The 57,671-nt window shown below is 52.3% G+C and carries 48 protein-coding genes (1 of these 48 running past the window's edge); 12 read left to right on the forward strand and 36 right to left on the reverse strand.

Going from position 1 to position 57,671, the window contains the following annotated elements; all coding sequences use genetic code 11:
• Window positions 1–135: 135 nt before the first annotated feature.
• Together mscL and guaA are read left to right on the forward strand one after the other, a co-directional pair.
• Window positions 136–570 carry a large-conductance mechanosensitive channel protein MscL gene (mscL, locus tag B5F34_RS07795; RefSeq protein WP_087336956.1) on the forward strand — a complete coding sequence of 145 codons (435 nt, stop codon included), beginning with the start codon at window positions 136–138 and terminating at the stop codon, window positions 568–570.
• A 318-nt stretch (window positions 571–888) separates the two neighbouring features.
• Window positions 889–2,442 (forward strand): glutamine-hydrolyzing GMP synthase, encoded by a 1,554-nt coding sequence (guaA, locus tag B5F34_RS07800; RefSeq protein ID WP_087337262.1) that lies wholly within the window; start codon window positions 889–891, stop codon window positions 2,440–2,442.
• Window positions 2,443–2,536: 94 nt separating this feature from the next.
• On the opposite strand, the gene B5F34_RS07805 is transcribed toward guaA, so the two are convergent.
• The 5 genes from B5F34_RS07805 to B5F34_RS07825 all read right to left on the reverse strand — a co-directional run bounded on the left by B5F34_RS07805 (window position 2,537) and on the right by B5F34_RS07825 (window position 7,734).
• On the reverse strand, window positions 2,537–3,685 hold the full coding sequence (locus B5F34_RS07805) for a glycoside hydrolase family 43 protein (RefSeq protein ID WP_239448881.1): 1,149 nt from the start codon (window positions 3,683–3,685) through the stop codon (window positions 2,537–2,539).
• A gap of 104 nt (window positions 3,686–3,789) precedes the next feature.
• Window positions 3,790–4,719 (reverse strand): DMT family transporter, encoded by a 930-nt coding sequence (locus B5F34_RS07810; RefSeq protein WP_087336962.1) that lies wholly within the window; start codon window positions 4,717–4,719, stop codon window positions 3,790–3,792.
• A gap of 30 nt (window positions 4,720–4,749) precedes the next feature.
• Window positions 4,750–5,415 carry a Crp/Fnr family transcriptional regulator gene (locus B5F34_RS07815; RefSeq protein WP_087336965.1) on the reverse strand — a complete coding sequence of 222 codons (666 nt, stop codon included), beginning with the start codon at window positions 5,413–5,415 and terminating at the stop codon, window positions 4,750–4,752.
• A 99-nt stretch (window positions 5,416–5,514) separates the two neighbouring features.
• Entirely contained in the window at window positions 5,515–7,023 is a 1,509-nt protein-coding gene (locus B5F34_RS07820) for a TrkH family potassium uptake protein (protein ID WP_087336967.1), read from the reverse strand.
• 33 nt (window positions 7,024–7,056) lie between these two features.
• Entirely contained in the window at window positions 7,057–7,734 is a 678-nt protein-coding gene (locus B5F34_RS07825; RefSeq protein ID WP_087336970.1) for a rhomboid family intramembrane serine protease, read from the reverse strand.
• Between the two features lie 409 nt (window positions 7,735–8,143).
• Between B5F34_RS07825 and B5F34_RS07830 the strand changes: the two genes are divergently transcribed.
• Genes B5F34_RS07830 through B5F34_RS07840 form a run of 3 tightly spaced genes read left to right on the forward strand, consistent with a single transcriptional unit; the run spans window position 8,144 to window position 12,746 of the window.
• The gene (locus tag B5F34_RS07830; protein ID WP_087336973.1) at window positions 8,144–10,093 is read left to right on the forward strand and encodes a glycogen debranching enzyme N-terminal domain-containing protein; all 1,950 of its coding nucleotides are present in this window, start codon (window positions 8,144–8,146) and stop codon (window positions 10,091–10,093) included.
• A gap of 13 nt (window positions 10,094–10,106) precedes the next feature.
• Window positions 10,107–11,372: a glycosyltransferase family 4 protein gene (locus B5F34_RS07835; RefSeq protein ID WP_087336976.1), complete on the forward strand. Its 1,266-nt coding sequence runs from the start codon at window positions 10,107–10,109 to the stop codon at window positions 11,370–11,372.
• Window positions 11,373–11,396: 24 nt separating this feature from the next.
• Entirely contained in the window at window positions 11,397–12,746 is a 1,350-nt protein-coding gene (locus tag B5F34_RS07840; protein WP_087336980.1) for a glycoside hydrolase family 57 protein, read from the forward strand.
• Between the two features lie 188 nt (window positions 12,747–12,934).
• Here the strand turns inward: B5F34_RS07840 and B5F34_RS07845 are convergent, their stop codons facing one another.
• Window positions 12,935–14,503 (reverse strand): DUF4270 domain-containing protein, encoded by a 1,569-nt coding sequence (locus tag B5F34_RS07845; protein ID WP_087336983.1) that lies wholly within the window; start codon window positions 14,501–14,503, stop codon window positions 12,935–12,937.
• A gap of 37 nt (window positions 14,504–14,540) precedes the next feature.
• Window positions 14,541–15,371 carry a glycogen/starch synthase gene (locus tag B5F34_RS07850; RefSeq protein WP_087336986.1) on the reverse strand — a complete coding sequence of 277 codons (831 nt, stop codon included), beginning with the start codon at window positions 15,369–15,371 and terminating at the stop codon, window positions 14,541–14,543.
• A 715-nt stretch (window positions 15,372–16,086) separates the two neighbouring features.
• Here B5F34_RS07850 and B5F34_RS07860 point away from each other — a divergent pair.
• The 3 genes from B5F34_RS07860 to panD all read left to right on the forward strand — a co-directional run bounded on the left by B5F34_RS07860 (window position 16,087) and on the right by panD (window position 18,715).
• Window positions 16,087–17,169 carry a metallophosphoesterase gene (locus B5F34_RS07860; RefSeq protein ID WP_087336991.1) on the forward strand — a complete coding sequence of 361 codons (1,083 nt, stop codon included), beginning with the start codon at window positions 16,087–16,089 and terminating at the stop codon, window positions 17,167–17,169.
• A 344-nt stretch (window positions 17,170–17,513) separates the two neighbouring features.
• Window positions 17,514–18,359, forward strand: coding sequence for a pantoate--beta-alanine ligase (gene panC / locus B5F34_RS07865; RefSeq protein WP_087336994.1), 846 nt, complete (start codon window positions 17,514–17,516; stop codon window positions 18,357–18,359).
• Window positions 18,360–18,364: 5 nt separating this feature from the next.
• Window positions 18,365–18,715, forward strand: coding sequence for an aspartate 1-decarboxylase (gene panD / locus B5F34_RS07870; protein ID WP_087336997.1), 351 nt, complete (start codon window positions 18,365–18,367; stop codon window positions 18,713–18,715).
• Window positions 18,716–18,790: 75 nt separating this feature from the next.
• Here panD and B5F34_RS17875 read toward each other — a convergent pair whose 3' ends face one another.
• The 9 genes from B5F34_RS17875 to dnaE form a co-directional block, all read right to left on the reverse strand.
• On the reverse strand, window positions 18,791–18,997 hold the full coding sequence (locus B5F34_RS17875; protein WP_239448869.1) for a hypothetical protein: 207 nt from the start codon (window positions 18,995–18,997) through the stop codon (window positions 18,791–18,793).
• Between the two features lie 354 nt (window positions 18,998–19,351).
• Window positions 19,352–19,990 carry a DUF3267 domain-containing protein gene (locus B5F34_RS07880; protein WP_087337002.1) on the reverse strand — a complete coding sequence of 213 codons (639 nt, stop codon included), beginning with the start codon at window positions 19,988–19,990 and terminating at the stop codon, window positions 19,352–19,354.
• A gap of 73 nt (window positions 19,991–20,063) precedes the next feature.
• Window positions 20,064–22,373 carry a bifunctional dihydroorotate dehydrogenase B NAD binding subunit/NADPH-dependent glutamate synthase gene (locus tag B5F34_RS07885; protein ID WP_087337005.1) on the reverse strand — a complete coding sequence of 770 codons (2,310 nt, stop codon included), beginning with the start codon at window positions 22,371–22,373 and terminating at the stop codon, window positions 20,064–20,066.
• A 544-nt stretch (window positions 22,374–22,917) separates the two neighbouring features.
• Complete coding sequence (locus tag B5F34_RS07895) at window positions 22,918–23,250, reverse strand: type II toxin-antitoxin system RelE/ParE family toxin (protein ID WP_087337011.1); 333 nt, start codon at window positions 23,248–23,250, stop codon at window positions 22,918–22,920.
• Window positions 23,241–23,495, reverse strand: a complete 255-nt coding sequence (locus B5F34_RS07900) for a hypothetical protein (RefSeq protein WP_087337014.1) — start codon at window positions 23,493–23,495, stop codon at window positions 23,241–23,243. The genes B5F34_RS07895 and B5F34_RS07900 overlap by 10 nt, the downstream gene beginning before the upstream one ends.
• 101 nt (window positions 23,496–23,596) lie before the next feature.
• Window positions 23,597–24,871, reverse strand: a complete 1,275-nt coding sequence (gene serS, locus B5F34_RS07905; RefSeq protein ID WP_087337018.1) for a serine--tRNA ligase — start codon at window positions 24,869–24,871, stop codon at window positions 23,597–23,599.
• 229 nt (window positions 24,872–25,100) lie between these two features.
• Window positions 25,101–25,436, reverse strand: coding sequence for a hypothetical protein (locus tag B5F34_RS07910; RefSeq protein ID WP_087337021.1), 336 nt, complete (start codon window positions 25,434–25,436; stop codon window positions 25,101–25,103).
• A 49-nt stretch (window positions 25,437–25,485) separates the two neighbouring features.
• Entirely contained in the window at window positions 25,486–25,800 is a 315-nt protein-coding gene (gene trxA / locus B5F34_RS07915; RefSeq protein ID WP_087337025.1) for a thioredoxin, read from the reverse strand.
• Window positions 25,801–25,853: 53 nt separating this feature from the next.
• Complete coding sequence (gene dnaE, locus B5F34_RS07920) at window positions 25,854–29,651, reverse strand: DNA polymerase III subunit alpha (RefSeq protein WP_087337028.1); 3,798 nt, start codon at window positions 29,649–29,651, stop codon at window positions 25,854–25,856.
• A gap of 468 nt (window positions 29,652–30,119) precedes the next feature.
• Between dnaE and B5F34_RS07925 the strand changes: the two genes are divergently transcribed.
• From B5F34_RS07925 to B5F34_RS07935, 3 genes are all read left to right on the forward strand, one after another.
• A complete protein-coding gene (locus B5F34_RS07925) occupies window positions 30,120–30,806 on the forward strand; it encodes a phosphatidylserine decarboxylase family protein (RefSeq protein WP_087337031.1) in 687 nt (228 codons plus the stop codon).
• Between the two features lie 19 nt (window positions 30,807–30,825).
• A complete protein-coding gene (gene pssA / locus B5F34_RS07930) occupies window positions 30,826–31,533 on the forward strand; it encodes a CDP-diacylglycerol--serine O-phosphatidyltransferase (RefSeq protein WP_087337034.1) in 708 nt (235 codons plus the stop codon).
• A gap of 81 nt (window positions 31,534–31,614) precedes the next feature.
• Entirely contained in the window at window positions 31,615–31,908 is a 294-nt protein-coding gene (locus B5F34_RS07935; protein ID WP_087337037.1) for a DUF4834 family protein, read from the forward strand.
• Between the two features lie 72 nt (window positions 31,909–31,980).
• On the opposite strand, the gene B5F34_RS07940 is transcribed toward B5F34_RS07935, so the two are convergent.
• The 20 genes from B5F34_RS07940 to B5F34_RS08045 form a co-directional block, all read right to left on the reverse strand.
• Window positions 31,981–33,006: a hypothetical protein gene (locus tag B5F34_RS07940; RefSeq protein WP_087337041.1), complete on the reverse strand. Its 1,026-nt coding sequence runs from the start codon at window positions 33,004–33,006 to the stop codon at window positions 31,981–31,983.
• Between the two features lie 85 nt (window positions 33,007–33,091).
• The gene (rpmA, locus tag B5F34_RS07945) at window positions 33,092–33,364 is read right to left on the reverse strand and encodes a 50S ribosomal protein L27 (RefSeq protein ID WP_087337044.1); all 273 of its coding nucleotides are present in this window, start codon (window positions 33,362–33,364) and stop codon (window positions 33,092–33,094) included.
• A gap of 23 nt (window positions 33,365–33,387) precedes the next feature.
• Entirely contained in the window at window positions 33,388–33,705 is a 318-nt protein-coding gene (gene rplU / locus B5F34_RS07950; RefSeq protein WP_087337047.1) for a 50S ribosomal protein L21, read from the reverse strand.
• A gap of 383 nt (window positions 33,706–34,088) precedes the next feature.
• On the reverse strand, window positions 34,089–36,371 hold the full coding sequence (locus tag B5F34_RS07955; RefSeq protein ID WP_343224302.1) for a glycoside hydrolase family 95-like protein: 2,283 nt from the start codon (window positions 36,369–36,371) through the stop codon (window positions 34,089–34,091).
• Between the two features lie 280 nt (window positions 36,372–36,651).
• Window positions 36,652–38,595, reverse strand: a complete 1,944-nt coding sequence (locus tag B5F34_RS07960) for an HAD-IA family hydrolase (protein WP_087337052.1) — start codon at window positions 38,593–38,595, stop codon at window positions 36,652–36,654.
• A 115-nt stretch (window positions 38,596–38,710) separates the two neighbouring features.
• The gene (locus B5F34_RS07965) at window positions 38,711–39,592 is read right to left on the reverse strand and encodes a TraB/GumN family protein (RefSeq protein WP_087337055.1); all 882 of its coding nucleotides are present in this window, start codon (window positions 39,590–39,592) and stop codon (window positions 38,711–38,713) included.
• Window positions 39,593–39,741: 149 nt separating this feature from the next.
• A complete protein-coding gene (locus B5F34_RS07970; protein ID WP_087337058.1) occupies window positions 39,742–40,344 on the reverse strand; it encodes an NlpC/P60 family protein in 603 nt (200 codons plus the stop codon).
• Window positions 40,341–41,078 (reverse strand): ABC transporter ATP-binding protein, encoded by a 738-nt coding sequence (locus B5F34_RS07975; protein ID WP_087337060.1) that lies wholly within the window; start codon window positions 41,076–41,078, stop codon window positions 40,341–40,343. The genes B5F34_RS07970 and B5F34_RS07975 overlap by 4 nt, the downstream gene beginning before the upstream one ends.
• A gap of 42 nt (window positions 41,079–41,120) precedes the next feature.
• Window positions 41,121–42,614 (reverse strand): DUF5687 family protein, encoded by a 1,494-nt coding sequence (locus tag B5F34_RS07980; RefSeq protein ID WP_087337062.1) that lies wholly within the window; start codon window positions 42,612–42,614, stop codon window positions 41,121–41,123.
• A 168-nt stretch (window positions 42,615–42,782) separates the two neighbouring features.
• Window positions 42,783–45,623: a M16 family metallopeptidase gene (locus tag B5F34_RS07985; protein WP_087337065.1), complete on the reverse strand. Its 2,841-nt coding sequence runs from the start codon at window positions 45,621–45,623 to the stop codon at window positions 42,783–42,785.
• A gap of 181 nt (window positions 45,624–45,804) precedes the next feature.
• Complete coding sequence (locus B5F34_RS07990) at window positions 45,805–46,728, reverse strand: diacylglycerol kinase family protein (protein WP_087337068.1); 924 nt, start codon at window positions 46,726–46,728, stop codon at window positions 45,805–45,807.
• A gap of 3 nt (window positions 46,729–46,731) precedes the next feature.
• Window positions 46,732–47,679 (reverse strand): tRNA (adenosine(37)-N6)-dimethylallyltransferase MiaA, encoded by a 948-nt coding sequence (gene miaA, locus B5F34_RS07995; RefSeq protein WP_087337265.1) that lies wholly within the window; start codon window positions 47,677–47,679, stop codon window positions 46,732–46,734.
• 1,497 nt (window positions 47,680–49,176) lie between these two features.
• Complete coding sequence (locus tag B5F34_RS08010) at window positions 49,177–49,797, reverse strand: lysine exporter LysO family protein (protein WP_087337073.1); 621 nt, start codon at window positions 49,795–49,797, stop codon at window positions 49,177–49,179.
• Window positions 49,794–50,078 (reverse strand): LysO family transporter, encoded by a 285-nt coding sequence (locus B5F34_RS08015; RefSeq protein WP_087337076.1) that lies wholly within the window; start codon window positions 50,076–50,078, stop codon window positions 49,794–49,796. The genes B5F34_RS08010 and B5F34_RS08015 overlap by 4 nt, the downstream gene beginning before the upstream one ends.
• A gap of 370 nt (window positions 50,079–50,448) precedes the next feature.
• The gene (locus tag B5F34_RS08020; RefSeq protein ID WP_087337079.1) at window positions 50,449–51,639 is read right to left on the reverse strand and encodes a hypothetical protein; all 1,191 of its coding nucleotides are present in this window, start codon (window positions 51,637–51,639) and stop codon (window positions 50,449–50,451) included.
• A 13-nt stretch (window positions 51,640–51,652) separates the two neighbouring features.
• Window positions 51,653–52,291, reverse strand: a complete 639-nt coding sequence (locus B5F34_RS08025; RefSeq protein ID WP_087337082.1) for an ATP-binding cassette domain-containing protein — start codon at window positions 52,289–52,291, stop codon at window positions 51,653–51,655.
• Between the two features lie 11 nt (window positions 52,292–52,302).
• The gene (locus B5F34_RS08030) at window positions 52,303–53,832 is read right to left on the reverse strand and encodes a DUF4836 family protein (protein WP_087337085.1); all 1,530 of its coding nucleotides are present in this window, start codon (window positions 53,830–53,832) and stop codon (window positions 52,303–52,305) included.
• A 13-nt stretch (window positions 53,833–53,845) separates the two neighbouring features.
• Window positions 53,846–54,544 carry a 16S rRNA (uracil(1498)-N(3))-methyltransferase gene (locus tag B5F34_RS08035; protein ID WP_087337088.1) on the reverse strand — a complete coding sequence of 233 codons (699 nt, stop codon included), beginning with the start codon at window positions 54,542–54,544 and terminating at the stop codon, window positions 53,846–53,848.
• Window positions 54,545–54,563: 19 nt separating this feature from the next.
• Window positions 54,564–55,130 carry a bifunctional nuclease family protein gene (locus tag B5F34_RS08040; RefSeq protein WP_087337091.1) on the reverse strand — a complete coding sequence of 189 codons (567 nt, stop codon included), beginning with the start codon at window positions 55,128–55,130 and terminating at the stop codon, window positions 54,564–54,566.
• On the reverse strand, window positions 55,123–56,385 hold the full coding sequence (locus tag B5F34_RS08045) for a nucleoside permease (protein WP_087337095.1): 1,263 nt from the start codon (window positions 56,383–56,385) through the stop codon (window positions 55,123–55,125). The genes B5F34_RS08040 and B5F34_RS08045 overlap by 8 nt, the downstream gene beginning before the upstream one ends.
• A 1,088-nt stretch (window positions 56,386–57,473) precedes the next feature.
• On the opposite strand from B5F34_RS08045, the gene B5F34_RS08055 reads away from it, so the two are divergent.
• Window positions 57,474–57,671 carry the 5' portion of a nucleotide sugar dehydrogenase gene (locus B5F34_RS08055; protein WP_087337100.1) on the forward strand. 1,056 nt of this gene lie beyond the right edge of the window, so the window shows 198 of its 1,254 coding nt (coding positions 1–198); its start codon is at window positions 57,474–57,476; its stop codon lies off the right edge, out of view.

The raw sequence follows: 57,671 nt of genomic DNA on the forward strand, positions 1-57,671 counted from the left end.
TTGTGCATACGGTGTATGTAAATCAGATGTTTAGACACCTCTAATTTACTAAATACCAATAATATGCGCAACTTTTTCTTCATAAAAGTTTTATGCCTTTAATTCCACCAACGGGTTTACTTATATTTATCAGTAATGGGAAAAACTACTTTTTTGCAAGATTTTAAGTCGTTTGCCATGAAAGGCAATGTGGTGGATATGGCCGTGGGCGTGATTATCGGCGGCGCGTTCGGCAAGATTGTGTCGTCGGTGGTGGCAGATGTCATCATGCCACCCATCGGGTTGCTGGTGGGCGGGGTGAACTTCACCGACCTGAAGTGGGTGCTCAAGCCTGCTGTGATGCGCGACGGCGAGGAGGTGGCTGCGGCAGTGACGCTGAATTATGGCAATTTTCTGCAGGTGACATTCGACTTTCTCATCATAGCCTTCTCCGTCTTTCTGTTTGTCCGTCTGCTTTCGCGGCTCAACCGCAAGAAAACCAAGCCCGCCGCACCTCCTGCACCTTCGAAAGAAGAGGTTCTGCTGACGGAAATCCGTGACTTGTTGCGCGAGGTGAAAGATAAAAAGTGAAGTGTCGGAGCTTGCCGGACTGTGTTGATGACTGGTCTGTACCGCTCTTGGAACGGTACTGATTGGCAGTGCGTTACTTCATATATATAACAGCCGTCCTGCCAGTAGCTTGGGAGGACGGTGGTTATGCCTTGGAGCCAGGCTTCTTATACCTTGGAAGGGGGCACATGAAAAAGAAGGGCGACACAGCAGGTCTGCCGGAGGCCGGACTATGGGGAAAAGGTACATTATTTTCGGCTTACAATGACCGATATGTCCTTGCTTTTTCTTACATTTGCACTTTCATTTGGATTAACCATCATTCACCAAACGATTTATATGGAGGAAAAGATTATCATTCTTGATTTCGGCTCGCAGACCACGCAGCTTATCGGCCGCCGCATCCGCGAACTGAATGTCTATTGCGAAATCGTGCCTTACAACAAGTTTCCGTACGGCGACGAGAGCGTGAAGGGCGTTATCTTGTCCGGCAGCCCCTTCTCGGTGTACGACCAGGAAGCCTTCAAGGTGGATCTGGCGGGTATCCGCGGCAAGTATCCTGTATTGGGCATTTGCTACGGCGCGCAGTATATCGCCTACACCAGCGGCGGCAAGGTGGAGCCTGCCGGTAGCCGGGAGTACGGACGTGCCCGCTTGGGACGTTTCGACCACGACAATGCGCTGTTGCGGGACGTGCGCGACAACTCGCAGGTGTGGATGAGCCACGGCGACACCATCACTGCCATCCCCGACGGCTTCCGCATCATTGCTTCGACAGACGAAGTGGCTGTGGCTGCCTATCAGATAGAGGGCGAGCAGGTGTGGGGCGTGCAGTTCCATCCGGAAGTTTATCACAGCGAAGACGGCACGCTGATGCTCAAGAACTTTGTAGTAGGCGTCTGCGGTTGTCACCAGACGTGGAGTTCGGCTTCGTTTGTCGACACTACCGTGGCCGAACTGAAAGAACAGATTGGAAACGACCGCGTCATCCTCGGACTGAGCGGGGGCGTCGATTCGTCGGTGGCTGCTGTGCTGCTGCACCGTGCCATCGGGCAGAACTTGACTTGTATCTTTGTAGACCACGGTCTGCTGCGCAAGAACGAGTTCCACGATGTGATGCACGACTACGAGTGCCTGGGGCTGAACGTCATCGGTGTGGATGCGTCGGAGAAGTTCTTTAAAGACTTAGAGGGGGTGAGTGACCCCGAACAGAAGCGTAAAATCATCGGCCGCGACTTCGTGGAAGTGTTCAACGCCGAGGCACGCAAGATTACCGATGCCCGCTGGCTGGCGCAGGGCACTATCTATCCCGACCGTATCGAGAGTCTGAACATCACGGGCAAGGTTATCAAGAGCCACCACAACGTGGGCGGCTTGCCCAAGGAGATGAACCTCAAACTGTGCGAACCGCTGAAGTGGCTCTTCAAAGACGAAGTGCGCCGCGTGGGTCGCGAGTTGGGCATTCCCGAACATCTCATCGGTCGTCATCCCTTCCCCGGTCCCGGTCTGGCCGTGCGTATCTTGGGTGACATCACCCGCGAGAAAGTGCGCATCCTGCAGGACGCCGACGACATCTTCATCCGCGGCCTGCGCGACTGGAAGGTGAAGGATGCCGACGGCAATGAGACGAGTCTCTACCACCAGGTCTGGCAAGCCGGCGTCGTTCTGCTGCCTGTGCGCTCGGTGGGCGTAATGGGCGATGAACGCACCTACGAGCGTGCCGTGGCCCTGCGTGCCGTGACTTCGACCGATGCCATGACAGCCGACTGGGCCCGTCTGCCTTACGATTTCCTGGCGCAGGTGTCCAACGATATTATAAATAAGGTGAAAGGCGTGAACCGCGTGGCGTATGACATCTCGTCCAAACCGCCTTCGACGATTGAGTGGGAGTAAGAGCCTGCTAAGATTTTATACCCGTTTCAGTAGCCTCAGTCCGTAAAGGATTGAGGCTACTTGATTTCTGTGCCGCGGGTCTATGCAGGTCGGTTCAATGCTTGCTGGCATCCGTCTGGTCAAAGAAATCCAGCGTCCAGTTGTCTATCCATTCGATAAATGGCGTTCCGTCTGTCTTGAACTTGATAGGCAGCCAGATGTAACGGGCATCGCTCGGGTGTTCCGGTCGCCAGATGTCGGCCATGAACAGGAAAGCGTCCTGCTTTCCCGGTATCGGCAGGACGAAAGTGCTTTGCCCGCCAAAAGTAAGGTCGGCATTCGGTCCTACGCACGGATTAGGATGCTGTGTCCACGGTCCCCAGATGGAAGGGGCAGAGAACATACGGGCTTTGTTTGGGGCCCAGCCTGTGCAGCCGGAGGTTATCATCCAGTATGTTCCGTCGGCTTTCTTGAAGATGGCCGGCGCTTCGTTCTGTCCCGATGGAGCTACCCGTACAAATTTGCCGGAATGGCTCAGATAGTCATCGCTCAGTTCGGCGATTTGCAGGGTCAGATTTTCTTCGGAAGCATAGATGTGGTATGCCTTACCATCGTCATCCACAAAGAGCTGCATGTCGCGTGCCATTTGTCCGCCTTCCAGGTCACGCTTCAGGAACAGACCTTTCACCACGGCTTCCTGCCATGCCGGTGTGTTCCATTCTTTATAGTGTTCGGGATTCAGCGTGTCCAGCACGGCCCGCTCTTCCGGGGTCATGTCAAACGGAAGCTTACCGGCATTGATGCGTCCCGAACCGATATAGCGGAACGGTCCTGTGGGGGTGTCGCTTTCGGCCACAGCCGAGCGGGCAGCCCCATACCCTTGTCCTTTCAGCTCTAAGTGGAACCACATGACGAATTTCTTCGTCCGTTCGTTGTAAATCACCTTTGGGCGCTCCATGATGCACCCCTGGATGATGTCGCTTGTGGAATCCGTCTGTTCCACCGGCAGGGCGACCCCTTCGTTCGTCCAGTCTGTCAGGTTCTTCGACGAATAACACATGATGCCTACCATGGCGCTACTTGTTGTATCCGACTTATTCTCGCCATACCAGTAATAAGTCCCGTCGTGCAGCAGGATGCAGCCGCCGTGTGCATTGACATGCACTCCTTGGTTGTCCGCCCAAATCTCGCCCGAACAGATGGGCTTTCGTTCTTCTTTCGGAGAGCAGGCTCCGCTCAGCAAGGCCAGGCATACGCCCAGCATGAAGATTTGTTTTACCATGCGTGTTGATGATTTATATACAGTTAAACGGTCTGATGCAAAAGATGCGGCAATCTTTCTTTATAGAACACATAGGAGCGCGGTGCTTATTTCCTTTTCAGCGGCAGGCGCGGGAACATTTTGCGGAACCGTACCAGTTGGTGTGTGATATTGCCTCCTGCCACAACCACCGTGACAGCTACCAGAATCAGAGTGATGCCCATGCAGTCGCGTGCCGTCAGCCGTTCGCCGAAGACTGTGATGCCGAAGAAGATGGCAGTCACCGGTTCCAGCGCGCCCAGGATAGCCGTCGGGGTGGAGCCGATACGTTGGATAGCACTGGTGGTGCAGAGGAAGGAAATAGCGGTGGGAAAGACAGCCAGGGCCACCAGGTTACCCCAGAGCCACCAGCGGGTAGGCAAGGTAAGGTCGTGGCTCATCCATAACCGTACTACGAAGAGCGATACACCAAACAGAAGTACGTAGAACGTGACTTTCAGTGTGGCCATTTCTTTCAGCGACGGGCGGTTGACACCTACGATGTAAATGGCGTAAGACAGAGCTGAGGCGAACACAAGCAGAGTGCCTGTCAGGCTCAGGGTGGCGCCGTCTCCTCCTTGGTATAGCATGGCAATGCCGCTCAATGCCAGCAGGATGCACAAGGCAGTCTGCATGGTTACTTTTTCTTTGTAGACTGCTGCCATGATGAGTGCCACTAAGATGGGGTAGATGAAGAGGATGGTGGAAGCAATGCCTGCATCCATGTAGTTATAAGCCTCAAACAAGGTCAGCGACGAGGCGGCCATCAGCACGCCCAGCACTACGAGGGGGAGGATGTCGGTACGGTGTATCTTGAAGTCGCGTCCCCGTCCTTTAATCATGGCACCTACCAGGGGAATAGCAAACAGGTAGCGGAAGAACAGCACGGAGTCGGGGTTCATGCCGTCTGCATAGAGCGGCAGGGCAAACAAGGGATTCATGCCATACGTGGCCGCAGCAATGACAGCCAGTATATAGCCTTTGGCTTTCTCGTTCATAATATAATAATATAGTTTGTGGCAGCTCTTTTATCCAAGGAGGTTTTCAAGGCGGTGAACTACGATTTCGCCCCGATGCAGTTCCACCAGGTCTTTGTCTTGCAGGGCGTTCAGCACTTTCGAGACGTTCAGGCGCGTGTCATTGACGATACGTGCCAGTTCTTCCATCTTTATCTTCAGCGATTTCTTGCCCGAAGGACGTTCGGCGAGGTTGCTGATAAAATGCACGATGCGGTTCTGCAAGTCGCCTTCGTTGGTACACCACAGGCGGCGTTGCAAGGTTTGTGCCCGGTTACTGATGATGTTGATGTAGTTCAAGCGGAATATCTCGTATTGCGCCAGTTCGTTCATGACGAATGATTTGCTGATGTTGATGCTATGGACTTCGTCCAATGCCGTATAAGTGGCGACGTAGTCGGTGTTCATGCCAAACATGGAGTAGGGCTCCAGCAGGTAGGGCGCTTCGTATTGTTCGGTGAAGAGGAACGAGCCGTCCGTGGCAGGTGTGGTGGCACTGATTCTGCCTTTCAGGATGAAGATAAGGCGGGTGCACGGAGTGCCTGCTTGTACAAGAATTTCTCCTTTTTTATGCTTGGTAAAGTGCAGTTTGACTTTTGCCAAGATGTTGGTAAAGTCTTCCTGCGCCAATCCCTGAAAGAGGGGAAGTTGTAGCAAAGTGTCAAACATGCTGTCCATATTCGTCTGTACGTCTTAAAAATTCGCGCAAAAATAATTATTATCGGAATGTCGGCTCTTCCTTCCAGATGTTTTTTATTATTTCTTAAGTAATGGGTGTTATCTGTTTTTCCAGAATGCCGAATAGAACATCAGCATGACAGCAAACATTTCCAGACGTCCCAGCAGCATGAGGAACGAGCTGAGCCATTTGCCCAGTTCGGGCAGGGCGCTCCACGAATAGGCCGGGCCGAACATGCCCAGGGCCAGACCTGCATTGCCCATGCTGGAAACGCAGACTCCGAAAGCTTCTGTAAAGTTCACTCCCATCAGCATGAACAATATCCAGCTTACGAACACGCACGCCAAGTAGAGGCAGATGAAGATGGCCACGGTGAGCACGACGTTGGAGGGCACAGCCTGCCGGTTGACGCGTATCTGCATCACAGCGTTGGGATGCAGCAACTTGCGGAAGTGGTTGCGGATGCCTTTCGTCATGATGAGCAGGCGCAGGTTCTTGATGCCGCCGCTGGTAGAGCCGGTACATCCACCTGCCAGCATGGCGTAGACCAGCAGCAGCCAGGTGAAGGGGGGCCACAGCATATAGTCGTCGGTGGCAAAACCGGTAGATGTGTGCAGGGTCACTACCTGGAAGAGGGCTTTCCGGAAGGCTTCCTCCGGAGCGTAACCGTTTTTCCATACCAGAGCGATGGCGATAATGAGTGTCACGCTCAAGATGGAACCCAAGAACCAGCGTGTCTCCTCGTCGCGCCATATCTTCCCGAATTTGCCTTTCAGGCACGAGAAATAAAGCGAGAAGTTGATGCCTGCCAGTATCATGAAAATGGCGATGACGTATTCGATGTAGGGCGAGTTCCAATAAGCCACGCTGGCTTGCTTGGTGCTGAAGCCGCCTGTGGCTACGGTAGCGAAGGTGTGGCATACGGAGTCGAACCACCCCATGCCGCCCAGCCGCAGCAGGATGGTTTCGCTGACGGTCAGAATCAGGTAGATGGTCCAGAGCCAGCGTGCCATGGTGCTTACCTTGGGATGAATCTTGTCGTGTGTCACGCCCACTGCTTCGGCCGAAAACAGCTGCAGGTTGCTGCCGTCGCTAAAGGCTGGCAGGATGGCGATGGCAAAGAACACAATACCCAGACCGCCTATCCAGTGCGTCAGGCTGCGCCAGAAGAGAATGGCGTGCGACTGCGTGTCGATGTCGTCCATGATGGTGGCTCCCGTGGTGGTGAAGCCCGACATGGTCTCGAAGAAAGCCTCGCCCGGTGTCGCCACACTGTGGCTCAACAGAAAAGGCAGCATGCCGAAGAGACTGAACAACACCCACGTCAGGGCCGCCACGCAATAGCCGTCGCGTTTGCTCATGCGCCGTTCAGCTCCCCGTCCAGCCAGTATCAGCAGAGAGGCCGCCACGCCGGTAATGCCTGCCGAGAGCAAGAACGCCCATCCGTCGCTCTCTTGATAGAGCCAGGCCACGCCCACGCAGGTCAGCAACATGCACACTTCTACCCATAGCAAGACACCCAGCACGCGCATGATGATGCGCCGGTTGATAAGGCTGTTCCGTTTGCGTCCGGTATTATACAGACTGTCTGATATGTATCCTTCCATCTCTTGTTCTGTTTTACTTTCTTTATTTAAGTTTCAGCGCTCTAAAGGAGCACGGTTTTTGTTCTCGTCTTCGGTTGACTGTTCCTCTTCACCGGCAGGCAGCTGTTCATCCTCCTCTTCCTCGTCGGCAAAAGGTTGGGGGCGTTGCGGTCCCCGGTTTCTGAAAGCAAAGGCACATGCCGTGCCTGTCACCGCTCCTGCCAGGTGCCCCTCCCACGACGTGCCAGCCTCTGCAAAGTCGGGAAACATGTTCCATACCAGGCTGCCGTAGAGGAATGTCACCAGCAGCGATAACGCCACCAACGGTACATGCCTGCGCAGCAGTCCGCTGAAAAACAGAAAGAAAGCCAGCCCATAGATGAGGCCACTGGCTCCCACGTGCCATGCCGGCCGGGCGATGATAAACGTCAGCAAGCCGCTTCCCGTCCATACGCAAGCCAGAATGGCGGGGGCAATGCCCCGGTAGAAGTAGAACAGGCACCACGACAGGAAGAACAGCGGCAGTGTGTTGGCAGCCAGGTGCTCCCAGTCGGCATGTACCAGCGGGTGTAGCACGATGCCCGCCACACCCCGCCATTCCAGTGGCCGGACGCCCCACGAGGTGAAATCCCAACCCATTCCCGTTTCCAGTGCTTTCAGCGCATAGAGGGCGAAAACAAGCAGCGCGGGGATGATTGCCGAAGCGGCCAGCCGTTGCATTTCGGGTCTCATATCGGGCATTTTTCTGTTTTTGCGGTGCAATACTACGACAAATACTCCGAAAATTGAAAAAAAAACGCCTTTTTTATTTTGTGTATGGGTATAAATTTGTACTTTTGGACGTGCAACACGAGTGGTGGCACACAATGGAATGATTTGAACTTTCCGCGATGCCATACAGGGCTGGCAGGCAAACTGCGCCGGCAGGCAGTGGGGGAAACGAACTTCTAAGCTATCAAGGGCTTGCTGCCAAGCTATAAGAAGCGTACTCCTAAGCCATAAGAAGCAGGCTTGTTATAGATAAGAAGTAACTTCCTGTCAGTCAATATGATTTCAGGGAAAGAATACGGACATTCATTGTCTGGAAGATGTTAAACCATTTCAATGCCTGAATAATTAACCTTTAAATAAATGTACAACCATGAGTTATCTACGATTTGACAAGACTCTGATGACTAACCTCCAAGAGTCGCTGCCGCGGGAAATTCTCCGGACGAATAAATCGGGCGCTTATCATTGTACGTCTATTGTGGATTGCAACACACGCAAGTATCATGGCTTGCTGGTGATTCCCGTACCCAATCTGGACGATGAGAATCACGTGCTGCTGTCTTCGTTGGACGAGACGGTGATTCAACACGGTGCCGAATTCAATCTGGGCCTGCATTATTATGGCAACGGGCACTTCAGCCCCAACGGGCACAAGTACATCCGCGAATTTGACTGCGAGCACATTCCCGCCACCACCTACCGCGTGGGCGGCGTCATTCTGCGCAAAGAGAAAATCTTTGTCCATCACGAAAACCGTATCCTCATCCGTTACACGCTGGTCGACGCACATTCTGCCACCACGCTCCGCTTCCGCCCCTTCCTGGCGTTCCGCAGCGTGCGTGAATATACTCATGAGAATGCGCAGGCCAGCCGCGATTATCAATTGGTGGAGAATGGTATCAAGACTTGCATGTATCCCGGCTATCCCGAACTCTACATGCAGCTGAACAAGAAAAATGAGTTCCATTTCCAGCCCGACTGGTACCGGGGCATCGTCTACACCAAGGAGCAGGAACGCGGGTATGATTTCAACGAAGACCTCTACGTGCCCGGTTACTTCGAGGTAGACATCAAGAAGGGCGAAAGCATCGTTTTCTCTGCGGGGGTTTCCGAGGTGTCTACCCGACGGCTGAAGCAGACTTTCGAAGCCGAGGTGGCCGACCGTACTCCTCGCGACAGCTTCCTGCACTGCCTTACCAACTCTGCCCACCAGTTCCACAACAAGCAGGGGGATGAGCACTATGTGTTGGCTGGCTATCCTTGGTTCAAGTGCCGTGCGCGCGACTTGTTTGTTTCCTTGCCGGGACTTACACTGGCCATTGACGAGCAGGACGAGTTCGAGGATGCCATGAAGACAGCATCGAAAGCTCTCCGGCAGTTTATGGCAGGCGAGCCTTCTACTTACAAGATTTACGAGATGGAGCATCCCGACGTACTGCTCTGGGCGATATGGACCTTGCAGCAGTATGCCAAATTCACTTCGCGTCAGCGTTGCAGGGAGATGTATGGCGATCTTATGCGCGAAATCATGAAGTACCTCTTGAGCCGCAAGCACGACAATCTCTTCCTTCACGACAACGGTCTGCTCTATACCAATGGCACCGACCGTGCCGTGACATGGATGAACTCTACGGCCAACGGCCGTCCTGTCATTCCGCGCACGGGATATATTGTCGAAGTCAATGCCTTGTGGTATAACGCTCTCCGCTTCGGGGCTGATATGGCTCGCGAGAACGGCGATGAAGTAGGAGCTAATACCCTGGAGGCACAGGCTGAGGTGACAGGCAAGTCGTTCGTCGAAGTATTCCGCAACGAATACGGTTATCTCTTCGACTATGTAGACGGATACATGATGGATTGGAGCGTGCGGCCAAATATGATTTTTGCTGTGGCTCTGGATTATTCTCCGTTGGATAAGACTCAGAAGAAACAGGTGCTCGACATTGTGACGAAGGAATTGCTTACGCCCAAGGGACTTCGTACCCTCAGCCCCAAGAGCGGCGGGTACAATCCTAACTATGTGGGACCGCAGACACAGCGCGACTATGCTTATCACCAGGGTACTGCCTGGCCGTGGCTGTTGGGATTCTATGCGGAGGCTTATTTGCGCGTCTACAAAATGAGCGGACTGTCTTTCCTGGAGCGTGCTCTTATCGGTATGGAAGATGAAATGACTTGCCATTGCATCGGCACGCTGCCTGAATTGTTCGACGGTAACCCGCCCTTTACGGGGCGCGGCGCGGTGTCTTTCGCTATGAACGTGGCCGAAATACTGCGCGCACTGAGATTATTGTCCAAGTATAACAACAACGCAGAATGATAGGAGGAAGCAAATGAAAGTTTTAATGTTCGGATGGGAATTTCCTCCCAAAATATACGGCGGCCTCGCTGTCGCTACGTACGGAATCACCAAAGGTTTGAGCATTCAGGGCGACGTGGAAACCACGTTCTGTATGCCTAAGCCTTCGGGGCAGGAAGAAAAGTTCCTGAATATCATTGGCATGAATCAAGTGCCTATCGTGTGGCGCGATATGGATTACAATTATCTCCAGTCGCGCATTGGTCCGGGTATGACGCCTGAGCTTTACTACGATTTGCGCAACCACATCTATGCTGATTTTTCCTACATGCACGTCAACGACTTGGGGTGTATGGAGTTTGCCGGTGGCTATCCGTCCAACCTGAATGATGAAATCAATAACTTTTCTATCATTGCAGGCGTAGTGGCCCGCCAGCAGCAGTTTGATATTATCCATGCCCACGACTGGCTGACTTATCCTGCCGGCGTACATGCCAAGATGGTGAGCGGCAAACCTTTGTGTATACATGTACATGCTACGGACTTCGACCGTTCGCGCGGTAAGGTTAATCCGACCGTCTACGGTATTGAGAAAAACGGTATGGATTATGCCGATTGCATCATGTGTGTATCTGAACTGACACGGCGCACGGTCATTAACGAGTATCACCAAGATCCACGTAAGGTTTTCGCTGTGCATAATGCCGTTTATCCCTTGTCGCAGGAGTATCAGGATATCCCGCGTCCGGAGCATAAAGAAAAGATTGTCACTTTCTTGGGACGTATCACCATGCAGAAGGGACCGGAATACTTTGTGGAGGCAGCTGCCATGGTGCTGAAACGTGCGCGCAACATCCGTTTCGTCATGGCTGGATCGGGTGACATGCTCAATGCCATGATTAATCTGGCTGCCGAGCGTGGCATTGCCGACCGCTTCCATTTCCCCGGTTTCATGAAAGGCAAGCAGGTGTATGAGGTCTACAAGAACAGCGATGTCTTTGTTATGCCTTCGGTGTCAGAGCCTTTTGGCATTGCACCTCTTGAAGCCATGCAGTGCGGCACGCCGTCTATCATCTCCAAGCAATCGGGCTGCGGCGAAATACTGACCAATGTCATCAAGACTGATTACTGGGATATCCATGCTATGGCCGACTATATTCATTCTATCTGTACCAATCCTGCCTTGTTCAAGTACTTGCAGGAAGAGGGCAAGAAGGAAGTGGACGGTATTACGTGGGAAAAAGTGGCCTTGAAGATTCGTGGCCTTTACGAGAACGTTTTAAAGAATTATAACAGGTAACAAACCCTCAAACTACATCTAACAATGAGAACGATTTGTCTTTATTTCGAGATACACCAAATTATCCATCTGAAGCGTTACCGTTTCTTCGACATCGGTAATGACCACTATTATTACGACGACTATGCCAATGAAACGGGCATGACCGATGTCGCCGAGCGTTCGTACATCCCGGCCTTGAGCACTCTTATCGAGATGGCGAAAAAGTCGGAAGGTGCTTTCAAGGTGGCTCTGTCTATTTCGGGCGTGGCTTTGGAACAGATGGAAATTTACACGCCTGCTGTCATTGACCTGTTGCACCAGCTGAATGATACGGGCTGCTGCGAGTTCCTGGCTGAACCTTACTCTCATGGGTTGTCTTCATTGGCCAACGAAGACTGCTTCAAAGAAGAAGTCATGCGCCAGGCTGCCAAGATTAAGGAGATGTTTGGAAAGATGCCGAAAGTATTCCGCAACTCCAGTCTTATTTATTCTGACGAAATCGGTGCCGTAGTGGCAAGTATGGGTTTCAAAGGCATGCTGACCGAAGGAGCCAAGCACGTGTTGGGATGGAAGAGTCCGCACTATGTATACCACTGCAATATGAATCCCAACCTGAAGTTGCTGTTGCGTGACTTCAAGCTGTCCGATGACATCAGCCTGCGTTTCTCTAACTCAGAGTGGAATGAATTCCCGCTTTTTGCCGACCGTTATATCGGCTGGATTGATTCCATGCCTCAGGAAGAGCAGGTTATCAACATCTTCATGGAATTGAGTGCGCTTGGTATCTCGCAGCCCTTGTCGTCCAATATCCTGGAGTTCATCAAGGCTTTGCCTGCTTGTGCCAAGGAAAAAGGTATTACTTTCTCTACGCCGAGCGAAGTTATTTCCAAGTTGAAATCTGTGTCTCAACTGGATGTGCCCTATCCGTTGTCGTGGCTGGACGAGGAGCGCGATACAAGCTGTCTGCTGGGCAACGTGATGCAGCGTGAGGCTTTTGATAAGCTCTATAGCGTGGCTGAGCGTGTTCATCTTTGTGAGGACCGCCGTATCAAGCAGGACTGGGATTACTTGCAAGCCAGCAACAACTTCCGTTTCATGACAACAAAGAACAGCGGTGTGGGATTGAATCGCGGTATTTACGAGTCCTCGTTTGATGCTTTCACCAATTATATGAATATCTTGGGCGACTTTATCAGCCGTGTGAACTCTCTCTATCCCGTGGATGTAGACAATGAGGAACTGAACCCGTTGTTGACCACCATTAGAAATCAGGGCATTGAGATTGAAGAGTTGCGTAAGGAATTGGAAAAGGCTGAGGCTAAGCTGAAGAAAGAGGAAAAGCCTGCTCCAAAGCGCAGAACTGCTGCTAAGAAAGCAGACGATGCACAATAAGAAGAAACTGTTTACTTCTTCTTGTTTCTTATAAGAAAAAAGCTCTCACCTGTTGGTTTGGGTGAGAGCTTTTATTGTAGAATCAGATGAACAAAAGTTGCTTCATTGTTGGATTCTGTATGCCATGCCGTTTATGGCATTATCGGGCATTTTATGGCGTACATGTTCTATGGCGTGCATGCCTTTATTCATTCATAAAAGTGCGTGTAGGTTACTTCTAATTTCAGCGGATTCTTTAGCGGAGTACCTTCGCCGCCTTCACGTTCCGGTCCTCCTTGCAGCCTGGTATAGCTCGGCGCTAAATTATGCTGGATGCCAATGATGCGTGCTGTTTGGCTACTGCTGGAACTGGAAGAAGTATCGTAAGTGACATTGACAGGTATCAGCAGCACTTTATTCCAATCGGGATGCTCGTTCATCCATTGCTCTTCGTTCCAGTTGCTTCCAGCTTCCTGCTGTGCCTGCCGTTTTTCGTTGATGCAGGTTGTTACCAGACGGGCTATATTCCGGAACGTATATTGGTTGGTGCCAGTATTATTATGTGTTGTTACGTAAGAAGTGATATTGTCGGGCACGTCATTGTTCTCGAAGAAGTCAATGTAATCTTGCTTGCGCACTAACAGCACCTGGCTGGGGGCACTCATGCTGAAGTCGTGCTTGTCTTCCTGGCGGTAGTTGGTGAAAGTCAGGCGGGCTGCGTTCAGCGTGTCGTTGGCCAGTTGCTCATAGATTTCATCATAAGGAAGGGTAGCTTGCGTGAAAATACCTGCCGGTGACTTTAGGTACGTCCAATCCTTTTCGGCAGCCTTGGCAATAAGCTTCTCTGTGTTGGCGAAATGATTGATTTGCGATACCTCCTTAGTAGAAGAGAATACAGTGTTTATGCCGTAATAGGTGGAATCTGTTCCATCTGCCTTCTTAAGTTTCACGCCTGTACTGTCGTTGGTATAGTAGAATTGGAATTGCAGGCGAAGGTCTACGCGGTCGGCGTAAAGAATCGTTCCGTCACCTTGGTCGGTAGTCAGATATACCCCGTTAAATATATTGTTTTTCACCAGTGCGTCCGCTCCACGGAACAGTTCGGGATTGGCTCGGTAGGGTTCAAGAATGCGTTTCTGTCCGAATTCTTCCGGGTCGAGTCTGAAGATGATGCTCGGCGAGTAGGTAGAATTGCCGCTGGAATCGGTTGCGTTACGTACCGAATCGGGTACAGTTGTGTCGTAGGCCGAATAGGCAACGCGTCCTAACAATCCGCTTTCATCATAATATTGTTTCGGGTCCAGATTGGTATAGCGTTGGTCGTAATCGAGCGCAGTGTTCAGTTCGTACGCACTCATGCGGCAAGCGTTGAGTGAATCGCCGAACCAATTGCTATAAAACACCACCAACTGTACCGCCGTCACACTGTCTCCCGTTATGGCACCGGTAGCCTTAATGGCGTTTCCTTCCTCATCCCAATCCGTTTCTTTGTAAACTTCGGGTAGCGAAAAGTTTTCTGTACTGGCCAGGGCAGTAAGGAATCCGGCCTCGTAGTATCCAAAATCAGGGTCACTGAAGCGTCCGATATATCCTGTGCTGGATTTGGCGAATACGGATTCGGCCAAGACTGATTCTGTCATTACATCAAAAGAAACAGTATGCGCCGACATTTCATCGGAGCTGGGCAGCATGTCCATGCCCAGCGAGCCTGTTTCTTCGTCGCAAGCGGAGAACACCGCGATGGCGGCGAGTAAGGCTCCAAGATGCTTCCATTTCATAGTTGTCAAGTAGTAATGTATCTGAATGAGATGTTAGTTATTCTTCTTCATTGCCTTCCGAACCTGCTACTAAGTCGTAGAAACTGTTGCAGGCGTCAGCATAATTGTCGGCGGCATATTCCAAGAAAGGTTTGCCGCTTTGGCGGGCGTACTCCAGCAATTCGGGAGCCACCTGTTCGCTTTGCTGCACAATACCGTCGGAATAATCTATGGCCAGCTTGTTCAGCGCGATAAAGTCTACGGGCGACTTCACTTCGGCCAAGTCTTTCTTAGTTACCCCCTTCACCAATGTCTTGCTGACAAAGTTTGCTTCGAAAGGCTGTTTAAAGTCGCTTTGGTAGAGTGAGTATATCACTTTGCTGTCGCGGAAGGAAGGTTCGTCCTTGTATGCCCGTTTGATATAGAGCGGGGCGAGGGCGGTCATCCAGCCGTGGCAATGAATGACATTGGGACACCAGCGCAACTTCTTCACGGTTTCCAGTACACCGCGGGCATAGAACACGGCACGTTCATCGTTGTCCGTGTATTCGTTGCCGTTCTCATCGGTTGCTTGCAGGCGGTTCTGGAAATAATCGTCGTTGTCGATGAAATAGACCTGCATTCGGGCAGACTGTATGGAAGCCACTTTGATGATGAGCGGATGGTCGGTGTCATCGATGATGAGGTTCATGCCGGAGAGGCGGATGACTTCGTGCAACTGGTTGCGGCGCTCGTTGATGTTTCCCCATTTGGGCATGAATGTCCGTATTTCACGGCCTCTGTCCTGGATGGCAGCGGGCAAGTTCCGGCCCATCAGTGCTAATTCGGAGTCAGATACGTAAGGAGTAATTTCCTGGGTAATAAATAAAACCTTGTTCACCTTTGTCATAATCGCAATGTCTCGTTTTATGGTGCAAAGATACGAAAAAAAACGCTTTGACGTACAGAATACTGATTCCTATTATTCCTTATGATTTGTTAAGCGGTTGTTATTCAGGTTTTTAACATTCTCGTACGGGCTTGTTTTTAAGGATTTGGACGGGCTGTTGGGTTGAATATTAGCCTGATAGCATGGGGCTGTTATGTTACTTTGAGCTTTCATGGAGAGCATCCGTAGAGGGATTTTTTTTCTTTTTGGAGCGGGAAAGTCACCTGAAGCATCGCTCTTCCTTCTTGGATGCCCCAACATACTGTCTTTTAGCATATTGCCTGGGAAGATGGCTTTTCACGCCTCTTTCACTTCCTTCTTATAGCTTAGGAGCGTGTTCTTAAGCGATAAGAAGCTGTCTGCTAATCTATAAGGAATCTGCTGCTGAAGTATAGGGCGCCCGTTGCCACTACGGCTGCAGGCTGGCAACAGCATGGACAACCCGTTGGGGTGAAATGGAAAATGGCATCTCCTATCTCATGCCAATCATATTTTTGCTTTCTTTCTTGCAGGTTCAGGATTTTCTTGATAACTTGCCGTTGTGTTTTTTCTGAATTCCTCAGAGTGGTAATTGCTTCAAGCCTGGTGGCTTGGATATGATTTGTAGGGAAAGAAGAAAACTTTTTCAGCTGATAACTTTAAAACTTAATCAGGTTATAAATCAATAATTTTGTTTATGAAAATCAGACTTGTGATTCTTGCGGGCATCTTGGCACTACAGTCTGCGCTTTCTTTTGCCCAGATTTATCCGGTCAACGCAAAATTGGCCGACAAAAATTCTTTTTCCATGATAGTGATTCCCGACCCGCAGAGCTATGTTAAATTTGCAGCGAACCAGCCTCTTTTTGAGTTGCAGACAGCTTGGATTGCCAACAACATAGACACGCTCCGCATTAAAAGTGTCTTGTGTACCGGCGACTTGGTGGAGCAGAACGAAATCAGAGTGCCGGATTATGTGAACGGTGACCAGACCAGTGAAGAACAATGGCAATCTGTATCGCGGGCATTCGAACGTCTGGATCATAAGATTCCCTATGTCGTTTGCACCGGTAATCATGATTATGGGTATCAATCATCGGAAGTCCGCCGCACGAACTTGCACCGTTATTTCCCGGCAGAGCGTAACAGTTGTTGGAAGAAAACCTTGGTGGCAGTCGGTACCAATTATGAGGGCATTCCGACTTTGGAAAACGCTGCATACGAGTTGGTGACAGACACGTGGGGAAAACTGTTGGTGGTTTCTCTTGAATTCTCTCCGCGCGATGAGGCCATCGAATGGGCCAAAAGCGTGGTCGGAAGTCCGCAATATAAACATCACAAGGTTATTCTGCTGACACACTCTTTCTTGGACTATAAGGGAGAACGTTTTGTGAGTGAGGACAATTACCGGATGAGACCGGCCAATTATCCGGAAGCTGTCTGGCAGAAGTTGGTTTATCCGTCGGACAACATTCGGCTGGTGGTGTGCGGCCATGAATGTCTGAACACCCGCGATTACTCCAAGCAGGTAAGTTTCCGCACCGACAAGAACCACCTCGGCAAGTCGGTGGCACAGATGATGTTTAATGCCCAGACAGCTGACGGGCAATGGTTTGGCAACGGTGGAGATGGCTGGTTGCGCATCTTGGAATTCAAGCCGGATGGTAAGACTATCGGCGTGCGTACCTTCTCGCCCCTGTTCGCTTTGTCGCCCCTGACGGAGAAGCTGGCCTGGCGCACGGCTTCTTACGACCAGTTTGACATTGTTATTGACGAATGAACCGTGGGTTCTGTGTTATCTACGCCTGAAAATACCCCGTTGAAGCCGGGGCTCTTCCAGGAAGAAAATAGCCGGACAGGTCCTGTCTGGGACCTGTTCTGGCAATTGTGTTGGCATAAATTTGCACGATTCCTTCGTTATGTGGCAAATAATGACTTATTTTGCACCCGCTTAGCAGCGGCATGGGCTCGTTGTCAAGCGGGAAACGGTGTGGACAGACAAGCAATGTTGATTCTCTGTAGATTGTTTGGATAGAGGGAATGACGGAATGAGCGTTGCCTGCGGTGCCATATCGTAGATAGTAAAGTCGATTTGTAGCTATTTTTACATAACTTTTCTGTGCAATGAAAGTAATTCATACAGTCGCAGCCTTGCAGGCCGAGTTGTCTGCCTTGCGGGCCGAAGGTAAGAGTGTGGGCTTGGTGCCCACGATGGGTGCGTTGCATGCCGGTCATGCCTCGCTGGTAGACCGCAGTGTGCGTGAAAACGATGTGACGGTAGTCAGTGTTTTCGTCAATCCCACCCAATTCAATGACAAAAATGATTTGCAGAAGTATCCGCGCACGCTGGAGGCAGATTGCCGTCTGCTCGAAACGCACGGAGCCACCATCGCCTTTGCTCCGTCGGTGGAGGAGGTGTATCCTGAGCCTGATACGCGTCAGTTCAGCTACGCGCCACTGGACACGGTGATGGAAGGCCAATTCCGTCCCGGCCACTTCAACGGCGTGTGCCAGGTGGTCAGCAAGCTTTTCGATATGGTGAAGCCCGACCGTGCCTACTTTGGCGAGAAAGACTTCCAGCAGTTGGCCATCGTTCGTGAGATGGTGCGGCAGATGCATTTCCCTCTTCAGATTGTGGGTTGCCCGATAGTCCGCGAAGCCGACGGTCTGGCTCTAAGTAGCCGTAATGCCCGTCTGACGCCCCAACAGCGCACGCAGGCCCTGCAAATCTCGCAGACGCTCTTTGCCAGCGTAGACTATGCCAAGACGCATACCGTGCAGGAGACCAGGCAGTTTGTGGAAGACCGTATCGCAGCAGCCGAGGGACTTCGTCTCGAATATTTTGAACTAGTAGACGGCAATACGTTGCAAAGCATTGCTGAGTGGAAGGATACGACCTATCCAGTGGGCTGCATTACTGTGTTCTGCGGTGAAGTGCGCCTGATTGATAACATTAAATATAAGGAATAAGGAGAATGTTGATAGAAGTTCTGAAATCGAAAATCCACTGCGCCCGCGTTACTGAGGCCAACCTCAACTACATGGGCAGCATCACCATTGATGAAGACCTGCTGGATGCCGCGGGCATGATTGCCGGCGAGAAGGTGGCCATCGTAGACAACAACAACGGTGAACGCTTCGAAACCTACATCATCAAAGGAGAACGCGGGTCGGGTTGCATCTGCCTGAACGGTGCCGCCGCCCGCAAGGTGCAACCGGACGACATCGTCATCATCATGTCCTACGCCCTGATGGACTTCGAGGAGGCCAAGTCTTTCAAGCCGATGGTCATCTTCCCCGACCCGGCGACGAACCGGCTGGTGTAAACGAATCTGTTTATTGTTTCGTTTGATATGTTTGTGGTAGAGACGCGATTAATCGCGTCTCTACATCATTTAATATCATTCTGCCTTATTCAATTCATCTAAATCCCACTGGCTGACATTATGGTATATATAGGTGGCGATACGGTTCATTTCATCTTGGTTGCGAATGATATGGTCGTAGAAACGGGCCTGCCACCCGAATGGGATACCGTTCAGATGTGCCATACGGCTGATACGTGCCTTCACGCCACGAATGACCGTTCCCAATGATTTATATATCATAGGATTTCGTGATATTACCGTTGTCGTTTCTGTTGCAGTAGAGACGCGATTAATCGCGTCTCTATAATTGCCGTCATTACCATCAATAATTACAATGGCGTGGATATGGTTGGGCATAACAACGAACAATGGAATTTCTGCATACGGATAATGAATAGATACATTGGAAAAATGGTCAGACGCAATCTTTCCTATAGCAGACAATTGCATCTCTCCGTTTTCAATTTCACCGAAATAATGCATACGTCCGGCAGTACATATCGTTATAAAATATGCTCCACCGCTATAGTCATGCCATGTTGCACGTGCTGTTGGTATGCGGTATTTGTTCTGATATAGATTCACGTTTGGCTTTTATTTATGATGTATATTTGTATTGTCTGGCGTTGTTGCCGTAGAGACGTACCAATAATCCCGTCCGTCTTCTCCCTCCTGCATGTATCCTCCGCGCGGAACCTGTCGCCAGGCACAGAGTGCGTTCATATAGTCGGGAGCAGGGCCAACGGCACTCATGATGGCGCACCCCCAACACAACGAAGCCAGGGCCTTGGCTTCGGCTGGACAGAGCAGGAAGATAATCCAAGGAAGGATACAGAGCAGCATCGGCAGCAGACACATCACGAAATACCTTCCCCGGCTGATGGATGCCCCGCAATCCATATAGAAAAGGAAGCGCTTGTAAAGCACGCCAATATACGCCGTGGCTCCCTTGGGATAGCACCAGGCATGCAGACACTCGTGCAGAGGCCCCAATAGCAGGGCCAGTGCCATGCCTGCCACTATCCACGGTTTGTCCCGCAGGTCGGTTTGCAGCAGGTAGTTCTTTAAGTAGAGCGAAGCTAATATGGGGAGATAGACGGGAGCGGCCAACAGGATAGCTTTCAACCAATAGTGCCGCCGGGGGATGAGAAGCGGGTGGACGTCGGGAGGCAACGGTCGGCGCGGGGCACGAATGACGTGTTCGGTAAATCCTTTCCAGATAATCTTTACCATGTTGAGAAAAATATAGGCTTACGTCTTCTGTGGAAGAAGCACGTAAGCCTTTGTTATTGTTAATCAGTTATCTTCAGCCGCGCAACTGCTTGTCCATCGCAGCAGCTGCACGCCGCCCGTCGCCCATGGCCAGGATGACCGTTGCACCGCCGCGCACGATGTCGCCTCCGGCGAAGAGGAAGGGGATGGACGACTGCATGTCGTCGTTCACGGCGATGGTGCCCTTACGGCCCAGTTCCAATCCTTCGACGGAGTGAGGCACGATGGGGTTGGGCGATACGCCCACGCTGACGATGGCCAGGTCAATGTCCAGCGTTTCCGTGGCACCGGGGATGGGCACGGGGCTGCGGCGGCCGCTGGCATCGGGCTCGCCCAGTTCCATCTTCTGGAGGACGATTTGTTTCACGCGTCCCTGCTCGTCGGCAATATATTCGATGGGGTTGTGCAGTGTCATGAACTCTACGCCCTCTTCCTTGGCGTGTTTCACCTCTTCGATGCGGGCGGGCATTTCGGCCTCGCTGCGGCGGTAGACGATGATGGCACGCTCGGCACCCAGACGGCGGGCGGTGCGCACGGAGTCCATGGCCGTATTGCCGCCGCCGATGACTGCCACACGCTTGCCAAAGGGCACAGGGGTGTCACTGTCTTCGCTGGCAGCGTCCATCAGGTTGACACGCGTCAGGTATTCGTTGGATGAGAGGATGTTTATCGAGTTCTCGCCGGGGATGCCCATGAAGTTGGGCAGGCCGGCACCGCTGGCCACGAATACACCGCGGAATCCGGCTTCTTTCAGTTCGGCGATGCTGAGTGTCTTGCCGATGATGCAGTCTTTCTCGAACTGCACGCCCATCTTGGCGAGGTTGTCTATCTCCACGTCCACAATCTTATTGGGCAAGCGGAATTCGGGAATACCGTATTTCAGCACGCCGCCAATCTCGTGCAGGGCTTCGAATACAGTCACGTCGTAGCCCTTCTTCGCCATGTCGCCTGCGAAGGACAGACCGGCGGGACCGCTTCCTACGACGGCCACCTTGATACCGTTTCTCTCCTTAATCTCGGGCACGGAGATTTGGCCGCTGTCGCGTTCGTAGTCGGCGGCAAAGCGTTCCAGGTAGCCGATGGCCACAGCAGGCTCGTTCATTTTCAGATGGATACATTTCGATTCGCACTGCTTCTCCTGCGGGCAGACACGACCACATACGGCGGGCAGGGCGCTGGTCTCCTTCAGGGTTTTAGCAGCTTCGAGGAACTCGCCTTTTTCGATATGTTTGATGAAGCGCGGGATGTCGATGCCCACGGGGCAACCCTGCATACAGCCGGGGTTGGCGCAGTCCAGGCACCGTTTGGCCTCGGTCAGTGCCTGCTCTTCGTTGAGGCCGAGGTTCACCTCCTCGCGGCGGCTGTGGCTGCGGTATTCGGGGTCGAGCTCAGGCATTTGGACGCGGGGGATGGCGGTGCGCTCCTTCGGTTTCATGGACTTGCGCAGCTCTACGCGCCAGGGAGCGTTGCGGGTCTTGTCTTCTTCGGCGGGTTGAACGGGTTCGCCCGTGGCCTGGCAGGTGTCGGGATGCTCTAATTTGTGCATCTCTTCCTGCTCGTAGGGCTTGAAGGCACCCATGCGTTTCAGCATCTCGTCGAAGTCCACCTGGTGTCCGTCGAACTCAGGGCCGTCCACGCACACAAACTTGGTCTTGCCGCCCACGGTGATACGGCAGGCGCCGCACATGCCCGTGCCGTCCACCATGATGGTGTTGAGTGACACGTCGGTAGGAATGTTGTATTTCTTGGTGAGCAGGCAGACGAACTTCATCATGATGGCAGGGCCGATGGCGAAGCATTTGTCTACCTTCTCGCGCAGGATAACTTGTTCGACACCCTGCGTGACGAGGCCTTTCTGTCCGTATGAACCATCGTCGGTCATGATGATGACTTCATCGCTGGAGGCGCGCATCTCTTTTTCCAGTATAATCAGTTCCTTGGTGCGTCCGGCAAGTACGGTGATGACGCGGTTGCCTGCCGCCTTCAGGGCCTGTACGATGGGCAGCATCGGAGCAACGCCCACACCACCTCCGGCGCAGACCACGGTGCCGAATTTCTCAATGTGCGTGGCTTGTCCCAGCGGGCCGACAACGTCGGTGATATAGTCGCCTTCGTTCAGTTCGCAGAGGCGGGTGGAGGAGAGGCCCACTTCCTGCACGACGAGGGTGATGGTACCGGCCACGGGGTCGGCTTCGGCGATAGTGAGGGGCATACGTTCGCCCTTCTCGCCGACGCGGACGATAACGAAGTGCCCGGCCTTGCGCGACCGGGCGATAAGCGGTGCTTCAACAACGAGTTTGAAGACCTTTTCGGAGAAATGTTCTTTGTGAAGAATCTTGTTCATATTAGTTAGTATGTGTAATTACGTGTTGAGCGTGTGGCTGATGATATATCTTTCCATACGTTTTTACTTCCCCGCAAATGTACGAAAAAAAGGAGAACGTCCGTCCCGACATCCTCCTTTCTTGTGTTTTTTTAGCGTTAGTCCAGGCTCCCGTCAGTCTGCTCTGGCCTGTGTTGTTCTGTCGGTATGACTGCTATATGTATATTGCTTGTCTTTCTAAGGTATCCGTAGCAAACTTCCCATACCTTTGAAGCTGCTTTCATATATAGATGAAGCAAGGCTGGAAAGGCAGTAAGGTGTATGAAAGATGCGTGAAAGCAGATTCTTCCCTGGTAAGCTTATCAGAATCAGATATTTCCCAGAAGGAGAGGAGGCTGTTGTTCCACCCTGGTTGAAGCATAGGAAGAAATCGATGATGGAGATGTCCGCCCTCTCCAGCAGGCGGCTTGTCAGGGCTTCGGTCGATGTCGTGCAGTTGACTTCCCGGTCGGGGAAGGCGAAGATGAGTGGGTTTTCGTTTCCTTCTATTTTTGTTATATGGGTGTTATGGGTTATGGGTGTCGCTTCCGGTTAGTCCGTCGGCCTGCCGGACGGGTTCGCGGCGGGTGTCCCAAAGGGCGGCGATGCGGATAGTATCGGCCTCTACATGGTACACCAACTTGCAATACTTGTGTACTACGATACTCCGGAAGCCTTCAGGGTGCTCTGCCAATAGTGGCTCCTTGCGACCCATGCCGGGATTGGCGGCCAGCAACGGCTCATAGCTGAGCAAGCGATGGTAGATGTTTTGCATGACCCGCCGACCAAACTCTTGCTCCGCATAGGCAAGCAGTTGGTTGAGTTGGCGGGTAGCCTTGGCATTCCATATTACTCGCATAGCCAAGGGTATTTGTTTTCCATCATGTGCCTGACTTCTTCCGTGGTATATACTCGTCCGGCCTTTTCATCGGCCAGTGATTCATCAATCCAGCCATTGATTTCCTCCATGGTGTAGGGCTTGAGGCGTTGTTTCTCTTCTTCCTCCACTTCTTCGTAGAGCTTGCCGGCCAGCCAGCGTTTGTTGTCGGGGCTGAGCGATTGTATCAGTTTCCACAGATAATCCAATGATACGGTTGCTTCCATAGTTTGTTCCTTCTACTAATTGGTTCGATATGGCAAAGGTAAAAGAAAGGCAGGAACTTTGCAAGCCCCTGCCTTCTTTTCTTGTGTAATAATAATGTGTATCAGTCAATCATGTCGAATCCACAGTAGGGCACCAGTGCCTTGGGGATGCGGATTCCTTCCGGTGTCTGGTTGTTCTCCAGCAGGGCAGCCACGATGCGGGGCAGGGCGAGGGCCGAGCCGTTGAGCGTGTGACACAATTCGGTTTTCTTGTCTGCCGTGCGATAGCGGCATTTCAGGCGGTTGGCCTGGTAAGTATCGAAGTTAGACACGGAGCTGACTTCCAACCAACGCTTCTGCGCCTCGCTGTAGACCTCGAAGTCGTAGCAGATGGCGGCCGTGAAGCTGATGTCGCCACCGCAGAGGCGCAGGATGCGGTAGGGAAGTTCGAGTTTCTGCAGCAGACCCTCTACGTGGTCCAGCATCTCCTGATGGCTCTGGCGGCTGTGTTCGGGCTTGTCGATACGCACCAGCTCAACCTTGGAGAACTCATGCAGACGGTTCAGTCCGCGCACGTCCTTGCCATAGCTGCCGGCTTCGCGGCGGAAACACTCAGTGTAAGCACAGTTCTTGATGGGGAGGTCCTTCTCGTCGAGGATGACGTCGCGGTAGATGTTCGTCACGGGTACCTCGGCAGTCGGGATAAGGTAGAGGTCATCCACCTCGCAGTGGTACATTTGTCCTTCCTTGTCGGGCAGTTGGCCGGTGCCGTATCCCGAGGCGGCGTTGACCACCGTGGGTGGCATCACTTCGGTGTAGCCCGATGCGCGTGCTTCGTCCAGGAAGAAGTTGATGAGGGCGCGTTGCAGGCGGGCGCCTTTGCCTTTGTAGACGGGAAATCCGGCGCCGGTAATCTTCACACCCAGGTCGAAGTCGATGATGTCATACTTCTTGGCCAGTTCCCAGTGGGGCAGTGCGTCTTTGGGCAGGGGTGTTTCCATGCCCCCCATCTTGACCACGAGGTTGTCTTCGGCGCCATTGCCTTCGGGCACTTCTTCGTAGGGCACGTTGGGGATGGTGTAGAGCAACTGTTGCAGGTCGTGTGCCGCCTGGTCCATGTCTGCCTGCAGGGTTTTGTTGGTTTCTTTCAGCGAGGCCACGCGTGCTTTGGCGGCTTCAGCTTCATCTTTCTTGCCTTCCTTCATCAGCGCGCCGATGGCCTTGGAGGTGGTATTCACCTCGGCCAGGTTCGTGTCCAGCACGACCTGCGTGCTTTTGCGCTTGTTGTTGAGGGCGAGCACCTGTTCGATGGTCTCCTTGGCATTCTTGAAGTGTTTCTTTTCGAGTCCGCGCACCACGGCGTCGGTGTTCTCGGTAATTTGTTTGATGGTAAGCATGGTTCAATAGCTTTATTTGGTTATTTCTTTTTCGTGCCGCAAAGATAGGGAAAAAACAAATACGTGTGTACGTAGCGTGTGTTTTGCTTTGGCTGAAAATGTTGGTGTGGACTGTGGCGGGGTATGAAAAACTGCGTATATACGCGTTTCAGGCAGTATATACGCAGTTGTAAACGCGTGTATATGTATTTTCAACAATGAATATACGCGTTTTCGGGTCGGCTTGCGTTCAGTTTTCGTCATCCAGCGAGTCGGCATATTCCATCTCGCCTTGTACGATGAAAAGCAGTTCCTCGGGGTCATACTCGCCCATTTCATCCTTGCGTGCTTCTTTGATGATGTAGTCAACGACTTTTTCCAAGTCGATTTCAATGCAGCCATCGTCATCGGGTTGCGCATCGAGAATGCCGCTTTGGGCGTAATACTCGTCAATCAGGTCGAGGAAGTAGTAGAACTCGTCGTCCGTGAACTTGTCTTTCAGTTCCTGCGGCAGGTAGCTTTTGATGAATTCGATAGTCTTTTCATCATCGAGGTCATCCTGCAGAAAGTCGTCTTCTTGTCTCATATCATTTATCTTTTAGAGGGTGAAACGGTCATAGTACATTGCGTCGGTCTCAGAGCAGGGCTTCCAGTTTGCTGACGTAAGTTGCCTTGGGAGCCGAACCGATCTGTTTGTCTGCCAGTTCTCCGTTCTTGAAGAAGAGTACGGCAGGTATGTTGCGGATGCCGTATTCCATGGCCAGGTCGTTATTCTCTTCCACATCGCATTTGCCGATGACGGCGCGGCCTTCGTATTCAGTAGCCAATTCGTCGATGATGGGGCCTACCATGCGGCAAGGACCGCACCACGTTGCCCAGAAGTCGATGACTACAGGCTTGTCGCCTGCCAGCAGTTCTTTGTAATTGTTCTCATTAATGTTCAGTGCCATTGTTTTATGTATTAAGAGTTATGAAATGTAAGTTTTTCCCGTGGCAAATATAGTCAATTTATCCGGAATTCAAGTTCAGGATGTCCTTTTAAATATGAAATCAGTTCGCGTCCCACGTTCAGTTTGACAGGGCGCGACACGAGATCCACCGCCATTTTGCTGTCTTTGTCTGTCACCTTGAAACACAGTTGGGCGTTGCCCGGATGGCTTTTGGTCAGCTCGGCCAGTTCGGCAATCAGGGCTTTGTTCAGCAGACTCAGGGGAATGAATATCGTAATCTTTTCGATAAGCTTTTCTTTGACATCGGGCAACAGCTCTATCGAGGTGATTTTCAGTTCCAGCTCATTCTGTCTCCACTGTTTGGGCTGGCAGCGTGCCTTGATGAAGAGGAAGGTGCGCTCGCCCAGATAGCCTTGCCACGTCACCCAGTCGTTGCCAAAGAAAGGAATCTCCGCCGAACCCGAATAGTCTTCGATGCGTGCAATGCCGTAGGGATTTCCGTTTTTGCTGATGCCCCGGCGCAGGGCGGTGACCATGCCTCCCATGGTGATTTCGCGGCTGGCGAGTGCTTCTTTGTTTTCCAGTTCGCTCATGTGCGTGTTGCACACATTTTCCAGAATCACGGCATATTCGTCCAGCGGGTGGGCAGAGAGGTAGATTCCCACCAAGTCACGTTCCTTGTTCAGCCGGTCCAAGTCGCTCCATCGTTCGGCAGGCAATATTTCGGGCGTGGCCACTTCTACCAGGTTCTCACCTCCGAAAAGCGAGTTGGCTGCCATGGCGCAGTCTGTCTGGTAGCGGTTGCCATAGCGCACCAATGTTTCGAGGAAGCTTTCGTTTTTGGCATTGGCCGTGAAGTATTGTTCGCGGGTCAGTTCGGGGAAACTGTCGAAGCCTCCGGCCAGTGCCAGGCATTCCAGGTTCTTCTTGTTGCAGGCATTCAGGTTGACGCGCTGCACAAAGTCGAAGATGCCTTTGTAAGGACCGTCCTTCTCGCGGTTTTCTACAATGCTTTGCACGGCACTTTCGCCCACGCCCTTGATGGCTCCCAATCCAAAGCGGATATTGCCTTCGGCGTTGACGGTGAACTTCAGGTTACTTTCGTTTACATCCGGTCCCAGCACTTTGATGCCCATGGCTTTACACTCGTCCATCAGCTTGGTGATGTCGGTAATGTTCGACAGGCTTCGGCTCATCACGGCGGCCATGTATTCGGCGGGGTAATTGGCTTTGAGGTAAGCCGTCTGATAGGCCACCCACGAGTAGCACGTGGCATGCGACTTGTTGAAGGCGTAAGAGGCGAATTTCTCCCAGTCGGCCCAAATCTTCTCCAATACCTTCGGGTCGTGGCCGTTCTTCTTGCCTCCTTCAATGAACTTGGGCTTCATGTGGTCCAGCTTGTCGCGCAGCTTCTTACCCATGGCCTTGCGCAGGGCGTCGGATTCGCCTCGGGTGAAGTTGGCCAGCAGGCGCGAAAGTAGCATGACCTGCTCCTGGTAGACAGTAATGCCGTAGGTATCCTTCAGGTACTTCTCCATGATGGGGATGTCGTATTCGATGGGTTTACGTCCCCATTTACGGTCGATGAAGTCGGGGATATAGTCCATGGGGCCCGGTCGGTAGAGGGCGTTCATGGCGATAAGATCCTCGAACGTGCTGGGTTGCAGTTCGCGCAGGTATTTCTGCATACCGGCCGATTCAAACTGGAAAGTACCCACGGTACGTCCGTCGCAATAAAGTTTATAGGTAGCGGGGTCGTCGATAGGGATATTGTCGATGTCCAGTTCGATGCCCCGGTGCAGTTTCACGTTGGCCACGGCTTCCTTGATGATGGAGAGCGTCTTCAGTCCTAAGAAGTCCATCTTGATGAGGCCCGTATCTTCGATGACCGAACCTTCGTATTGGGTGACGAGCATCTTCTCGCCCGTTTCTTTGTCGTCTGCCGTGCTGACAGGCACCCAGTCGGTGATGTCGTCGCGGCAAATGATGGTGCCACAGGCATGTACACCCGTGCCACGCACATTACCTTCGAGCATCTTGGCATACTTGATGGTATTGCGCATCTTGGGGTCGGGCGAAGCTTCGGCAGCCTGCAGTTCGGGCACGTAAGCGATGGCGTTGGGCAGGTTCAGTTTCTTGTCGGGTATCTTGTCGGGCACCAGCTTGCACAAGCGGTCGGATTCCGACAGGGGAAGTTTCTCCACACGCGCCACGTCCTTGATGGCCATCTTCGTAGCCATGGTGCCGTAGGTGATGATGTGTGCCACCTTTTCCTGGCCGTATTTTTCTGTCACCCAGCGCAGCACATCGCCGCGTCCGTCATCGTCGAAGTCAACATCTATATCGGGCAATGAGATACGGTCGGGGTTCAGGAAACGCTCGAACAGCAGGTCGTATTGGATAGGGTCTATCTTCGTGATGCCCAAACAGTAGGCCACCGCCGAGCCCGCCGCCGAGCCACGTCCCGGTCCGACAGACACGCCCAGCTTGGTACGGGCCGCGTTGATAAAGTCCTGCACAATGAGGAAGTAGCCTGGGAAACCCATGGTTTTCATGATGTAGAGTTCGAACACCAGGCGTTCTTTCACCTCGTCGGAGAGCGGGTCGCCATACAGCTTTTGGGCGCCGTCGAAGGTCAGCTTGGCCAGATAGTCGGCTTCCAGTTTGATGCGGTACAGCTTTTCGTATCCGCCCAGGCGTTTGATTTTGGCGTTGGCAGCAGCTTCGTCCAGCACCACATTGCCATTCTCGTCTTGGGTGAATTCGTCGAAGAGGTCCTTCTCGGTATATTTCCGGCGATATTCCTCCTCCGTTCCGAAATCTTCGGGGATGGCGAAGGTTGGCATGATGGGGGCATGGTCGATGGAGTAATATTCCACTTTGTCGAGTATCTCCAGCGTGTTGGAGAGGGCTTCGGGAATGTCTTCAAACAGTTGGTTCATCTCCGCCTTGGTCTTCATCCACTCCTGCTTGGTATAGAGCATGCGGGTAGGGTCGTCCAAGTCCTTGCCGGTGCTGAGGCAGATGAGCCGGTCGTGCGCTTCGGCATTTTCCTCGTCCACGAAGTGCACGTCGTTGGTGCAGATAACCTTGATATTGTATTTCTTGGCATACTCCAGCAGCTTGGCGTTCACTTTCTGTTGCAAGGGATAGGCTTCGTGGTTGGCACGGGGCACAGTGGCTTTGTGACGCTGAAGTTCCAGGTAATAGTCGTCGCCGAATAAGTTCTTATACCATTGGATAGCCTCTTCGGCTTCGTCGTAGTGGTCGGCGGTAATCTTCTTGGGCACCTCGCCGCCTAAGCACGCCGAGCAGACGATTAGTCCCTCGTGATACTTCTCCAGTTCGTTGCGGTCGGTGCGCGGGCGCATGTAATATCCCTTTGTCCAGGCGCGCGATACCAATTTGATGAGGTTGTGGTACCCCTTTTCGTTCTTGGCCAGGACGATGAGGTGCCAGCCGCTCTGGTCGGGCTTTCCTTCCTTCTGGTCCATGGTGCGGCGGGCCACATACATCTCGCATCCGATGACGGGTTTGAAGAGCTTGCTTTCTGCCTCGGCTATTTTGGCTCGGCATTCTGCTATTTCCTCTTCGGGGTGTTCGCTGCTTTCCGAGCCCTTTTCCAGTTCGGCGATACGCTTCTTCAAGTCTTTAATTTCCCCGCGCGGACCGCTGTTCTTCTTGTTGACGTAGTTGTAAAACTCTTTGATGCCGAACATGTTGCCGTGGTCGGTCACGGCGATGCCTTTCATGCCGTCTTTCATGGCTTTGTCCACCAAGCGGCTGACGCTGGCCTGCCCGTCCAACAGAGAGTATTGGGTATGTACGTGTAAATGAACGAAATCTTGCATAATCTTTGAGGTACCTTTCGAAATGAGTGCATAAAGGTACAATCAAATATGAAAACGGGCAAACTATTTGGCGGAAAAATCAGTTCTGAAACACTACTTCTTCCTCGGGCGGCACCTGGGGATTGGAATCTTCCTGACACGCGCGGACAGACTTATCCATAAAGGCGGATAAAGCCGGAAGGATGGGATTTTCTGCTTATATGTCCGAAGTCTACTTCTTATCGCTTGGAAGCGGGGACCTTATTGCTTGGAAGCAGGCTTCTTATCGCTTGGAAGCAACTCTCTCCGCAAACCTCAGGGTTACGCCGCTAAAATGAAGGTTTACGCTCCTAAAATGAAGGTTTACGCGGCTAAAGTGCCATTTTCTGTGTGCTTTATTTGTTTGGTTGTCAAATAAGGCCTATTTTTGCACACAGATTATATTAATGTATAAAAAAGGACTGATAACAATACTTGCAATTTGAGACAATGGTTCGTTTGAAGAGATTGAAAAAGATACGCATACACCGTGAAGGTACACATACGTTGGCAGGCAGTTTCCTGTTGTTGCTCTTTATCAATGCTGCCCTTTATTGGGGGCTGGATACCCGTATTCCGTTTTATATTACCTCCATTGTGAGCCTGGTGGTCTATGGCATCATGGTCAATTTCTTCCGTTGTCCTATCCGCTTGTTTGGAAAGGATACCGAGAAAGTGGTGGTGGCCCCTGCCGACGGCAAGGTGGTCGTGGTGGAAGAGGTGGAAGAAAACGAATATTTTCACGACCGCCGTATCATGGTATCCATCTTTATGAGCCTGGTCAATGTGCATGCCAACTGGTATCCCGTAGACGGCACGGTGAAGAAAGTCAGTCACCAGAACGGCAAGTTCATGAAGGCGTGGCTCCCCAAAGCCAGCACGGACAACGAACGTTCTACCGTGGTGATTGAGACCCCCGAAGGCGTGGAGGTGATGGCCCGACAGATAGCCGGTGCCATGGCCCGCCGCATTGTCACCTATGCCGTGGAGGGCGACGAATGTTACATCGACGAACACATGGGCTTTATCAAGTTCGGTTCGCGTGTGGATGTGTTCCTGCCGTTAGGCACCGAAGTGCTGGTCAAGTTAGGGCAGGCCACTACGGGCAACCAGACGGTGATAGCCAAATTGAAATAACTTTTTAACTCTTCTTATTATGCCCAACTGCATTACTTCCCGCATACCCAACACGCTGACTTGCCTGAATCTGTTTTCGGGCTGCGTGGCTGCCGTCATGGCGTTTCAGCTCAAGTACGAGCTGGCGTTGCTGTTCATCATCATCGGGGCAGTGTTCGATTTCTTCGATGGGCTGGCGGCACGTGCTCTTCATGCCTATTCCAACATCGGCAAGGATCTTGATTCGCTGGCGGATGACATCAGTTTCGGGTTGGCGCCTGCGGTGGTAGTGTTTTCGCTCTTGCAGGAAATGCCTTATCCTCCGTACTTGCAGTCAATAGAGCCTTATTTCCCTTATGTGGCGTTCCTCATCGCCGTGTTCTCCGGTTTGCGTCTGGCCAAATTCAACAACGACACGCGGCAGACCACGTCGTTCATCGGATTGCCCGTGCCTGCCAATGCGTTGTTTTGGGCATCGCTGGTAGTGGGCTTTCACCCGTGGCTCACAGACGGTACGGTGAACCCGTTGGTGCTGTTGGTGCTTGTCTGCCTTTCGTCGTGGTTGTTGGTGAGCGAGGTGCCCATGTTCTCGCTGAAGTTCAAGAACCTGTCGTGGGTGGACAATAAGCTGCGCTTCCTCTTCCTGTTGGTCTGCGTGGTCTTGCTGGTTTGTCTGCAGGTTAAGGGACTGGCTGCCTGCATCGTGTGGTATGTGCTGCTTTCGCTCCTGGCTGGCAGGAACGCCTGAACCAAAAGTGTGGCACGGTTGTTGTAGTATTACTATTGCATCCTGTTAAGGTATGTTCATCGCTAACTAAAAACAAACTGTATGCTTCATTTCTTAGGATTTATACTGATTATCATATTGGCCGTTGCGCTTATCGGCTTTGCCATTCTGCTCCGTGTGGTGCGCGGGGTGTTCGGTCTGGGCAGAGGAAGAGGGCAGGAAGCTTCTCGCACTGCCCGCGAAGCTTACCGGGCGCAGCAGACACGGCGTACTACTGCCACCGTTTCGGATGACGGTACCGTCTCCGTGGAAGAAGGAGAACTGCACATCAACCGGAAGAAGATTTTCGGCAAGGATGAAGGGGAGTATGTGTCTTACGAGGAGGTGAAGGAGTAAGCGCCCATAGATTCTGAACAAACAGGGGGCAGATAAGCGCGTGGTTTGTCTGCCCCTTTGTCTTGCTGGGAGTTAAAGCTTGGTTTTGCCCAACGTATATTCGCCGTCCTTGCCGATGAAGCTGGCGTAGAGCACCTCACCGGCCGGACAGATGGCTGTCACAGATTCGTCCACCTTGAAGAGCTTGTCGAAAGTGCCGTCAGGCAGGAAGCGCAGAATGTAGTGGCAGCCGTCCACAGTCTTCCCTTCTTTCATCTGCTGGTCTTCGTGCAGGTAGTAAAAATAGTCCCGGTCGGTGCAGATGTCTAATACCTTGGTGGTGTAGCGGATTTCGTCCGTGAAGTCGCCCTTTTTGGCGTTGCGTTCCAATTCGCCGTTGCCGATGGGGAAAGAGTTGGATTTCTCCCATTGCCCGTCTTTCCACGTGTAGAACCAGATGGTGGAGGCATAGACCGGGGCTACCATGAGTGTATGGCTGCCCGGATGGTAACCGGCCTGCCCCTGGAAGCAGAAATATGTCAGGATTTTGTCGTCGGCCTGGTATTCTGTGTACCAGTCCAAATCCTGCACGGGGTTGCCCATCAGGTCGAACGCTCTGGCCAGGCGTACTTCTTCCTTGTCGTTCAGGTAAAAGTCCATGCCGATGTAGCCGTAGTCAGTCTGCACGAAGCGGTCTGCGTCTTTCAGGTCGATGGTGCGGCAGGCAGTAATTTTGTCTTGCAGCAGGTCGTTCAGGGCGTAACGGTTGATTTTTCCGTTGTTGCGGCTCAGTACGTTGAGCGAGTCTCCTGCCAGGTCAATCCAGTTGGGAGCCAATACTTCGCCTGGACCCTGACCGATAGACACGGTGCGCACGCAAGACGAGTCGCTGAGGTTATAGAGCAGCACAGCCTTGTCTTCTACGTGGTCGTTGATAATCAACAGGCTGTCTCCCGCAATGCGTAGTTGTCGGGGGTAGTCCATGATGGAGTCTATGCGGATTTCTTCGAAAGTCAGTTCTGTGGCGGGATATTGTTTGAAATCTTTGGTTTTCTCATGGGTACAGGCGCTGAAGCAGAGGGTGGTCAGAAGGAGGAGGAGATAGGGATGTCTTTTCATTGCTCTTCTTAGGGTGTTAAAACAAGAAAAGGAGAACTATAAGCATAGTTTCCCTTTTCTTATTAATTTGTAAAAAGCATCTGTTTTATGCTTCTGCATTAGTTTCGGCCGGAACGACAGATACATAACGTCTGTCTTCACGACCTCTCTTGAACTGTACAGTTCCGTCTACCAAGGCGTAGAGGGTGTGGTCGCTTCCCATGCCGATGTTTCTGCCCGGGTGGAATTCCGTACCTCTCTGACGAACGATGATGTTGCCTGCCTTGCAAGCCTCACCGCCGAATATTTTCACGCCTAATCTCTTACTTGCTGATTCGCGGCCGTTCTTAGAACTACCGACACCTTTTTTATGTGCCATTTCTTCTTACTGTTTTAATTTGATTAAGCTACTACTTCTTTGATTGTCAACTCTGTGAACTGTTCGCGGTGACCTTTCAGCTTGCGATAGCCTTTTCTTCTCTTCTTGTGGAACACGAGCACCTTGTCGCCCTTTACCAGCGGAGATACTACTTCGCAAACCACTTTGGCGCCTTCTACAGTGGGAACACCTACAGTGATTTCACCGTCTTTGTCCACCAGCAACACTTTGTCAAACTCTACCGTTGCACCGCTTTCGGCGTTCTGAATGTGGTGAACGAACAATTTCTTTCCGGCCTCTACTTTAAACTGTTGGCCCTGAATTTCTACGATTACGTACATGTTATAAAAATGCTATAAGTTAGCTCCGGCGGGTGGTCCCCTAATCACTTAGAAAACGCTTTGTCGAACCCGTTGCGGAATAATCGGGCGCAAAGGTACTGATTCTATTTGGATTAGACAATACTTTCCCTTGTTTTTTTACCTAACTTCCGCAAGTTTAAATCCAAAATCGTTACGCTGTGTGTGGACGGGTCATACAGGGCATCGTGCACTGCCGTGTATTTATCCGGTTCGTTTTCTTGTTTCATAACACCTGACAGGTATTTTCTATCTTTGGTGGAAAAGAGGCAAACGTTGGTCAGATTGCTTAATGTAATCATGTAAGTCTCTGCGCACGATAATGGAACTTGCTTTCATAAGATATTTGTATCAGTTTATTGTATTCAATGTTGCTTCTTCCCGAACAGGTTGCCCTTTCCGTTCTCCACCGCGCGAACGGTCAGGTCGGGCTTTTCACCTTCGGGATAAACAAGACAGGACTCTCCTTTCTGCAGGTTTACCTGCCAGGTGTCGGTTCCTAATCGGGTGGCGCGGACGGTCTTTCCGTCAGGGGCCTTGAATACCGGGCGGTCAATGTCTGTCACCAGTATGCATGGTTCTCCTGCCCGGCTCGTGATTTCGATGAAAGCCGTCTTCCCTGCCCGGCGGCTGGCAGAAACGGTAAAGGCACCTTCGGTCCGGAAGTCATAGTAAGCGACGTCCTGCCAGGCATCCGGCACAGCGGGGAAGACACGTATCTTGTCGCCCCAACTTTGCAACAACATGTCGTGGATGGATTGCGCGCCCGAAAGCGGCGTTTCGATAACGGGACCGGATTCGCGGTACAGCGTGTTGACGCTCAGGAAACGGCCGAACAGTCCGTTCAGGTAGTTGAGGGCATCGTTGCCGTTGCCCAAAGCCGATGAAATGGACGAGGCACCGGTCAGCGAGTAGCCCTGGTGGGCACCGGCCTTGCTCTGCCAGTAATCCAACGATTGCTTGATCAGGGCAGAATCAGCTGCGTCTTCCCTGTTCAGCAGATACAGCGGATAGGCTGCCAGCAGGTGCGAGTAGTGGCGGTGCGAGTTGGCGTAGGGCACATCCCGTCCGATGCGCAGGCCGTTTTCGTCCTGCGGGTAGGGCGTAAGGTTGGCCAGCACATGTTTCCACTTGGGCAGCAGCGGGTCGTCGATATGCAGACGGTCGGCTGCTTTCACCAACGTCTGGCATCCCCAGCGCAACAGAGCAAGGTCGTAGTGGCAGTCTTCCGCGCTGCCATATTCGGGCGAGAAGGTAGCTGGCAAGTGCAGCTTGCCGTCGGCTTCTTCCTTCAGGAAATAGAGATAATAGTTGACAGCACCCTTGAGGAGGGGGAACAGTTTGTTGCGCAGCAGGTCATCGTCCATCTTGTGCCGGTAAATCAGCCAGAGGTTGTGGCAGGCCCAGGTGAGGTTGCCCACTTCCGGATTCTTGTCCACACCGGGTATGCCCACTGTTTCCGAAGCGGCATAGAAATCTGTGGTGCGAGCCAGTCCGTAAGCGCCTTCCCGGTAGGCTTCGGGCAGGTTTTGTCGGAGCTGGTCCAAGTGGTCATACAACGTATGCTCCAGCGAGCCTGCCAGCTCCAGCCGGTTGGAGGCGTTCAGGGGCCAGTAGCTCAGCTGTACGTTCAGGTTCCACCAGGCGTTGGGCCAGGGCGTGACCGTCAGCCACGGACCGGTGCAGTCCATCAGTGCCCGGTCTCCCCGTGTGGCCGATGCCAGCTTGTACATCTGTATCCAGTAAAAGTTTTCCTTTTGCGCATCGGGCAGGGTGAGGAAGCTGGACTGATAATAGTCATGCCACCAGGCGCGGTGCGACTGTTGCAGCTTGTCGAATCCCGTGCGGAGGGCTTTGTCCAGGGTTGCCCGGCTCAGTTCGCGGGCATTGTTCTCTGGATAGGTATGTTGCAGGTTCACCCAAAGGGTGCGCACATTTCCTTGGCGGGTCTCGCGCCAGGTCACTGCCGTTTCGCCTCCTGCCAGCAGCGGTTGGTAGGAGACACCTTCAGTGCTCGACGAGTCGACCTGTGCAGGAGGGTTGCTGGTATAGTTTTCGGGGACAGAAGGTTTCCACCCCTTGCTTTGCTTGGCATACAGGTAGCGTGGGCTGTCTGCGATGGCAGGATTCCACTCCCAACGGCAATTCTGTTCATTGCCCTCCGTCCATAATTGGGTAACGATGACCATCTCTTCGCTGTGTACGAAGCTGCGGATGTGTATCTTTCCGCGGGTGGTGGTAATGTCTGCCGTGGTTTCGGCGTTCCACAAGTCCAGGCGCATCTGTCCACCAGTGATTTCTCCGCAGGGATGCAGTGCAAAGTGTCCTGTCAGCAGGCGGCATTTATGGATCAGGTCATTGGCTTCCGGTCGGTGGTCGTGCACTTCGCAATCGCCCGTTTCAAACCGCAGATAATTCTGTCCCGGTTCTTTGTAAATCATCCATCCCAGCATGCCGTTGCCCATATAGGCCGATTCATACCAATACTCCGGCAGCACGTTCCAAACCAAGTCCTGTTTGTGCATGAACTGCTCCCAATTGACTTCCAGACGGGCTTTATGGGTTGTTTCTGCCCGCAATGTGCCTGTTAAAAGCATAAGGAGAGACAGACACAACACTCTCCAGCCGTACTTTGTTTTGTGTAGCATAATGATAAGATTTAACGCAAATCAGGCTTTGTGTTTCTTCAAGGCCGTTGTTTCCTTTTGCAAAGATAGACAGTGAATTTTGAACAGCCAAGGCTTTGACTGATTTATCTGATTAATTCTATCTTTATCCGGATACTGTATCCTTTTTTCTTGCCTTGTTCCTAAGCTGTTGGAAGCGTGCTTCCGGGGTATGGGCACTGTGCTTCCAAGCTATAAGCCGTTTGCTTCTGACTTATAGGCCAACCGGGCATGAACGTGGGGGCTTGGAAGTGGCAGGAATTTATAAAGTCCGGAGGCATAGCTCACCCAGGATAATGATTCCTGCAAGGGTTATGCAGACCGCAACGAAAAGCAGACTACCATAGACGTAGACCAGTGCCGAGCGTTTGAGACTGTCCCACCACGAGCAGAGATACAGTTGCCGCATGTCCCACCAGAAAAGCAGGAAGAGGAACCACCAGGGCAGGGCAAAAAGGTCGTCGGCATAGTCGGTCAGGCCGACCGGCAGGCAGAGAATGCTGAGCAGGATGGCTTGGGCGGCAATGTAGGCCTGGATGAAGAAATGTTCCATCAGGTTGAAACGCACCTGTATGGGGTGGCGGCGCAACCGGCGGCGGCTCTGGAATGCCCAATAGGTACCCACGGCCAGGAAAGGCAGGATGAGGATGATTTGCAGCGTGCGGTTGCCGTGTCCCCAGCGCTCCAGCAGCGTCCATACGTGGGAGAGGAAAGGACTTTGTGCCAGCCACGAGGATAGATGCTGTCTCAGTCTGCTGTGGTTCAGCAGGGAACTGATGGAATTGTCATCGGTCTCCTTGTGTGTGAGGGACGGGGCGATGGAGTCGGCAGACAACAGCCCGTCCAGTTGGGCTTGCATGTTGGCTATGGCGATGTTGTTGGCCGACCGGGAGATGAAGTCCGAGTCTTGTGCATTTTCTTCCAGCAATTCGACGATGCTTTCTTGCAGTCGCTCAATCTTTACGGAGTCGGGCATCGGGGTAGCTTCCTTGGAGCGGTCTTGTGGCTGGAGAATGACCAACTGCATGGCCAACAGATAGAAAGCCACGAGCAGGAACAGCGTCTGCAGGGGCATGGAGTAGGCAGCGCGTCGTCCTTGCATGAATCCGCGCATCAGGTGTCCGGGGCGGTAGAGTAGGGCGATGAGGGTGTGCCCGAACTTGCCGTCCACACGGAACAGGCTGCGCAGGATGTTGCCTGCCGCATGCTTCAACTGGAAGCGGTAGACTCCGCGCGTCTGGCCGCAGCGGGGACAGAAGTTGCCCGTGTACGTATGTCCGCAGTTGCGGCAGGTGCAGGTCTGTGTGCTGAGCGGGGCAGGCATCTTGCCGCGTATCTGTCGGATGTGGAAGGCACGGTAGCGCACCGTGAGGGGGTGCAGTTGTTTATTCAGCCACGTCCTGACAACCGTAGGCAGGATGCGGCGGCAACGGGCCACCTTCCAGAGGTAGAGCAGGAAAAGGGTGAGGAAAATAAAGGTCGGGTCTTCATCCAACGGGAAGCTTTCGGCGCAGGCAAACATTCCCAGCAGAGACAGCAGAACGATTTGTCCGATGCTGATGCGGGGGGGAGCCAGCAGTTCGTCCAGTGTGGTCATGATGCGTCGGTGGGGGTAGCGGCGCAGTTCATCGGCCGTGGTGACTCCGTGGGTCACACCTGCAAAGTCCACACCTGCCGCCTGGGCTGTTTCGGCATCCACTGTGCTGTCGCCAATGTAGAGTATGTGCTTCTTCTTTATACCCAAACGTCCGATGGCAAAGAGGAGGCCTTCGGGGTCGGGTTTGGCGCGGGAGACATCTTCTCCACCCACCACAATGTCCAGGAAATCGGCGGGCAAGTACTGGTCCAGCAGTTCGTGGATACGGAAGCGGTATTTGGTGGAGATAATTCCTACGCGGGCACCTCGTCTTTTTAAAGCCCGCAACACGCGCAGGGTTTCCGGAAAAAGATGGGTGTTGCGCGTCATGTGTATGTCGGCTTCTTGCCGGTATTGTTGTTTGAAGTCTGCTAAGCGGTCGGCATCGGTAATGCCTGTCAGGATGGAGAACGATTCTTCCAATGTCTTGCCGATGGTGCGGCGGATGGCGTCGTCGGTCACGTCGGCATAACCGTGTCGTTCCAGTACATTGCGGAAGCACATTACAATGCCGCGCGACGAGTCGGCCAGGGTATAGTCGAAATCAAAGAGATAGGCTTGATAAGACATGCGGATGGGGGAGTGGTTAATGGTTAATGATTAATGGTTAATGGTTAATGGTAAATGGTAAATGACGTCCGGTCGCACGTATTAACCATTAATCATTAACCATTCACCATTATTCTCATTTCATCGGTTCTACGGTGTAATCTTGCGCTTTCAGCAGTGCGAGCACGCCTTGTTCGCCCGGCAGGTGTCCGGCACCTACGACAAAGAGGGTAGGAGCCGCTTGCATGATGGCAGGCATCTGTTTCACCCAGGCCTGGTTGCGGTCGTACAGCAGTTGGGCCATCTCTTCGGGAGTTGGGTCGCACGAAGTGCCTTCTTTTTCTTCCATCAGTTGAAGCATCTTGTCCAAGTCTTGTGCGGTGTAGGCAGCAATGATCTCCTTGACCTGGCGCTCGACCTTGTCGGGGTCGCTCACGAAGCAGTAGAGGTCTTCGGCCTGACGGCGGAGTGGTTTATTGAAGAGAATATCCACTTGCGACTGTGCTGTTTCCAATCCACCCACCTTCTTACCTTGCTCCGTGGCTTCTTGCTGGAAGGAAGCGTCCAACTGCTCCTGGGGGTTATAGCCAGGTGTGTGTTTCATGTAGAACAGCACGGTCAGTTGTTGGAAGAGGGCAGCGGGTTTCATGCGGTCCAGCAGGGCAATGTCTACCTGCAGGTATTCTGTCACTGCGCGGCTTACTACTTCAAACTCTTCGGGGGTGAAGAGGCTTTTCAGTGTAGTGTCATTGGGCAGCATCGTCTGTTGTTGCATCTGGGCCAGGAATTCGGGTTTCATCATGTCGGCCATGACCAGTTCGCCGTACACCTGCCGGATGTCCTGCATGGCTTGTGGCAGGGAAGCAATGCTGTCTTTGATGCTGAGTGGTGAGAGGTGGTAAGTGCCGAAGATGTAAGATGGTTGTTGCAGTCCGTTGCCGGAAATTTTCCAAAGCAGTTGTGACTGGGCACCGAGAGTGACTGCGATGAGCAGCACGAGGGTAATGAATCGTTTCATAATAATATAATAAATAATGGGAGCCCCTCCCAGCCTCCCCCGAAGGGGAGGAGCTTGGAAGCTGAGTTAAGTTAGTTATTTAGTTATCAATCTGTCCGTTAACGCCCGCAGTTTCGGTCACCTCCCCTTCGGGGGGAGGAGGGAGGGGGCTACCGTATCCGCCTGCCCCGCATCCAGTGTTCGTCCCAATACTCCTCATCCAATCGGCTGACGATGACACCACGACTGGTGCTGGCATGGACAAACTTGCCGTCTTTCAGATAGATGCCTACGTGGGAAACGCGCCGTCGGCGTGAACCGTGGAAGAACACCAAGTCACCCTCCCGCAATTTGTTCCGGCGTACGCGGCGGCCTTCTTTCACTTGCTCGGAGGTGCTGCGGGGCAGTTCGGTGCGATAAATGGTTTTATAAATCTGGCGTGCGAAACCCGAACAGTCCGTTCCGCGCTTGCTCTGTCCACCGCTGCGGTAGGGCACGCCTATCCATTCTGCTGCCTCCAGGTAGAGGGCGTGGTTGTCTTTGGGACCGATGTCCATGCCGAGGCGGTTGGAAGCACGCACTAAGGCGCGATAGTCTAAATTGGGCGCAGTAGTACGGCAGCTTGTCAGACCGACGAGAAGCAGAAGGAGAAAGCAAATTTTTAGTGAGGAATGAGAAAGGAAGGATGAAGAAATTCCGTGTAAAGCGGCAGCTTTGCGTTCGTTCTTCCATCTTGATATTTCATTCCTTCTTATCAATTCTTTATTATTCATTCTACATGGTTGTCTGGTTCTTCATTGCCTTCTGCTTTCAGTTCAAAGTAGTCTTCCAGTTCTTTCTCTGCCTGTCCGTCGCGGTTGTCAATGTCGCGCAGGATGACACCGTGCTCCAGCAGGGCGATGCGGGGACAGATGTCTACGGTGTGGTTCAAGTTGTGGCTGGAGATGAGGACGGTAGCGTGGTACTCCTCGTTATAGGATTTCAGCAGGTGCTTGATGATGGCCTGGCTGGAGGGGTCGAGGAAGTTGAAGGGTTCGTCGAGGATGAGCAGCCGGGGGTGGTGCAGCATGGCGCTGATGATGCCAATCTTCTGCTTGTTGCCCATGGAATAATTCCGGATAAACTTCTTCTGTCCCAGCACCTCACCGTTCATGAAGCGTTCGAAGGGGCGGAGTCGTTCGTCCACGTCTTCTTTCTTCAAGCCATACATGCGGCCGATGAAGTAGAAATATTCTTCGGGTGTGAGGTAGTCGATAAGGAAGCCGTCGTCGATGTAGGCACCCGTGATGTCTTTCCAGTCTTCGGTGTGGGTGACGTCGGTGCCTTGGATGGCTACCGTGCCGGCATCAGCCTTGACCAGGTCGAGAATGAGTCGGAACAGGGTGGTCTTGCCTGCGCCGTTGTTGCCCACCAGGCCCAGCATGTCGCCGTCGGCAATGGTGTAGCGGTCTATGTCGATGGCCCGTTTGGAGCCGTAATTTTTTTGCAAATCGGTTATTTCTATCATGTCTTTTATCTTTTAGGTATGTGTGATTGTCGTAGATGGTTATTATCGCTGGCGGCTGTCGCGGAATCCCTCCATGTTTTTGTATCTCCGTTTCATCAGTCTGCGGTAGACGTTGCCTATCCACAGGCGCGAGGTCAGCATGAAGCCCAATCCGAGAATGAGCAGGGTGGTGTAGGCCACGGTATCGCCAAAGGCAAGCGTCAGCGGATAGTACAGGGCTAAAGGGATGGCAAAGGAGGCTCCACCCATGATGCTTTGCAGTCCTGTGCCGGCATTACGGCGGGCAGTCATCTTGGCATTGAGGTCGACCGTCTGGTTGTTGTAGACTGCCACCTGAAAGAAGCAGCAGTACGAGAGCCCGGCAGTGAAGAACATCCACGCAGTATTCTGTAGCAGGGTTATTTTCCCCATAAACACTGCGGGCAGCATCAGTACGAATGGGAGCAGCAAGGCTATGGTATATAGACGATATTTGGCTGTAAGTAGCGAACGCAGCGATTCGCGACGGCTCATCAGACCGTCCATGTAGTTGCCTTCGTAACCCAACAATGTACTGAAAAACAGCAGGGCGAAGATGGCGTAGTTGTAAATCATCAGGAAGTTGTTCATTCCTGCCCCGTATATATCTGTAAAGGCAACAATCAGACTGAAGGCCACTACGATGCACAGGCAGGAGATGAGCGATTTGCGGCACATTTTGTTGCGGAGCATCAGCTTCAGTTCCAGTCTCATGTATTCACCCACTTGGCCGTAGCGGTCGAGGAATTTATATTCCGACAGGTTTTTTACGCGCACGGTAGAGTCTTCTGTTTTGTTCAGTTCGTTGTATATCGTGCGGCGGATGACGCGGCTGTCGATGAACCACATCAGGGCGATGCTGGCTATGAGCGACAGAAACACCCATATATTACTTGTGATAAAGCCTTCGCCCAAGTCACGGAACCAGTCGAACACCGGGCTTTCTTCAGGCAGGAACATCCCTAAGGTCAGTCCGCCATAGATAGCTACGGGCAACAGCACCCACCAGATGTGTTCGCCAAGGAGTGTGCGGAACAGCAGGAACCAGTAGTTGTTGAACAGCATCAGTAGCCAGATGCCGATGCAATAACACAGCACGCCCCACAGCCCGTAGAACTTGGTGACAGTGATGATAGCAAACGGCACAAACAGGAAGAGCCAGATGAAGTTGAATCCGCTCAGTCCCGAACGCACCAGCAGGCAGTCTATCAGCTTATGCTTTTTTATGGGAAGTAGCAGGTAGGGCTTCACCTCCTGCGTGGGTGTTTTCTGGAAGGGGAAGCGGATGAGGAAATCAAGCGCCAGCACGAACACCAGACCCGAGTTGAGCACATGGTACGGCTCTACCGACCCGCCATCGAAAGCAAGGGCGAATATCGTTCCGAAGAAGATGAGGTAGCCTGCCCAGAACACGGCCATGAGATACATCCAGAATCGTCCGAAGCGGTTCTTCTCGTACATAGGGTGGCGTTTGTCGGCCAGACGGCCGTGGCGGCGCAGTTCTAAAAATAGGTTCATAAGAAGAAAGAAAGCCCCTCCCCCGACCCCTCCCCCGCAGGGAGGGGAGGACGAGCGAGAGGCTGTTAATCGGTTGTTATATAATAATAGGTGTAATCAACATACATAGTAGGTGTGATGGCCGTTTCCCCGTTCCTTCGCCGCTGGGGGAGGGAACGGGGAGGGACTTTATTCGGGTACAGTCATTACCACCGTCAGCTTGTTGCCTTGGTTCAGCAGGGCCTTGGCAAAGGCTGCCACGTCTTGGGCGGTGATGCTGTTGACGAGGGCTTCATAGTCCTTGGTCATGTCCACACCGAGTACCAGGTAGTTTTCCATCTGGTTCATCCAGTAGGAGTTCTCCTTCTGGTTGTCGGCGTATTTCTTCAGCATGTACTCCTTAATCTTCTGCATCTGCTCTTCCGTGGGGCCGTTGGCAGCGACCTTCTCCAGTTGGGCGTTGATGACGCCGTTCAGGTGTTCGAACTTTTCGGGGTCGGTCTGGTAGGAAATCTGCAGAGCGGCTTTGTTTTGATGTGAATCAAGCGAGCAATACGTGCTTACGCCATACGTTCCACCTTCTTTCTCACGTATTTCTTCGGTGAATATCATCGTGAGGGCTTGGTTGAAGATGCTGGACAGCACTTCGTTTTTGGGGTTGTACGTGCAGTCGCCATTGATAATGATGCCGACAGTAGCCATCGGGGTCTGCTGCTCCTTGGCGAAGATGTTTTCTTTGATGCCTTGTTCGGCTGCCTTGCGCAGGCCATCCTTGTTGAGGGCGCTTTCTTTGACATTTTTGGAGGGCAGGGCACCGAGATACTGCTCGATGTAAGGTTTGATAGAATCCAGGTCGGCATTGCCCACAAAGAGGTACGTAAAGTCGGCTGCATTGGCAAAAGCCTGCTTGTACAATTCCAGCATGCGGTCGTAGTCGAGTTGGTCCATCATGGAGGCCTTCAAGTTGAGGTAGCGCGGGTCTTTTCCATATATTTCATAACTCAATGTGTCGCTGAAGGCAGAGAGCGGGTTGGCTTCCGAACTTTCCAGTTGGGCTTTCATGCGGTTTTTGAAGGAAGCAAAGGATTCTTCGTCCTTGCGGGGTTGTGTGATGTAGAGGTATGTGAGCTGCATCATGGTCTCGAAGTCTTTAGGAGAGCAGCTGCCATACACGCCGGCTGCGGTCGAGCCTACGCTGGCGGTTACGGATACCTTCTTGCCGGCCAGCATCTTGGTCAACTCGACGTTGCTGAAGTTGCCTGCACCGCCTGCATCTATTACTCCGTTCATAACGGTATAGTTCAGCTTGTCGGCTGCATCGAAGAGACTCGTTCCACCCATGCTGAAGCCCTGCATACGGATTTCATCGGCCTTGAAGTCGGTCTTTTTCACATAAACCTTCACACCGTTGCTCAGGGTCAGTTCCGTGGCGCCGAAGAGGGCGTTGTCTTTCTGGCTGACAATCTTGCCGCCTTGGGGAGCCTCCTTGATGAGCGGTTCGTTGGATACCTTGTCTACGTAGGGCTGTACATCCAGTTTGGACATGCCCTTGAGACCGGCAACGACTTCTTCTTTCGTGGGCACTACCACGCCTTCTTTCTCTGGAGCGGCGATGAACACAGCTTGGTTATTTTCTGTGATGAGTTGCTTGGCCACTTCGTTGATGGCTGCCACGGGGATGTTGGGTGCCAGTTGGTTCATGGTGCTGTACTCATATTCGATGCCGGGAATGGGTTCGGCGTGCAGGAAGTGTTGCAGGCATTCGTTGACGTAAGCCATGTTGTTGGTCTTCTCGCGCTCGTTGTAGGCCGACTCCAGGCGTTGCAGGATGTTGGCGCGGGCACGGGCATATTCGCTTTCGGTGAAGCCGTAGCGGCGTACGCGTTCCAGTTCTTCGAGCAATACTTTCAAGGCGTTGTTCAGACCGTCTTCCTTGGCATAGGCACTTACATCGAGGGCTTTCTTCGTGCCGCTGAGGAAGAAGTCGGCATCCGGCGAGCAGAAAGCCATGTTGAAGGGCGGGTTGGCCGACTGTGCCAGTTCGCTGAAACGCTCGTTCAGCATGGTGGCGATGGCGTTCAGCATGTAGTTCTGGGCAAGATACATGATGCTGCCCTTGATGCTGTCGGGCGTAGCGTCGTGCTTGAAGTAGATATTTACCAAGGGCAGGTCGATTTCCTTGTCCTTGCCGATGTAGACGATGGGTTCTTCATTGTCGGGCACAGGATACCAGATACGTTCGGCGCGGTTCTCCGGCAGCTTGATGTCCGCGAAGAGAGCTTTGATTTTCTGCTCCATCTGGTCTACGTCGATGTCACCCACCACGATGATGCCTTGCAGGTCGGGGCGATACCACTTGGCGTAGTAGTCGCGGATGGCCTGGTAGGGGAAGTTGTTGATGACGTCGATGCTGCCGATAGGCATACAGTCGCTATACTTCGAGTCGGGGTAGAACGTGGCCTGTGCGTCGGTGTAGAGGCGGAGCATGCCGACGTTGCGGCTGCGCCATTCCTCGCGGATGACGCCGCGTTCCTTGTCAATCTCCTTGTCGCTCAGCAGTACGGCGTTGCTCCAGTCGTGCAGGATGAGCAGGCAGGAATCCACGATGGCGGGGTCGGTGCTGGGTACATTATTAATATTATATACCGTCTCGTCCACTGAGGTGTAGGCATTGAGGTTGGTACCGAACTTGATGCCCTTCGTTTCGCACCACTGCACGATGCCCAGGCCGCGTTCGTCGCCGGGGAAGTTCTCGGTGCCGTTGAAGGCCATGTGCTCCAGGAAGTGCGCCAGGCCGCGCTGTTGCGGTTCTTCGAGGATGGAGCCTACCTTCTGTGCGATGTAGAACTCCACGCGGTTTTCAGGTTTTTCGTTGTGACGGATGTAATACGTCAGTCCGTTGTCCAGCTTGCCGATGCGGACGTTTTTGTCCACCGGCAGCGGCGGCAGCTGCATTTGGGCGGCTGCCTGTTGCAGGCTACAGCACAAGATGAGTGCTACCAGCCAGAGTGTTCTTGTTAAATGTTTCATAATTCTATTTGGTTTAAATAGTTCTTCAGTCTTGTCTGTCGCATCCGGCTCGGAAAAGTCACAGCGGGGAGACATTTTTTCTTCTTCTGTCCTTTTATATTTTTCATGGTCATTTCTGTTTTCCATTCTTTTAGCTTTTCTTCTTGCCCGATTCTGGTAAATTATCTTATCCCGCATCCTTCTATGGGATTATCAGGGTGATGGCTTCGTGCAGGATACTGATGTTAAGCGGAAAATGTCGTTCCAGAATGCGGCCGTCCAAGTCGACTACGGCGTTGCGGGCGCGCAGCACTTTCACTTCGCGGGTGCGGAACGGTTTCACCAACCGGTGGTTGAGGATTCGTCCCTCTATGAGCATCCACAAGCCCCCCCACAGTTGGCGCAGTTCCGGGCGGTAAATGACAGACACGTCCAACCACCCGTTGTAGGGCACGGCACTGGGCACTTGCCCGTAGCCAGTGGCACTGCCGATGCATACGGTCATGATGCGTCCGCGTATGTGTTCACCGTTTATCTTGAGGTGCATGCGGTACAGCTTGCGTTCGAAGATGAGCGAGAGGAAGGCCATGAAATATGACAGGTATTTCACTCCCCAGAACCGCTTGCACTGGTCTGTTATCTTGACGATGCGTGCTCCTAAGCCGATGTTGATGGCGTTGAGAAAGTAGCGCGTCACGTGCTTCTGTCCGTCGTAATACTGGCACGTGCCCACGTCAATCCGCCGTCGCCGTCCGCGCAGGAGGCAATCCACGGCTTCCTTGTAGTCGGAACTTATCTCCCAATAGCCGGCAAAGTCGTTGCCGATGCCGTTGGGTATAATGCCTAAGGCGATGTCTTCCTTGTTTGTAGCCTTTGAGTGCATGATGCCGTTGATGGCATCGTTCAGTGCGCCATCCCCTCCTACTATCACGATGACACGATAGCCGTTGCTGGCCAGGATGCCGGCCAGGCGTTCTACCGAGCCGAAGCCTTCGGACTGCACATAGTCGTAGGCCACGCCTTGGCTGTCCATGTAGTTTTTTATCTCTTTCCAGCGTTTCTGCACCTTTCGGGTGCCGGCTTTAGGGTTGTAGATGATGCCCCATCTGTCTGGTTCTGCGCTCATAGTTTAAGTGTGTATTTGTAGGTTGGGTGATTGATTTCCGTCCAGCAGCCGGCATACGGCTTCTACTTTGCGGTCGGTCGGCAGGGAGGCATCTATCCAGTGGATGTGGAAGCCCCGCCGTTCCATGCCGCGGAACCAAGTCATCTGCCGTTTGGCAAACTGGTGGATGGCCGTCTCCAGCTGGCGTACCATCTCGTTGTAGCTTAGTTGTCCGGTGACGTAGAGAGTCAGGAATTTATACTCCAACCCGTAATACGTCAGGTCTTCAGGCGCGATGCCTTCGTCCAGCAACTGGCGCACTTCGTCCACCATGCCCTGTTCTAAGCGCTGTTGCAGGCGTCGGCTGATACGGGCGCGGCGTTCTTCGCGGCTGATGTCCACCCCAATCAGCAGGCTGGTCAGGTGTGGGAAAGGCCGTTCCTCGGCGGGAGCATGGCGATAATATTCTTCTATTTCGATGGCGCGGATGGCACGTTTGGGCGTGTCCACATCGGTGGTATTGTGCAGCGTCTTGTAGGTTTTCAGCAACGCGGTCAGCTCTTCCAGCGACTTGCCGGCAAGGGCAGCTCGCAGAGACGGGTTCTCAGGGACAGGAAGCAGGCGGTAGCCGCTCAGCACCGACTCTAAGTAAAGCCCCGTTCCTCCGCACACGATGGGTGTGTGTCCGCGCCCCCGTATGTCTTCGTAGGCTTGCAGGAAGTCGCGCTGGTATTCGAACACGTTGTATTTGGTGCCTGGTTCGGCAATATCTATCAGATGGTAGGGCACAGCCTTGCTATTTACCACGTAGTCGGACAGGTCCTTGCCTGTGCCCAAGTCCATGCGGCGGTACACCTGCCGCGAGTCGGCACTGATGATTTCCGTGTCGAGGGCAGCAGCTAAGGCGGCGGCCAGTGTGGTTTTTCCCGAAGCGGTAGGCCCTAATATGGCGATTAAATCGTAGGCAGGCATCATGTCTGGTTGGTTTATTGTTTCACGGCAAAGATAGCGTAATTTGGGCAGAAACGCAACGCGTGTTCCTAAAAAAACGTTCCGTCTTGACATCTGTTTCTGTTTTCTGTTCCTTTTCTTAGAAGCTGTTTAATTTTTGCTCAGTTGAATATGATTCTTAAAAGGGGAAAATTTAAACAGACTCTTAATCGAAATACTCTTTCTGGGCTTGGGAGATAAGTAAATGTGCAAACTTAAATGATACTAAACACAGAGTCACGGAGACACAGAGTTTTTTGTTTTCTTGTCTACGGCCCACAGGCTTAATTTCCCTTCTCTCGTATGCGGCGAAGCCGCGGACTCTGTGCCCTCCCGTCATTTTTACCGACAGACTGTTACAGAACTTTGTGTCTCTGTGTCTCTGTGTTTGATATAAACTAATTCTGATTGATTACTTATTCGTTTTATTCTTTATGCGGATTTCTCCTATGCCCAACAGCCATTTGAACCGGCAAAGATGCGGTTTGTAGCTTCCGGGGCAGAGGCTTTTTTTGAAAACATACGTGAAAACAACTTCGGATTCTATTAAAATATGTTTTAAAGCATATTTTTCTTCCCGTTTTATTTGCAGGTATCGAAAAAGTCCGTACCTTTGCACTGTGTTTTTCATGGTATTAGATTTAAGGTTAACAAAGGTTGGGCTCAGCGGAGCCCTTTTTTTATGCCCGTACGTTTCCTGTTTCCGGCGACAAGTAGCCTTTGGGGTCGGAATTGTTTATACTTTGGCACTCCATTCCTTATACCTTGGCACCCCATTCCTTATACTTTGGGAGTACGTTTCTTATACCTTGTCAGTCGGGCCTTCTGTAAGAGTGGTTTAGGAGGCTGTAGCATGCAGGGTAACGGAAGAATATCCACCGTTGATGGAAATGGCTGGAATGCCTGTCTGCTAAGAGAGGTTTTAGTTTCCGTTTCATTTTTGCTCGGCCAGACTCTAAGAGCTTGTTTAAATTTTGCTCAGCTTTATTTTGAGTACTGTTTCCGAGGATATTTTTCCGGTGTACTGAGGAACGTAGCGGGCTACGTGACGAAGTATGCCGGGAAAAGAGACCGGAAAGAGGCTCAAAAGAAGCTGAATATAAATCTAAAAGAGGAAAATTTAAACAGGCTCTAAGTAGGGTTAGAGAAAAATTTGTACTGGCTCTAAGCAGCGTGTAAAAGTGTGAAAGAAGTTTTGTATAGCCTGTAAAATCGGCTTGTTTTCTTAAATTATGTTTTAAAGCATATTTTTCTTCCCAAATAATTTGCAGGTATCAAAAAAGTCCGTACCTTTGCACTGTGTTTTTCATGGTATTAGATTTAAGGTTAACAAAGGTTGGGCTCAGCGGAGCCCTTTTTTTATGCCCGTACGCCAACTCCTTTATCAGCGCAGCTTTCCGTTAGTTAGGGTTTGCCAATCCTTCACTTTCGCACGTTGTTCTTGCTATGTGTGCTTGTGTTGGCAGGTTCCTCTCTTTTTTAGAATTTGCAGAAAAACGATACGAAGAACGGCACGCTCAGGTCGATGAGCAGTCCGTGGAAGATAGCTACCGGTATCATTTCCTTGCCGGAATGGCGGGTGATGGCAGGAAGCAGTACGTCCATCGAATTGACCCCCGCAGCCGAGATGGGAGCTAATTGTCCGAAGTATCTTCGGATGAGCGGTGCGCCGAAAAGGGCGGTCATTTCGCGGAAGATGTTGGTCAGCAGGGCGATGGTGCCCAGTTCTGTGGCGGCCTGTAAGCCGATAGAGGCTTCTTTGAGCTGGGTGATGAGGATGGACGACAGCGAATAGTAGGCGAATCCGCTGCCTACAGCCAGACATTCGGTCACGCTCCAGCGACTCAACAGCAGGGCGGCTGCGGCAGAGAAAACCAGGGTGCCGCACACCGTGGCGGCAGGTACCAGCAGCATGCGCAGGTTCAGTGAGCCTAACAGTTGTTTCAGTTCCTTGTTGCTGCCCATGCCCAGCCCGACCTGGAACATGAGGGCATAGAGCACACACAGCGACACTTGGTGTGTGTCGATTTTCACTTCACCCAGCAGGCCTGCCAGGCAGCCTACTGCGAAAAACGCAATGACAATCAGGTTCTGTTTCATTTCTTTTCCTCCTTTCTGTTCTTGGTATATAGGCGTAGTGCCAGCGAAGCCGCGGCAATGCTGCCTGCCGTGCCGGCTACGGCCAAAAGTGCCGCTTGCCATCCGAAACGAGCTAAGTTGTCGATAATAAGGTGGTTGGAGCCGATGGACAATCCCAACACAAAGAGCAGCAGGCAGACGGTGAGTGCGGTGCTCTTTTCGAGTTGACGCACGAAAGATGCGCGGCGCAGCAGGTAGCCCAATATGCCGCCTGCCACTAAGGTCAGTATGATGCTGAACATAATGGTTTCGTTTTTAGGTTGTGGGTGTAAGGGCAATAAGTCTCTTTCCGGCGGTTTTCGCCGGATGGACAGGAGGGACACCGGAATAGGGGACATGTCATTCTGTCATCCCGGTCATTGTTCTATGGTGTACCCCCGTCGGAATGGGAAGGAAGACGGGAGGGAGGTCAGATGAAACCGCTGAACCAATGCACGTGCACCAATGCACACCTGCACAGACAACCATAGGCGCCTGTGTAGCCGGTAGAGAGATATGTGTACGTGTTCTGTTTCATCTTTGGCGTATTCTTGACGCCGCAAAGATACGTAATAATTGTATATTTGCAAAATAAATATTCAATAAATAGGAGTGCCACTCTGTCAGGGCCTGTTAGAGCCGGCGGACTTTCCGGCGTATCAGCCACGTGTCGAGCACGGCAGTCAGCACAAACAGCAGAGCGCCGGTCAGCAGGCAGGGAAGCATCGCGGAGTTTTCCAGTTGCGGGAATATCAGGCGCACACTGTCCATATAGACTGTGCGCAGTCCTGCTACACAACCGATAGCCGCCAGCAGGCTGACCGCATTCAATCCCGCTGCCAGCAGTTGGTAGGGCAGTGCCACTTGGCTGGGGCTGTACCCCAGTAGGAGCAGGTTCTCTAACTTGGAGGCGTTTTTCTGCACCAGCAGGAAGATGCTTAGCGAGAGCAGGTAAAACGACAGCAGGCAGATGACGGTGCCCACGGCCAATACGATGCCTGTGAGCAGACGCAGGAAATAGCCGGCTTTTCCATCGTCCAGCCCATTGCTTTCCGTCTGGTAGTGATGCTGTTCGAAATAAGTGGCAATGCGGCTGTCGGTCGGGTTCTTTACTTCTACGATGAGGCGGGAGGGATGTGCCTGGCTGCCCGGTGCCAGACGCCGGTTGGCTGCTTCCAGAAAGGCTTGCGGCACCAGGATGGTGTTCAGGCGGTTGGAGAATCCTACAATATGTCCCCGGTAGGTCTCACTGCGTCCGTTGCCGCGTAAGGTGACGTTCATCCGCAGGATGCCGGTCAGTCCTTCGGACAGTTTGGGAAGTCCCCGGCTTTGTGCAAATCCGAAGTTGTAGAGGTTGAGGTAGTTGCGCGGGATGATGATGGGCAAGTCGCCTCCTGCTTCATCGGCATGCCACTGGCTGAGGTCGGTATCGATGAATTCGTCGGGCACCGCTTCGAAGAACATTTCTGTAGACAGATGGATGCCTGTATTTTCCAGTCCCATGCTGGCTGAAACATCGAACAGGGCAGGGGTGAAGCAGCCGACTTTTTGAGTGAATGCCTGCTTTTGCAGGTCGGATATTTCGTCTGTGGAGAAAGTGGTACTGTTTCCCAGCAGGTTGCCCAATGTACTGACTTCTTTGGTGGCGATAAGGTAGTCTTTTTTCAGAAAACTGTCACCGCGGGTAAAGACGGGATGTATGTCGCAATAAGCTTGAATGCCAAGCAGTACAATAGCCATACCCAACAGGTTGGCAAAGAAGAAGCCCGTCAGTTGTCCGGGGCTGATGTGCTGCCGCAGCAGCTTCCAAACCAGTTTGTTCATCGGGAAAAGGGAATTATAGTTTCAGGATGCGCTGATAGTCCATGGGCAGGCGCCGCCCGATGGAAGTGACAATGATGCCGGCGCCTGCGGCTTCTTCTGCCAGCAGGCGTGCCAGGATAGATGCGTTTTCATCGTCTAAGTGGCTCACCGGTTCGTCCAGCAGGATGAAGTCGGCAGGTTGGCAGAGGCAGCGGATGAAAGCCACCCGCTGCTGTTGTCCGAACGACAGTCGTCCGGCTTTCTCTTCTGCTTTGTCTGCCAGTCCGGTCGTTTCAAACAGGTGGCGGATTTCTTTCCGGCTGCGTCGGCCTGTCAGCCGGTTCTTCAGCCAGACATTTTCCAGGGCTGTCAGTTCGGGAAACAGACGTAGCTCCTGAAACTGCAGGCTGAGCATCCGGCTGCGGCATTCTGTCCATTCGGCGGCAGTCATTGAACGGATGTTCCGTCCGTCGAAGGTAATGATGCCTTCATAATCTTTCCGGTATCCGTAGAGGAAGCTGCACAGCGATGATTTGCCCGTGCCGGACGCTGCCTCTATCAGGCAATATTCACCTTTGCGGAACGTGAGATCCTTGTGCCACACGTCCGATGAAATGTTGTCCTGTCCTCTGAATACCTGCGGGAGTACCTGCTGTAAACGGATTTCGTTCATGGGCGGTTGGCTTATTGTAAGGCGGCCTTGCACAGTTCGGCCAGTTGCTTCAAGGCATTGCTGTTCTGGTCTTTCATTTGCAGGCTTATGAGAGCTGTCTGTCCGTCGCTTTCGCCTTTCAGGTACGAGATATTGTCGAGGGCGGCAAAGTAGACGGCATTTTTACTTCCTCCGAATCCTGCCAGCATCTTGACAATGGGCAACTGGCAGATTGCTTCCACATTGAGCACACAAGAGGCTTTCTTGCCTTTCATCTCCGAGGCAAAGGAGGTCTTGGCTGCCGAAGGGTCGCACTTTTTCAGGATGTCTTTGTAGAGTGTTTCGTCGTTGGTGGCATAGAAATTGCCGTCGCGCACGCCGAAGAACAGGTTGAACTGGCGGGTGCGAAGCACGTACTGGTCAGCTTCCAGTTCCACGATGCTGCTGCCACGGCCCAGTTGTTTTTTCAGGAATGCATTGTCGGCCAGCTCCTTCAGCGGAGAGGCATCATTCACGGAAGCATAGGCGAGCAGCGAGGGTAGACGGTTCAGGGTCAGGTTCACCAGTCCTAAGGTGAAGTCGTCCTGGAACATGCCGAACAGTCTCTTGATGTACTCTGCATCTTTGGCAGAGAGTTCTTCGCCCAGCGACGTATTCGCCATCAGTATGTCATAAGAGGCGGAGCCGTCCATGCCGCTGCTTATCAGGAAGAGAGTCGATTGGGGGAAATAGTCTATATATGTGTTCTTGATGGGGCGTGCTGCCTGTGCCTGCTTTTCCATGAGTGCTTTGGCTTCTTCGTTGTCCGTATAGGGAGTTGCGGACAAGTCGATGCGTCCTTTCTCAAAAGAAAGTCCCGCAGTGATTTGCAGGTCTTTCAGGAAGTCTTTGTTCTTGAGCATCGGATTTCCCATGAATTTTTGGTACTCGGCCAACAGTCCGCCATACGGGTACAGGAGTTTGATGTCTCCTTTCTGCGCCTGCATCTGTATGAACTCCGGCGCCTGGCTGAAGCTTTGCTCCGCACCCTGGCTCATCCATGCCTGCAGACTGTCTTGCAGGGCAGGCGTGGGCTGCTGCCCCAGTACAAACAGGGTGGAGGCATTGTAGGCCATGGTCAGTTTACCTTCGGCCAGCGTGTAGCCTTCGGCTTCGCCGGATTGGGAGATGATGCCTTCTTTTTGCAGGTTACCGACCAAGTTTTCCACGCTGTTCTTGTCTGCTACCCGCGCCACCAAAGCACCTTGCGGCAGGGTCTTGCTGGTAAACAGATAAAGGGGCGACTCCAAGTCAATGCCTGCCTTGCCAGGATTGTCCAGCAGTTGCTCGGCATATTCGTAGGTGGCGGCATCCATCTCTTTCTTCAGGGCATCTTTCAGGTTTTGCAGCAGGGCTTGGTTCTCTTTATCACCCGCTCCGGCTTTCTCGGCCAGTGTAGCAGGTTGGAGGGCGACAAGTGCTTCTATGTCTGCCGGGAGCGAGTTCGTGTATTCGCTTTTTTGTGTACAGGCACCGGTTATCAGCAGCAGGGCGGCCAGTGCGGGAAACAACATCTTTTTCATATCTGTAGTCTATTTATTGGTTTTGCAAATTCAGGATGTGGCACGCCACCAAGGCAGCCGTTTCCGTACGCAGGCGCGACTTTCCCAAGCTGACCGGAATAAAACCTGCCTTCAGGGCCAGTTGCACTTCTTCTTCGCTGAAGTCTCCTTCCGGACCGATAAGCACCAGGGCATCTTCACCTTTGCGTACCCGGTCTATCAGCAGCGGTTTTTCTCCCTCATGGCAGTGGGCGATGAATTTTTGCCCGTTAAACGGTTGCGCAATGAAGTCTTTGAAATCTGTCATTTCGTTTAGCTTGGGCAGGCGTGCCTTCAGCGATTGTTTGATGGCCGATACCAGGATTTTCTGGATGCGGTCGGTCTTGATGACTTTCCGTTCCGAATAGCGGCAGTTGAGGAAAGTCAGTTCGTCCATGCCTATTTCGGTGGCTTTCTCGGCAAACCATTCCGTGCGGTCCATGTTTTTGGTGGGAGCCATGGCTATGTGCAGGTGCCCTGTCCACAGCGGTTCCTGCAGCTCAGCTTCCAGTATATCCACCAGGCAGCGTTTGTGTGCCACCAGGGCGATGCGTGCCTGGTAGAAATGGCCGGTACCGTCAGTCAGAGTCACTGGGTCACCCGGCTGCAGGCGCAACACGCGTAGGGCGTGTGCTGCTTCTTCCGCGGGTAGTTCGTTGCTTGTCTGTATGTCTGGCGTATAAAATATGTGCATAGTGGTGAATGGTTGGTAGTTAAGATGCTTTTAGCTGGTTAATCTGGTCGCGCAGGTGGGCTGCCTGTTCATAGTCTTCTGTCTCGATGGCTTTTTGCAGAGCTTCCTTCAACGAATGCAGCGACTTCTTTTTGGCATTTTCTTCTATTTTTTCCTGCGGCAGTTCGTCGAAGTTCGGCTGGATGCATGCCGCATCCAGCACATCCTCATAGATGAATATGGAGACGCCCATCCGCAGGGCCAAGGCTATGGCATCACTGGTGCGGGAGTCTATCCGTAGAATCATTTCGCCTGAGCGCAGGTAGAGGTAAGCATAGAAAACGCCTTCTTCCACTTTGTAGATGAGCACGCGCAATAGTTTGACACCCAATGCTTCGAGTACGGATGCAAACAGCTCGTGGGTCAGCGGCCGGGGTGGAGTCATGCCTTTCAGTTCAAGCGCAATGGCCTGTGCTTCCGAGTTGCCGATGATGATGGGCAGGGTACGCTCACCATCTGTTTCGTTTAGAATCAGTGCGTATGCACCTGCTTGGGCGCGGCTGCTGACGAGGCTTGATACCTGTAGTTCTATTTTTTTTCTATTCATGGTCTCCTTTCGTTTTTTCCGGTGTATGTTTGTATCGGAACACTCCTGCAAACAATATGCCAATTATCAAGGCGTATGCTGCAAATATCATCCAGATGGGAGTCCATTCGCGGCTCACCAGTCCGCCACCTTCGGCGTAGACAGAGAACATGTCTACCACCGCGCCGCTGGCATAGCCTCCCACAAAGGCTCCGACACCATTGGTCATCATGAAGAAAAGTCCCTGGGCGCTGGCGCGGATACCGGCATGGGCTTCCATTTCCGTGTAGAGCGAACCGGATACGTTGAAGAAGTCGAAAGCCATGCCGTAGACAATCATCGACAGAATGAGCATCCATAGTCCGTCGCCCGGATTACCCAGCCCGAACAGACCGAAGCGCAGCACCCAGGCAAACATGCTGATGAGCATGACACGTTTGATGCCGAAGTGTTTCAGGAAAAACGGAATGGCTAGGATAAACAGTGTTTCGCTCATTTGGGAGATGGAGAGCAGGATGACAGAGTGCTTGACGCCGAAGGAATCGGCATATTCCGGAATGGAAGCGAAAGAACTTAGGAAAAGGTCGCCGTAGGTGTTGGTGATTTGCAACGCGGCGCCCAGCAGCATGGAAAAGAGGAAGAAGATTGCCATCTTTTTTTGCTTGAACAGCACCAAGGCATCCAGCCCGAAAGCCGAAAGCCACGTCTTCTTCTCGCTCCGTTCCGGTGGACAGGGGGGCAGCGTGAAGGCATACAGCCCCAGCACCAAGGCAGCCGTAGCGGCTACGTACAGTTGTGAGGCGCTGTGCTTGAATCCGGTAAGGTCTACCACCCACATGGCGCAGATGAAGCCCACCGTTCCCCATACGCGGATGGGGGGGAAGTCTTTTACCAAGTCCATCCGGTATTTCTCCAAGGCGTTGTAAGATACAGTATTGGCGAGCGACAAGGTGGGCATATAAGCCAGCATGTTGAGCAGCATGGCTATGTACATTTGTTGGTAGGTGGTGGCGGTAGAGGCATAGAACAAGGCTCCTGCTCCGACGAGGTGCAGCAATCCGTACAGGCGTTCGGCGTTTACCCATTTGTCGGCTATGATGCCTGTCAGTCCGGGCATGAAAAGGGCTGCTATGCCCATAGTGGCAAAAATGGCGCCAATCTGTCCACCTTCAAAGTGCAAGGTGCTGCCCATATAGCCGCCCAGCGAAATGAGCCATGCGCCCCATGTGAAGAATTGCAGGAACTGCATGGCCGTAAGTCTTGTCTTTATATTCATATAGGTATGTTTTTAATGGATAAGCCAACCGGCCCTAATTTAGTTTCGTTAAACATATAGTTACAGAGGCACGGAGTGTATCTGCTCTATGATGCAAATGTACGATGTTAGTGCAAGAAAAACAAGAGAGCGGGCAAAAAACGGATAAAAAACGGAGAAAGGGGTATATAAAAAAAGAAGGGTATCTATCCCAGACACCCAATCTTTGTTAACCTTAAATCTAATACCATGAAAAACACAGTGCAAAGGTAAGGCTTTTCTGTTACGCTGCAATACTTTCGGGTAGAAATCTGTATTTTATTAACTCTTTTTAGTTATATGGGCGGGCATGTAAGGTTCGTTTACACTTCTGGGCGGGTTCTGATGCTTTGTGAGGTAGAACTGTTTTCCGGGAAAATGTTTCGCTCTTCAAAACAACTTCTGATAATTCTTCTTGTTATTGGTTTTATGCTATGGGGTGATTTAAATTTTCTGACCGTTATGTGCCCTATTTGGGCATTTAATTGATAATCAGCAGTCTGGTTCTTATATACAACAAGCTCGCTGCTTAGCGATTGGAAGCGGGCTGCTTAGCGCTTAGCCGTTTTCCGTGAAGAGCTTATTAAGAAATGCCGTCTTTATGCACACCTGACCTTCAGAGGACGCAAATTAATTAAACGACTTCTATTTTTTCATTAGTACATTAATATAAATATGGGAACTATAGAAGGGAGGGAAACAGCCGTTAACCTGTCAAGGCCGGGCAGGCAAAAAAAAGAACAGACCCGTAAATTTCTGGCAAAAATCATCTGTCATACGATTATTTTCCGTAACTTTAGCCTCCGGGAGCAAAGGGATAATCTCTTCAAGGGTCATCTTGACTGTAAAGAAGCGCAAGAGTTTGTCTCTATCTGTTTCATGCTCAGGCTGAAAGTCTTATTCAGCTACGAGTTACGAGCTACGAGCTATCGGTTACGGGCTACAAGCATACTCGCCCTGAGCCTTACAGGCAATCTTACTCGTAGCTCGTAGCTAGTAGCTTGTCACTGAATAGTAGCTTTGCGGATATTCAAGAAACTTAAATAACTAAAGAACGTATAAACTTGTTTATGGAAATGACAGATCTGAAAATAGCTGTGGCCGGTACCGGTTATGTGGGACTAAGTATGGCTGTCCTGTTAAGCCAGCATCACCAGGTAACCGCCGTAGATGTGATTCCGGAGAAGGTGGATTTGATCAACCGGCGTAAGTCGCCCATTCAGGATGAATACATTGATTTGTATCTGCGTGAAAAGAAACTGAATTTA

This window comes from Mediterranea sp. An20 (genome assembly GCF_002160055.1).
GTDB classification, from domain to species: domain Bacteria; phylum Bacteroidota; class Bacteroidia; order Bacteroidales; family Bacteroidaceae; genus Bacteroides; species Bacteroides avicola.

Bases quoted from the DNA above. Each gene is read 5' to 3' on its own strand.
- miaA (WP_087337265.1), bottom strand. From the start codon at position 47,679: ATGCCTGCCTACGATTTAATCGCCATATTAGGGCCTACCGCTTCGGGA.
- trxA (WP_087337025.1), bottom strand. From the start codon at position 25,800: ATGGCACTGAACATTAATGAGAACAATTACAAAGAACTGCTGGCAGGC.
- B5F34_RS07965 (WP_087337055.1), bottom strand. From the start codon at position 39,592: ATGAAACGATTCATTACCCTCGTGCTGCTCATCGCAGTCACTCTCGGT.
- B5F34_RS07895 (WP_087337011.1), bottom strand. From the start codon at position 23,250: ATGCGAGTAATATGGAATGCCAAGGCTACCCGCCAACTCAACCAACTG.
- B5F34_RS07810 (WP_087336962.1), bottom strand. From the start codon at position 4,719: ATGAACGAGAAAGCCAAAGGCTATATACTGGCTGTCATTGCTGCGGCC.
- B5F34_RS07990 (WP_087337068.1), bottom strand. From the start codon at position 46,728: ATGAGCGCAGAACCAGACAGATGGGGCATCATCTACAACCCTAAAGCC.
- panC (WP_087336994.1), top strand. From the start codon at position 17,514: ATGAAAGTAATTCATACAGTCGCAGCCTTGCAGGCCGAGTTGTCTGCC.
- B5F34_RS08030 (WP_087337085.1), bottom strand. From the start codon at position 53,832: ATGAAAAAGATGTTGTTTCCCGCACTGGCCGCCCTGCTGCTGATAACC.
- B5F34_RS07960 (WP_087337052.1), bottom strand. From the start codon at position 38,595: ATGTCTTATCAAGCCTATCTCTTTGATTTCGACTATACCCTGGCCGAC.
- B5F34_RS07910 (WP_087337021.1), bottom strand. From the start codon at position 25,436: ATGAGACAAGAAGACGACTTTCTGCAGGATGACCTCGATGATGAAAAG.
- panD (WP_087336997.1), top strand. From the start codon at position 18,365: ATGTTGATAGAAGTTCTGAAATCGAAAATCCACTGCGCCCGCGTTACT.
- B5F34_RS07840 (WP_087336980.1), top strand. From the start codon at position 11,397: ATGAGAACGATTTGTCTTTATTTCGAGATACACCAAATTATCCATCTG.
- B5F34_RS08015 (WP_087337076.1), bottom strand. From the start codon at position 50,078: ATGTTCAGCATCATACTGACCTTAGTGGCAGGCGGCATATTGGGCTAC.
- B5F34_RS08025 (WP_087337082.1), bottom strand. From the start codon at position 52,291: ATGAACGAAATCCGTTTACAGCAGGTACTCCCGCAGGTATTCAGAGGA.
- B5F34_RS07850 (WP_087336986.1), bottom strand. From the start codon at position 15,371: ATGACAAAGGTGAACAAGGTTTTATTTATTACCCAGGAAATTACTCCT.
- B5F34_RS07830 (WP_087336973.1), top strand. From the start codon at position 8,144: ATGAGTTATCTACGATTTGACAAGACTCTGATGACTAACCTCCAAGAG.
- B5F34_RS07955 (WP_343224302.1), bottom strand. From the start codon at position 36,371: ATGCTACACAAAACAAAGTACGGCTGGAGAGTGTTGTGTCTGTCTCTC.
- B5F34_RS07975 (WP_087337060.1), bottom strand. From the start codon at position 41,078: ATGATAGAAATAACCGATTTGCAAAAAAATTACGGCTCCAAACGGGCC.
- B5F34_RS07815 (WP_087336965.1), bottom strand. From the start codon at position 5,415: ATGGACAGCATGTTTGACACTTTGCTACAACTTCCCCTCTTTCAGGGA.
- serS (WP_087337018.1), bottom strand. From the start codon at position 24,871: ATGCTTACCATCAAACAAATTACCGAGAACACCGACGCCGTGGTGCGC.
- B5F34_RS07940 (WP_087337041.1), bottom strand. From the start codon at position 33,006: ATGAAAAGACATCCCTATCTCCTCCTCCTTCTGACCACCCTCTGCTTC.
- B5F34_RS07805 (WP_239448881.1), bottom strand. From the start codon at position 3,685: ATGCTGGGCGTATGCCTGGCCTTGCTGAGCGGAGCCTGCTCTCCGAAA.
- B5F34_RS07845 (WP_087336983.1), bottom strand. From the start codon at position 14,503: ATGAAATGGAAGCATCTTGGAGCCTTACTCGCCGCCATCGCGGTGTTC.
- B5F34_RS08040 (WP_087337091.1), bottom strand. From the start codon at position 55,130: ATGAATAGAAAAAAAATAGAACTACAGGTATCAAGCCTCGTCAGCAGC.
- B5F34_RS08035 (WP_087337088.1), bottom strand. From the start codon at position 54,544: ATGCACATATTTTATACGCCAGACATACAGACAAGCAACGAACTACCC.
- B5F34_RS08045 (WP_087337095.1), bottom strand. From the start codon at position 56,385: ATGAATATAAAGACAAGACTTACGGCCATGCAGTTCCTGCAATTCTTC.
- B5F34_RS07820 (WP_087336967.1), bottom strand. From the start codon at position 7,023: ATGGAAGGATACATATCAGACAGTCTGTATAATACCGGACGCAAACGG.
- B5F34_RS07985 (WP_087337065.1), bottom strand. From the start codon at position 45,623: ATGAAACATTTAACAAGAACACTCTGGCTGGTAGCACTCATCTTGTGC.
- B5F34_RS07860 (WP_087336991.1), top strand. From the start codon at position 16,087: ATGAAAATCAGACTTGTGATTCTTGCGGGCATCTTGGCACTACAGTCT.
- pssA (WP_087337034.1), top strand. From the start codon at position 30,826: ATGCCCAACTGCATTACTTCCCGCATACCCAACACGCTGACTTGCCTG.
- rpmA (WP_087337044.1), bottom strand. From the start codon at position 33,364: ATGGCACATAAAAAAGGTGTCGGTAGTTCTAAGAACGGCCGCGAATCA.
- B5F34_RS07980 (WP_087337062.1), bottom strand. From the start codon at position 42,614: ATGAACCTATTTTTAGAACTGCGCCGCCACGGCCGTCTGGCCGACAAA.
- B5F34_RS07835 (WP_087336976.1), top strand. From the start codon at position 10,107: ATGAAAGTTTTAATGTTCGGATGGGAATTTCCTCCCAAAATATACGGC.
- mscL (WP_087336956.1), top strand. From the start codon at position 136: ATGGGAAAAACTACTTTTTTGCAAGATTTTAAGTCGTTTGCCATGAAA.
- B5F34_RS07925 (WP_087337031.1), top strand. From the start codon at position 30,120: ATGGTTCGTTTGAAGAGATTGAAAAAGATACGCATACACCGTGAAGGT.
- B5F34_RS07970 (WP_087337058.1), bottom strand. From the start codon at position 40,344: ATGAATAATAAAGAATTGATAAGAAGGAATGAAATATCAAGATGGAAG.
- rplU (WP_087337047.1), bottom strand. From the start codon at position 33,705: ATGTACGTAATCGTAGAAATTCAGGGCCAACAGTTTAAAGTAGAGGCC.
- dnaE (WP_087337028.1), bottom strand. From the start codon at position 29,651: ATGCAAGATTTCGTTCATTTACACGTACATACCCAATACTCTCTGTTG.
- B5F34_RS07825 (WP_087336970.1), bottom strand. From the start codon at position 7,734: ATGAGACCCGAAATGCAACGGCTGGCCGCTTCGGCAATCATCCCCGCG.
- B5F34_RS07900 (WP_087337014.1), bottom strand. From the start codon at position 23,495: ATGGAAGCAACCGTATCATTGGATTATCTGTGGAAACTGATACAATCG.
- B5F34_RS08010 (WP_087337073.1), bottom strand. From the start codon at position 49,797: ATGAAACAGAACCTGATTGTCATTGCGTTTTTCGCAGTAGGCTGCCTG.
- B5F34_RS07880 (WP_087337002.1), bottom strand. From the start codon at position 19,990: ATGGTAAAGATTATCTGGAAAGGATTTACCGAACACGTCATTCGTGCC.
- B5F34_RS08020 (WP_087337079.1), bottom strand. From the start codon at position 51,639: ATGAACAAACTGGTTTGGAAGCTGCTGCGGCAGCACATCAGCCCCGGA.
- B5F34_RS07935 (WP_087337037.1), top strand. From the start codon at position 31,615: ATGCTTCATTTCTTAGGATTTATACTGATTATCATATTGGCCGTTGCG.
- guaA (WP_087337262.1), top strand. From the start codon at position 889: ATGGAGGAAAAGATTATCATTCTTGATTTCGGCTCGCAGACCACGCAG.
- B5F34_RS07885 (WP_087337005.1), bottom strand. From the start codon at position 22,373: ATGAACAAGATTCTTCACAAAGAACATTTCTCCGAAAAGGTCTTCAAA.
- B5F34_RS17875 (WP_239448869.1), bottom strand. From the start codon at position 18,997: ATGATATATAAATCATTGGGAACGGTCATTCGTGGCGTGAAGGCACGT.